The sequence below is a fragment of the Paraburkholderia sp. UYCP14C genome, assembly GCF_004197395.1.
In the GTDB taxonomy this organism is placed as follows: Bacteria; Pseudomonadota; Gammaproteobacteria; order Burkholderiales; family Burkholderiaceae; genus Paraburkholderia.
The window spans coordinates 1-56,596 of sequence record NZ_SELS01000016.1 but is presented as its reverse complement, the minus strand read 5'-3'; the positions used below and the strand labels follow the sequence as shown (position 1 = coordinate 56,596).

54 protein-coding genes, 2 pseudogenes and 1 riboswitch (1 of these 57 cut by a window edge) are annotated in these 56,596 nt (G+C 61.7%); of the genes and pseudogenes, 31 read left to right on the top strand and 25 right to left on the bottom strand.

Annotation, left to right across the window (positions count from 1 at the left end; genetic code table 11):
- The 3 genes from EVC45_RS16890 to EVC45_RS16880 all read right to left on the bottom strand — a co-directional run.
- Positions 1-430 carry the start of a branched-chain amino acid ABC transporter permease gene (locus EVC45_RS16890; RefSeq protein WP_129959081.1) on the bottom strand. 446 nt of this gene lie to the left of the window's left edge, so the window shows 430 of its 876 coding nt (coding positions 1-430); the start codon lies at positions 428-430; its stop codon lies off the left edge, out of view.
- A 113-nt stretch (positions 431-543) separates the two neighbouring features.
- Entirely contained in the window at positions 544-1,809 is a 1,266-nt protein-coding gene (locus tag EVC45_RS16885) for an ABC transporter substrate-binding protein (protein ID WP_129959080.1), read from the bottom strand.
- Positions 1,810-2,136: 327 nt separating this feature from the next.
- Positions 2,137-3,054, bottom strand: a complete 918-nt coding sequence (locus tag EVC45_RS16880) for a class I SAM-dependent methyltransferase (RefSeq protein ID WP_168991493.1) — start codon at positions 3,052-3,054, stop codon at positions 2,137-2,139.
- 90 nt (positions 3,055-3,144) lie between these two features.
- Here EVC45_RS16880 and EVC45_RS16875 point away from each other — a divergent pair, with 90 nt between their 5' ends.
- From EVC45_RS16875 to EVC45_RS46715, 10 genes are all read left to right on the top strand, one after another.
- Entirely contained in the window at positions 3,145-3,363 is a 219-nt protein-coding gene (locus EVC45_RS16875; protein ID WP_129959078.1) for a hypothetical protein, read from the top strand.
- Positions 3,364-3,634: 271 nt separating this feature from the next.
- The gene (locus tag EVC45_RS16870) at positions 3,635-4,891 is read left to right on the top strand and encodes an ABC transporter substrate-binding protein (RefSeq protein WP_129959077.1); all 1,257 of its coding nucleotides are present in this window, start codon (positions 3,635-3,637) and stop codon (positions 4,889-4,891) included.
- A 40-nt stretch (positions 4,892-4,931) separates the two neighbouring features.
- Positions 4,932-5,801: a carbohydrate ABC transporter permease gene (locus tag EVC45_RS16865; RefSeq protein ID WP_129959076.1), complete on the top strand. Its 870-nt coding sequence runs from the start codon at positions 4,932-4,934 to the stop codon at positions 5,799-5,801.
- On the top strand, positions 5,801-6,652 hold the full coding sequence (locus EVC45_RS16860) for a carbohydrate ABC transporter permease (protein WP_129959180.1): 852 nt from the start codon (positions 5,801-5,803) through the stop codon (positions 6,650-6,652). Before EVC45_RS16865 ends, EVC45_RS16860 begins: the two co-directional genes overlap by 1 nt.
- Before the next feature lie 57 nt (positions 6,653-6,709).
- Entirely contained in the window at positions 6,710-7,594 is an 885-nt protein-coding gene (locus tag EVC45_RS16855) for a phosphatidylinositol-specific phospholipase C (protein ID WP_248295159.1), read from the top strand.
- Positions 7,595-8,535: 941 nt separating this feature from the next.
- Entirely contained in the window at positions 8,536-8,682 is a 147-nt protein-coding gene (locus tag EVC45_RS45655; protein WP_168991492.1) for a hypothetical protein, read from the top strand.
- Between the two features lie 229 nt (positions 8,683-8,911).
- Positions 8,912-9,655: an acetoacetyl-CoA reductase gene (gene phbB / locus EVC45_RS16845; protein WP_129959074.1), complete on the top strand. Its 744-nt coding sequence runs from the start codon at positions 8,912-8,914 to the stop codon at positions 9,653-9,655.
- Between the two features lie 94 nt (positions 9,656-9,749).
- A complete protein-coding gene (locus EVC45_RS45650; RefSeq protein ID WP_168991491.1) occupies positions 9,750-9,908 on the top strand; it encodes a hypothetical protein in 159 nt (52 codons plus the stop codon).
- Between the two features lie 50 nt (positions 9,909-9,958).
- Complete coding sequence (locus EVC45_RS16840) at positions 9,959-10,225, top strand: hypothetical protein (protein ID WP_129959073.1); 267 nt, start codon at positions 9,959-9,961, stop codon at positions 10,223-10,225.
- Positions 10,226-10,408: 183 nt separating this feature from the next.
- Positions 10,409-10,663, top strand: a complete 255-nt coding sequence (locus EVC45_RS46715; RefSeq protein ID WP_129959072.1) for a hypothetical protein — start codon at positions 10,409-10,411, stop codon at positions 10,661-10,663.
- On the opposite strand, the gene EVC45_RS16830 is transcribed toward EVC45_RS46715, so the two are convergent.
- Positions 10,660-13,026, bottom strand: coding sequence for a bifunctional diguanylate cyclase/phosphodiesterase (locus EVC45_RS16830; protein ID WP_168991490.1), 2,367 nt, complete (start codon positions 13,024-13,026; stop codon positions 10,660-10,662). The genes EVC45_RS46715 and EVC45_RS16830 overlap by 4 nt on opposite strands.
- A 1,054-nt stretch (positions 13,027-14,080) precedes the next feature.
- Here EVC45_RS16830 and EVC45_RS16825 point away from each other — a divergent pair.
- From EVC45_RS16825 to EVC45_RS16805, 5 genes are all read left to right on the top strand, one after another.
- A complete protein-coding gene (locus tag EVC45_RS16825; protein WP_129959070.1) occupies positions 14,081-15,256 on the top strand; it encodes an ABC transporter substrate-binding protein in 1,176 nt (391 codons plus the stop codon).
- 95 nt (positions 15,257-15,351) lie between these two features.
- The gene (locus EVC45_RS16820; RefSeq protein ID WP_129959069.1) at positions 15,352-16,212 is read left to right on the top strand and encodes a branched-chain amino acid ABC transporter permease; all 861 of its coding nucleotides are present in this window, start codon (positions 15,352-15,354) and stop codon (positions 16,210-16,212) included.
- A 20-nt stretch (positions 16,213-16,232) separates the two neighbouring features.
- Positions 16,233-17,222, top strand: a complete 990-nt coding sequence (locus EVC45_RS16815) for a branched-chain amino acid ABC transporter permease (protein WP_129959178.1) — start codon at positions 16,233-16,235, stop codon at positions 17,220-17,222.
- On the top strand, positions 17,219-17,983 hold the full coding sequence (locus tag EVC45_RS16810) for an ABC transporter ATP-binding protein (protein WP_129959068.1): 765 nt from the start codon (positions 17,219-17,221) through the stop codon (positions 17,981-17,983). Before EVC45_RS16815 ends, EVC45_RS16810 begins: the two co-directional genes overlap by 4 nt.
- Positions 17,976-18,683, top strand: a complete 708-nt coding sequence (locus EVC45_RS16805; protein WP_129959067.1) for an ABC transporter ATP-binding protein — start codon at positions 17,976-17,978, stop codon at positions 18,681-18,683. The genes EVC45_RS16810 and EVC45_RS16805 overlap by 8 nt, the downstream gene beginning before the upstream one ends.
- Before the next feature lie 67 nt (positions 18,684-18,750).
- Here EVC45_RS16805 and EVC45_RS16800 read toward each other — a convergent pair whose 3' ends face one another.
- A complete protein-coding gene (locus EVC45_RS16800; protein ID WP_129959066.1) occupies positions 18,751-19,614 on the bottom strand; it encodes an alpha/beta fold hydrolase in 864 nt (287 codons plus the stop codon).
- Positions 19,615-19,722: 108 nt separating this feature from the next.
- On the opposite strand from EVC45_RS16800, the gene EVC45_RS16795 reads away from it, so the two are divergent.
- A complete protein-coding gene (locus EVC45_RS16795; protein ID WP_211193431.1) occupies positions 19,723-20,574 on the top strand; it encodes a LysR substrate-binding domain-containing protein in 852 nt (283 codons plus the stop codon).
- 142 nt (positions 20,575-20,716) lie between these two features.
- Here EVC45_RS16795 and EVC45_RS16790 read toward each other — a convergent pair whose 3' ends face one another.
- Positions 20,717-21,847, bottom strand: coding sequence for an MBL fold metallo-hydrolase (locus EVC45_RS16790; RefSeq protein ID WP_129959064.1), 1,131 nt, complete (start codon positions 21,845-21,847; stop codon positions 20,717-20,719).
- 84 nt (positions 21,848-21,931) lie between these two features.
- On the opposite strand from EVC45_RS16790, the gene EVC45_RS16785 reads away from it, so the two are divergent.
- Positions 21,932-22,546 (top strand): TetR/AcrR family transcriptional regulator, encoded by a 615-nt coding sequence (locus EVC45_RS16785; RefSeq protein ID WP_129959063.1) that lies wholly within the window; start codon positions 21,932-21,934, stop codon positions 22,544-22,546.
- 139 nt (positions 22,547-22,685) lie between these two features.
- On the opposite strand, the gene EVC45_RS16780 is transcribed toward EVC45_RS16785, so the two are convergent.
- Entirely contained in the window at positions 22,686-23,606 is a 921-nt protein-coding gene (locus EVC45_RS16780) for a pyridoxal-phosphate dependent enzyme (RefSeq protein WP_129959062.1), read from the bottom strand.
- Positions 23,607-23,757: 151 nt separating this feature from the next.
- Here EVC45_RS16780 and EVC45_RS16775 point away from each other — a divergent pair, with 151 nt between their 5' ends.
- From EVC45_RS16775 to EVC45_RS16760, 4 genes and pseudogenes are all read left to right on the top strand, one after another.
- Positions 23,758-24,672, top strand: coding sequence for a LysR family transcriptional regulator (locus EVC45_RS16775; protein ID WP_129959061.1), 915 nt, complete (start codon positions 23,758-23,760; stop codon positions 24,670-24,672).
- Positions 24,673-25,098: pseudogene (locus tag EVC45_RS16770) on the top strand (CoA-binding protein); the annotation flags it as partial. It abuts the gene before it with no gap.
- Positions 25,099-25,293: 195 nt separating this feature from the next.
- Positions 25,294-26,589 carry an MFS transporter gene (locus EVC45_RS16765; protein ID WP_129959060.1) on the top strand — a complete coding sequence of 432 codons (1,296 nt, stop codon included), beginning with the start codon at positions 25,294-25,296 and terminating at the stop codon, positions 26,587-26,589.
- Positions 26,590-26,647: 58 nt separating this feature from the next.
- The gene (locus EVC45_RS16760) at positions 26,648-27,430 is read left to right on the top strand and encodes a substrate-binding domain-containing protein (RefSeq protein WP_129959059.1); all 783 of its coding nucleotides are present in this window, start codon (positions 26,648-26,650) and stop codon (positions 27,428-27,430) included.
- A 24-nt stretch (positions 27,431-27,454) separates the two neighbouring features.
- Here the strand turns inward: EVC45_RS16760 and EVC45_RS16755 are convergent.
- The 5 genes and pseudogenes from EVC45_RS16755 to EVC45_RS16735 all read right to left on the bottom strand — a co-directional run.
- Positions 27,455-27,742, bottom strand: a pseudogene (locus EVC45_RS16755) (cation:dicarboxylate symporter family transporter); the annotation flags it as partial.
- Between the two features lie 12 nt (positions 27,743-27,754).
- Positions 27,755-28,723 (bottom strand): LysR family transcriptional regulator, encoded by a 969-nt coding sequence (locus tag EVC45_RS16750; RefSeq protein WP_129959058.1) that lies wholly within the window; start codon positions 28,721-28,723, stop codon positions 27,755-27,757.
- 214 nt (positions 28,724-28,937) lie between these two features.
- A complete protein-coding gene (locus EVC45_RS16745; protein WP_129959177.1) occupies positions 28,938-29,294 on the bottom strand; it encodes an STAS/SEC14 domain-containing protein in 357 nt (118 codons plus the stop codon).
- A 133-nt stretch (positions 29,295-29,427) separates the two neighbouring features.
- Positions 29,428-30,261: an oxidoreductase gene (locus EVC45_RS16740; protein WP_129959057.1), complete on the bottom strand. Its 834-nt coding sequence runs from the start codon at positions 30,259-30,261 to the stop codon at positions 29,428-29,430.
- An 80-nt stretch (positions 30,262-30,341) separates the two neighbouring features.
- Positions 30,342-31,268: a LysR family transcriptional regulator gene (locus tag EVC45_RS16735; protein WP_129959056.1), complete on the bottom strand. Its 927-nt coding sequence runs from the start codon at positions 31,266-31,268 to the stop codon at positions 30,342-30,344.
- Between the two features lie 127 nt (positions 31,269-31,395).
- On the opposite strand from EVC45_RS16735, the gene EVC45_RS16730 reads away from it, so the two are divergent.
- Both EVC45_RS16730 and EVC45_RS16725 read left to right on the top strand, forming a co-directional pair.
- A complete protein-coding gene (locus tag EVC45_RS16730) occupies positions 31,396-32,328 on the top strand; it encodes a DMT family transporter (RefSeq protein WP_129959055.1) in 933 nt (310 codons plus the stop codon).
- Positions 32,329-32,425: 97 nt separating this feature from the next.
- Positions 32,426-32,509: riboswitch (ZMP/ZTP riboswitch) on the top strand.
- A 20-nt stretch (positions 32,510-32,529) separates the two neighbouring features.
- Positions 32,530-33,162 (top strand): LysE family translocator, encoded by a 633-nt coding sequence (locus EVC45_RS16725; protein WP_129959054.1) that lies wholly within the window; start codon positions 32,530-32,532, stop codon positions 33,160-33,162.
- Positions 33,163-33,200: 38 nt separating this feature from the next.
- Here the strand turns inward: EVC45_RS16725 and EVC45_RS16720 are convergent, their stop codons facing one another.
- From EVC45_RS16720 to EVC45_RS16710, 3 genes are all read right to left on the bottom strand, one after another.
- Positions 33,201-34,469, bottom strand: coding sequence for an RNA polymerase sigma factor (locus EVC45_RS16720; protein WP_129959053.1), 1,269 nt, complete (start codon positions 34,467-34,469; stop codon positions 33,201-33,203).
- The gene (locus tag EVC45_RS16715; protein WP_062129075.1) at positions 34,466-34,834 is read right to left on the bottom strand and encodes a YciI family protein; all 369 of its coding nucleotides are present in this window, start codon (positions 34,832-34,834) and stop codon (positions 34,466-34,468) included. The genes EVC45_RS16720 and EVC45_RS16715 overlap by 4 nt, the downstream gene beginning before the upstream one ends.
- Before the next feature lie 244 nt (positions 34,835-35,078).
- The gene (locus tag EVC45_RS16710; protein ID WP_129959052.1) at positions 35,079-35,996 is read right to left on the bottom strand and encodes a LysR family transcriptional regulator; all 918 of its coding nucleotides are present in this window, start codon (positions 35,994-35,996) and stop codon (positions 35,079-35,081) included.
- Between the two features lie 122 nt (positions 35,997-36,118).
- Between EVC45_RS16710 and EVC45_RS16705 the strand changes: the two genes are divergently transcribed.
- On the top strand, positions 36,119-37,060 hold the full coding sequence (locus EVC45_RS16705; RefSeq protein ID WP_129959051.1) for an alpha/beta hydrolase fold domain-containing protein: 942 nt from the start codon (positions 36,119-36,121) through the stop codon (positions 37,058-37,060).
- Between the two features lie 104 nt (positions 37,061-37,164).
- Here the strand turns inward: EVC45_RS16705 and acnB are convergent, their stop codons facing one another.
- Positions 37,165-39,750: a bifunctional aconitate hydratase 2/2-methylisocitrate dehydratase gene (gene acnB / locus EVC45_RS16700; RefSeq protein WP_129959050.1), complete on the bottom strand. Its 2,586-nt coding sequence runs from the start codon at positions 39,748-39,750 to the stop codon at positions 37,165-37,167.
- A gap of 318 nt (positions 39,751-40,068) precedes the next feature.
- On the opposite strand from acnB, the gene EVC45_RS16695 reads away from it, so the two are divergent.
- Positions 40,069-40,671 (top strand): DUF1326 domain-containing protein, encoded by a 603-nt coding sequence (locus EVC45_RS16695; protein WP_129959049.1) that lies wholly within the window; start codon positions 40,069-40,071, stop codon positions 40,669-40,671.
- A gap of 74 nt (positions 40,672-40,745) precedes the next feature.
- Complete coding sequence (locus tag EVC45_RS16690) at positions 40,746-41,465, top strand: DUF2182 domain-containing protein (RefSeq protein WP_168991494.1); 720 nt, start codon at positions 40,746-40,748, stop codon at positions 41,463-41,465.
- 122 nt (positions 41,466-41,587) lie between these two features.
- Here EVC45_RS16690 and EVC45_RS16685 read toward each other — a convergent pair whose 3' ends face one another.
- The gene (locus EVC45_RS16685) at positions 41,588-42,145 is read right to left on the bottom strand and encodes a TetR/AcrR family transcriptional regulator (RefSeq protein WP_129959176.1); all 558 of its coding nucleotides are present in this window, start codon (positions 42,143-42,145) and stop codon (positions 41,588-41,590) included.
- Positions 42,146-42,320: 175 nt separating this feature from the next.
- The gene (locus EVC45_RS16680) at positions 42,321-43,049 is read right to left on the bottom strand and encodes an SDR family NAD(P)-dependent oxidoreductase (RefSeq protein WP_129959047.1); all 729 of its coding nucleotides are present in this window, start codon (positions 43,047-43,049) and stop codon (positions 42,321-42,323) included.
- Between the two features lie 99 nt (positions 43,050-43,148).
- On the opposite strand from EVC45_RS16680, the gene EVC45_RS16675 reads away from it, so the two are divergent.
- The 3 genes from EVC45_RS16675 (at position 43,149) to EVC45_RS16665 (ending at position 45,939) form a co-directional block, all read left to right on the top strand.
- Positions 43,149-43,517 (top strand): helix-turn-helix domain-containing protein, encoded by a 369-nt coding sequence (locus EVC45_RS16675; RefSeq protein ID WP_129959046.1) that lies wholly within the window; start codon positions 43,149-43,151, stop codon positions 43,515-43,517.
- 366 nt (positions 43,518-43,883) lie between these two features.
- Positions 43,884-45,413 (top strand): CYTH and CHAD domain-containing protein, encoded by a 1,530-nt coding sequence (locus EVC45_RS16670; RefSeq protein ID WP_129959045.1) that lies wholly within the window; start codon positions 43,884-43,886, stop codon positions 45,411-45,413.
- Between the two features lie 70 nt (positions 45,414-45,483).
- A complete protein-coding gene (locus tag EVC45_RS16665) occupies positions 45,484-45,939 on the top strand; it encodes a thioesterase family protein (protein ID WP_129959044.1) in 456 nt (151 codons plus the stop codon).
- A gap of 318 nt (positions 45,940-46,257) precedes the next feature.
- Here EVC45_RS16665 and EVC45_RS16660 read toward each other — a convergent pair whose 3' ends face one another.
- Both EVC45_RS16660 and EVC45_RS16655 read right to left on the bottom strand, forming a co-directional pair.
- Positions 46,258-46,473: a CDGSH iron-sulfur domain-containing protein gene (locus EVC45_RS16660; protein WP_129959043.1), complete on the bottom strand. Its 216-nt coding sequence runs from the start codon at positions 46,471-46,473 to the stop codon at positions 46,258-46,260.
- 45 nt (positions 46,474-46,518) lie between these two features.
- Positions 46,519-47,739: an RtcB family protein gene (locus tag EVC45_RS16655; protein WP_129959042.1), complete on the bottom strand. Its 1,221-nt coding sequence runs from the start codon at positions 47,737-47,739 to the stop codon at positions 46,519-46,521.
- 502 nt (positions 47,740-48,241) lie between these two features.
- Between EVC45_RS16655 and EVC45_RS16650 the strand changes: the two genes are divergently transcribed.
- Both EVC45_RS16650 and EVC45_RS16645 read left to right on the top strand, forming a co-directional pair.
- Positions 48,242-49,906 carry an FAD-dependent oxidoreductase gene (locus EVC45_RS16650; protein ID WP_129959041.1) on the top strand — a complete coding sequence of 555 codons (1,665 nt, stop codon included), beginning with the start codon at positions 48,242-48,244 and terminating at the stop codon, positions 49,904-49,906.
- A 54-nt stretch (positions 49,907-49,960) separates the two neighbouring features.
- Positions 49,961-50,428, top strand: coding sequence for a nuclear transport factor 2 family protein (locus EVC45_RS16645; protein ID WP_306770778.1), 468 nt, complete (start codon positions 49,961-49,963; stop codon positions 50,426-50,428).
- A 13-nt stretch (positions 50,429-50,441) separates the two neighbouring features.
- Here the strand turns inward: EVC45_RS16645 and EVC45_RS16640 are convergent, their stop codons facing one another.
- The 5 genes from EVC45_RS16640 to EVC45_RS16620 all read right to left on the bottom strand — a co-directional run bounded on the left by EVC45_RS16640 (position 50,442) and on the right by EVC45_RS16620 (position 56,324).
- Positions 50,442-51,389: a helix-turn-helix domain-containing protein gene (locus EVC45_RS16640; protein WP_248295155.1), complete on the bottom strand. Its 948-nt coding sequence runs from the start codon at positions 51,387-51,389 to the stop codon at positions 50,442-50,444.
- 365 nt (positions 51,390-51,754) lie between these two features.
- On the bottom strand, positions 51,755-53,176 hold the full coding sequence (locus tag EVC45_RS16635; RefSeq protein ID WP_129959040.1) for a UbiA family prenyltransferase: 1,422 nt from the start codon (positions 53,174-53,176) through the stop codon (positions 51,755-51,757).
- A gap of 224 nt (positions 53,177-53,400) precedes the next feature.
- Positions 53,401-54,969 carry a hypothetical protein gene (locus EVC45_RS16630; RefSeq protein WP_129959039.1) on the bottom strand — a complete coding sequence of 523 codons (1,569 nt, stop codon included), beginning with the start codon at positions 54,967-54,969 and terminating at the stop codon, positions 53,401-53,403.
- 510 nt (positions 54,970-55,479) lie between these two features.
- Positions 55,480-55,950 carry a DnaJ domain-containing protein gene (locus EVC45_RS16625; protein ID WP_129959038.1) on the bottom strand — a complete coding sequence of 157 codons (471 nt, stop codon included), beginning with the start codon at positions 55,948-55,950 and terminating at the stop codon, positions 55,480-55,482.
- Positions 55,951-56,057: 107 nt separating this feature from the next.
- A complete protein-coding gene (locus EVC45_RS16620; protein ID WP_129959037.1) occupies positions 56,058-56,324 on the bottom strand; it encodes a hypothetical protein in 267 nt (88 codons plus the stop codon).
- Positions 56,325-56,596: the final 272 nt, after the last annotated feature.

The window sequence follows — 56,596 nt, the reverse complement described above, 5'->3', positions numbered from 1 at the left end:
ACGGCACGCGCACGCCGCCCACCATCGCCACACCGCTGATCAGCGGGCGCATCGTCACCGGGTTGTCGGTGAAGAGCCATGCCATGCCCTGCTGGATCATGATGCCCCACAGCAGCGTGCCGGTGAGCACGAAGATTTCCTTCTCTTCGCCGGGAATCGCGGCCGAGCGTTGAATCGGCCGCACCACCATCAGGTAGGTGACGAAGGCCGTCAGCAGACCCGCCAACACGCCGAGCAGCGTGCCGAGATAGGTGCCGAGTCCCGCCTCGCCCGCGAGCATCCAGCCCATCAGCGCGGCGACCAGCATCACGCCGCCGTGCGCGAGATTCAGGATGCCGGAGACGCCGAAGATCAACGTGAAACCGATCGCGCCCAGCGCGTACAGGGAACTGATGGCAAAGCCGTCGACCAGAATCTGCAGTAGCAACATGCCCGGCCTTTCACGTTGGTTAGGGTGTCGATGCGTGCGCTGTCCGGCCCTGCGTTATGCGCAGGTCCGGACAGACCGAGGCAACCTCCATCGCTTTCGTCAGCGTTGCGCGGCTAGTTCGCGCTTGCCTGCTGCACCTTGATGAAGGTCGGGAATTTCACCGTGCCGTTGGCGATCGACTTGGGCCAGATCGCGACCTGCTTGCCGTTCTGCCATTGCAGGTTGATGCCGGTGATATAGCCCGGCCCGTACTTCAGCGCGTGCGTGAACTGATCGCTCTTGCCGTAGAACTGCCAGCGTCCGATCGTGCCCACATAGTCGGTTTTTTCGAGCGCGTCGACCATCTGGTCCGGATCGGTCGAGCCCTTGTTGCGCTTGATCGCGTCCGCGATGATGTAGACGAGGTCGTAGCTCGTGAAGCCGCAATACGCCGGAGAGACGCCGAACTTCTTCTGGTACTCATCCGTGAAAGGCACCGTTTTCGGCGTGATCGCCACGCCCGGCGCCGCGGCCGAGGCCGTGATCACGCCTTCGGTCGCGCCGTTGGTGTCCTTCCAGAAGCTCGTGGTGGTGGCCTGCGAGCTTTGGCCCGACATCGGGATCGGCACTTGCTGGTCGTGCCATTGCACGGTCGGCTGCACGCCAACGTGGCTGATGCCGGTGGTGATCGTATCGGGGTGCTTCGCCTCGATCTGGTTGAAGATCGGCGTGAAGTCGGAGGTGTCGGGATTGAAGCGGATATGGTCGAGCACCTGAAGTCCCGCCTTAGGCAGGCATTCGAGGTAGCGGTCGTCGAGCGGCTTGGTCCACGCGGCGTCCTCGCTCATGACGACCGTCGTTTTCATCTTGAACTGGCCGACCAGAACGTCGTGCGAGAAGTCGCAGATCGACTGCGCGATGAACGCCGAGGTCATCCAGCCATGGAACGTGTACTTGTAGTGGTCGTAGTCGTCGTGGACGTGCTTCGAAATATCGTTGCTAGCCGCGCCGGGTGTGATGAAAGGCACCTTCAGGCGCCCGGACCACGGTTCCATGGCAAGCGCCACTTCGCTGATGTAGCTGCCGATCACGGCAATCACCTTGTCCTGGGTCGCTGCGCGCTGGAAGGCGCGCACGCCGTCCGAGGCCGACGAATGGTCGTCGTACGCGACGATCTGGATGGGCCGGCCATTGACGCCGCCGCTGGCGTTGATCTGGTCCGCGGCGAGCTGCGCGGCCTTGCTGATCGAGGCCCCCGCCACCGAGGATTCTTCGCTGATCACGCCGATCTTGATCGGCTCGGCCGCCGCATGGGCGCCTGCCGCCAGACCTAGCCCCGCCGCCACCATCCCCGTCGCGACGACGCAATGCAAGTTTCGCCACACACTGTTACTGGACATCATGCATCTCCGATTCGAAATGATCGTTGAGCAACATTTGCCGGCCACACTGCAGTTTTGAAGAATGCGCACACAACAATATTCACCGGCTTCGCGGCGCTCAATCGGTACAAACGATGAGCGGGTCGCTACGGATTTCATGGTGCAGAGCGGAAAAAATCTGATCGTGCGCGCCTCGGGACACGGCTTTATCCAGACCAGCGGAAAGGGTTATCGGCCGCGATAATAGCGGCCTTTTTTCTGTCGCTCATTCGTCATGCGAAGTATTTTTGCCGCTTCGCTTTCGTTTCTGGCTTTGCGCAACAGCGTGCGCCGAGCGTCGGACATCTACGGTCTTTTTGCCGTCAGGTAGGCGATACGCGATGCGTCGAACTGCTTCCCGCTTTCGAAGATCGCCCGCATTCGACCTTCCAGGTACTCTCGCTCATCGCGCGTGAATTGCTTCTCGAAGATCTCTTCCAGCGTCGGCGCCAATGGGTGAGGTGACGTACGAATAAAGGTTTCCCATGACAGACGGTCCTCGGTTCGCACATCGATGTGCAATTCCAGATGAATGTCGGTGAATCCCGCATCGATCGCGAATCGGACCAGGTCGCGCTCGCCATAGTTCGTGATGGGCAACGAGCGCGCCTTTTCCTCGGTGTCAGGGAACTGTGCCGCGCGGCATCGGAGCAATAGAGGAAAGAATGGGTCGTCGGTCTGGATCGCGCGAGTATCGATCAATCGCTTCAGCATGCAAACCTCGAGCGCTTCATCGCGCAGGATCGGCTCGGCGATCGCGAAGCGGCCACCCGGTTTGAGTATGCGGTAAAGCTCGCGCATCGCGGCGGGTTTGTCTTCCACATACGCGAGCACCGCGCGCATCGTGGCCGCATCGACGGATTCGTCGGCAATTCCCGCGAGTTTTTCCGCGGATCCGTGTACATACGTGCACTGTCCGCTCACGCCCAGGGCGCGGGCGGTCTCTTCCGTGTGCCGGAGCAAGGGCGCCGAAATGTCCGTCATGATCACGCGAATCGAGGCGCCGGCTCGTTCGATCGCCCGGAATCCTACGAGGCCGTCGCCCGTCCCGATGTCGGCCAGGGTTATGCCGGAATGAAGGTGAACGAAATCCAGCACGCGGTCCGCGTACCTCGTGATCTCGACGCGGACGCTGTCTTCATGAGCGCGATCGTCGCCATGGCGCAGCTTGAGAATCCAACTCGACCAGTTGTCGTGCGTTGAGTCGTTCGTGGGTGCCGACAAGATGACGTTCCTGAGCAATCGTGAAAAATGCGGCGGATGATAGCTTCAGAACCTGAAGACGTCCTTAACGAGTTAAGGATCATCTGTATCGTGGAGCTGCAATACCTATTCGACGAGAAGTATTCCGGCGAATTGATTTTCAATAATAGTTTCCCGAATGGACACGTCGTGTCCGTACAGGCTTTGAGCGTTGCAGAAGAACGGGCGATTTGCCGATATGTGACTTTCTCCGCAAGTCCGTTGCTCCCGCCCGCACCCGGCACGTTCGCGGTCGAGGTCGATCACAAGGCGAGCTGGCAGCTCAAGTAGCCCGATGCCGCAGCGCATCAACCCGCGCCATCGATCAGCGGAGGGCGGTCGCGGCGCGGGAGACGATCACGTGGCAAGCATGCGTGCGGGTCCGAACACTACGCGGCAACCCCGCTTGCTGACATATGTACGTCATGATAGGTTGCTGCAATTCCCGCTGCCGCATCTGGCATCTATTTTGTCGTGCCGCTGCACGCGATAAAAAAAGCGGGGTGGGTCGCTCTGGACTCATCGTACGCATACGCCTTTCCCCAACAGGAATTAAAGAGCCATGGCTTCAATGATCCAGCGGACGACCCTGTTCGCCTGCCTCCGCGCGGCCTGCGTCGCGGCTTCCCTGTCCATCGCCGCGGTGGGCGCCCATGCCGCCGATCTCGTCATCGCTGGCCGCGACGACATCTACGGCCGCGGACTTGCGCAGGCGGTGGACGGTTACAAGAAACAGCACCCGGGCGTCGATATCGAGTTGCTGAAGCTGCCGAACAACGACCTCTATCAGAAGCTGAAACTGTCGTTACGCGAAAACACGCGCGCCTATGACCTGGTGATGATGGACGACACCTGGTCGCCCGAATTCATCGCCAACGGATGGCTTCAGCCGCTGCCCGCCACGCTCGCGGACGCCGACATGGTGACTTCCACGGTCTCCCTCGGACGCGCGCCGACGGGGACCTTGTACGCGATGCCGATCGTCGGCAACGTCGAGATGTTCGCCTATCGCAAGGATCTGCTCGCGAGTCGCGGCCTGCAGCCGCCCCGCAACTGGGACGACGTGCTGAAGATCGCCCAGACCATCGGCACCGCCGACAAGGACGTGTCGGCAGTCGTGTTTCGCGGCGTGAAGGGCAACCCGGTCGTCACCGGATTTCTGCCGATCCTCTGGGCCTATGGCGGAGAAGTGATCGACACGAACGGCAAGGTCACGATCGATTCGCCCGAAGCGCTCGCCGCGCTGAAAATGCTGCTCGCCCTGAAGAAATGGGCACCGAAAGACGTCGACGTGTACGGCGCCGGTGAAGTGCGAGACGCTTTGCAGGGCGGCACGGCCGCGCAGGCCATCGAAGTGTGGCCCGCCTGGCTGCCCGCCCTCGACGATCCGGCGAAGTCGCGCGTGGTCGGCCAGGTCGCGCTGCAACCGCCGCCCGGCCAGGTCAAGGGGCCGGCGCCGATGCTAGGCATCTGGCAAATGGGCATTGCGAAAGATGCCGCGCATGCGAAAGTGGCGGCCGATTTCCTCGCCTATCTGACTTCGTCGCAGACCCAAACGCAACTGGCCGTGCTCGGCATTCCGCCGACGCGCAAGAGCGTCTTCGTCAATCCGACACTCGTCAAGCAATATCGCTGGTATCCGGACCAGTTGAAGGCGCTCGAAGCGGGCCGTGCGCGGCCTCGCGTGAAAGACTGGCAGCAGATCGAAGCGATTCTCGGCGACGCGTTGCAGCTCGCGCTGACCGGGCAGGCCGCACCCGACGCCGCGTTGCATCAGGCCGCGCAGAAGATCGCCCAGGCCAACGCCGCATCGCAGTGACTGCGGCAGCGACAGTGCAGGCAAGCGCGGGAACGGGTCGATGAGCGGGTTGCGACGTTATCTGCCGCTGCTCGTCCTGATGAGCCCAGCCGCGCTCGTGCTCGGCGTGCTGGCGCTCTACCCGGTGGCGCGCGTGCTGATCGATGCGTTTTTCTCGGTGGATTACGCGTCGGGGCATCGCTCGTTCATCGGGCTCGCCAACTATCGATCGGTCATTGCGGACGGCGAGTTCGGCACGAGTTTCGTCAATACGATCCAGTTCATGATCGTCGCCTCGCTCGCCGAAGTCCTGTTCGGACTCGCGCTCGCGCTGCTGTTCGTCCGTGCGTTTGCGGGCCGGCGCATTGCGTTGCCGCTCGCCGTGCTGCCGATGATGCTCTCCACGCTGGTGTGCTCCGCCATCTGGCGCAACTGGCTCAATTACCGTGGCTTCCTGAATGCGTTGCTCAAAGCCGCGGGTCTGCCGGCGGTGCCCTGGCTATCCGATCCGCACCTCGCGCTCTGGTCGCTGATGCTGGTCGATGTCTGGCAATGGACACCGATGGCATTCCTGATCATTCTCGCGGGGCTACAGTCGATTCCGCCTGAAATCGCCGAAGCGGCGCGCACCGACGGCGCAAACGAATGGCAGTGTCTGCGCTACATCACGCTGCCGCTCGTTGCACCGCACGTTGCTCTCGCCATGCTGCTGCGCTCGATCGATACCTTCAAGCTGTTCGACAAGGTATATGCATTGACCGGCGGCGGTCCAGGCAATGCCACGCAAACGCTGTCGACCTACATCTACGACACGGGCTTCCGGTTCTTCAACGTTGGGCCGGCGAGCGCGGCTTCGGTGCTGATGCTGCTCACGTGCGCGGTGCTGGTCTCGGGATACATATGGAAATCGGCCGTCAAGCGCGACCGTTGATGCCGCTCGCGCGCTTGCAGGGTTTCGCGCGACGCTGCTCCGGTGCAGCGGTGCGTGGGCTGTTGCGGCTCGGTGCGCTGGCGCTTCTGCTGCTGCCGTGCGTATGGATGGCTGGCGCGGCCTTCACGCCGACGCTGGAACGCCTCGCCCATCCGCTGTCGTTGTGGCCTTCGGCGCCCACGTTCGAGCATTTCGCGGCGGTGTGGGAAAGCGGCATGGCCCAGTCGGTGCTGAACTCCGTGTGGGTCGCGCCAGGCGCCACGTTGCTCGCGCTCGTGCTGGCTTTTCCGGCCGCCTATGCGCTCGCGCGGCTGGCGTTTCCGGCGCGGCTCGATCTGCTGTTCCTGTTGCTCGTGCTGGCACTGAAGCTGATGCCGCCGATTACCGTGGCCGTACCGCTGTTTTCGCTGGCCAAGTGGCTCCATCTGCTCGATTCGCTGTTCGGGCTGGTACTCGCGTATCAGCTGTACGCGCTGCCGATGGCGATCTGGATGTTGCTGCCGTTCGTGCGCGACGTGCCGATCGAATTCGAGGAGGCCGCGGCGCTCGACGGCGCGAACCTCGCGCAGCGCATCGTCTTCATCGTCGTGCCGCTGTGTGCGCCAGGTCTCGTTGCCACCGCCATCTTCGTGTTCATCACCGCGTGGAACGAGTTTCTGCTGGCGCTGTTGTTCGTCTCGTCGCCGAGTCATTTCACGCTGCCGCTCACCATGGCCGGTTATGTGACCGAGAACGGCATCGACTGGGGCGAACTGATGAGCGCGGGCCTGATTTCGTCGGTGCCGACGCTTCTGCTCGCGGGCTATGTGCAGCGCTATCTGCTGCAGGGCTTTTCGGGCGGATTGAAATAACGGGCTCCGACTTCACGCCATCGTTGCAGCAGACGCTTTGCTTATTCAGAGGTTTTCTTGCGCCCGGCCCTGACCGATCACACCGCATCGCCGGCTGACTGGATGTCGGCCATCGACGGCAGCCGCTTGCTGTCCGCACTGACCTTGCCGGGCAGCCACGACACCTGCGCCTATACGGTCGATGACCGGCTCGCGCGTACGCAACGGGCCACGCTCGACGAGCAGTTGCATCATGGCGTGCGGGTGCTCGACATCCGCTGTCGTCATGAGCGCGATCGCTTTGCGATTCATCATGGCGGCATCCCGCTGGGTCTGGCATTCGACGATGTGGTGCGGACCTGCGCCCGGTTTCTCGCAAGTCATCCCGACGAATGTATCGTCATGTCGGTCAAGGACGAATGGCCCGCGCGTGACTGCACCCGCGCGTTTGCCGCGACCTTCGAATGGTATGTGGCGCGGCACGTGGATGTGCATTGGCATCTTGCTGCCGAGCTGCCGCAACTGGAGGCGGTGCGCGGCAGCATCGTGCTGCTGCGGCGCTTCGCGAGCGAGAAGCCGCTCGGCATCGACCTGACGGCGTGGCTCGACAACGCGACGTTCGATATCGACGCCGTGCCGGCGCCGTTCACCATCCAGGACGAGTTTCGTGTGCCGGTGCCGGCATCGATCGCTTACAAATGGCGCGCCATCGATTCGCTGCTGGTTCTCGCACCCGATCTGTGCGGCGAGCGTTGGGTCATCAACTTTTGCAGCGGCACGGGGATGGCGGCGGCGCCGGTCGTGGTGGCATGTGGCGATACACAGCATCGCGGCATTCACGAACAGTTCGTCGAACGACTCGCGGCTCGTCCACAACCATGCGGCACCGTGATGCTCGACTTTTGCGACTGGCGGGACTGGCGCCTCGTTGATGCGTTGATCGACTGCAACTGGAGCCGATGAGGCTTCGTTGCGGGCATCACTCTTCCCGCGAACGTCAGTGTGGTTCCTTGTTTGTCCGGGGTTGCCGCGGTGGCGGCTGCGATTCTTGTCCGCGCTGCGCCGGCTCCCGCGTGCAGGCATCCGGCGGCGTGACATAAGGAACGTCGTCGCGACAACACGCATAGATCGGAAACCCAAACGCGTTCGTGCCGACGATGGTCGTTGGCCCGTGAAGCGGGCACACCGCCTTCATGGCGCCTCCTCGAGACTCGTCGATCAACCGCTTCAATCTTACGCTTGCGCGCGGTCGACGTTCCATGTGCGCCCGACCTGCTGTCGGCCGTTCCCGATCAATGGCGGCAAGCTATCACGCAGCGCTCGGGCGGAAGCAAGGACTGCGAGGCAAGGTCGGTTGAATTTGTCATTTCTTGCATATCGTGCAATGCTGCATCCGCATGCGATCATTACTGCTTCCTGTCATTCCGGCCATTTTCGTGACATTTTGACGGTGTACTCTGCGAAGTAGTCGAAGAGCGTCTGCATCGTCAGTGGCCGTCCGCGTCCTTGTCCGGGCGTTCAAACGTCGACTTGGCTCGACGACTACCCTTCATCGCCGAGCATTCGTAATAAGGGTATTCACTTAGTCGTTATTCCCGAAAATTTAACATTTTGAAGTTAGAATGAACCTTCTAAAATCGATCGTCATGTCATTTCATGACAGTTGAAATAGAGGTCGAAGTGTCCGGTCGACTGAATAGCCGGACCGGCGAGGTTTAAGCCGTGATTCGACTGTTGAATACCGGCGACGAGAAGTGCGATGCGAGCCGAACTGGTTTTGTAGTATTAATTTAGTCTTACTAATAATACTTTAATCCTCACCGACCACACTCTGCATATGCATCACGCATGTGGCATGTGGTTTCCTGGGGCAGGCGGGTTCGAATTTCAATTCAGGAGAAGCAATGAAAGACCTTTCGTCCGACGATTTACTGAGATTCTGCCGAACGAATGTGTCGACGTTCTTTTCGCTCGCCGCCGAAGCGTTTGAAGGGGTACAGCAACTCGCCGGCCTGAACCGGCAGGCGGGAAGCGCCATTCGGGGCATCTGAAATCTTTGAGCAGTGCGCCGGCGCGGCACATCGCCGCTCGCTGACGCACCGACTCCATTCGCGCAATACCACAAGCGTACAAAAACCCGCGCAGTTCATTCAATGCCGAAGCCGGTCCTCCCGCAACGCTGGAGGCGGCAGCGCGTTGTGGCAAAGCAATGGCGGGTTGTGCGAGACAGCCATTGAGTATTCACGTTCCTCGCAGACATCACGAACACGGACGGAAAGGATGACGAAACGAATCGTAGTAGTAACGGGCGGCATGGGCGGCCTTGGAGAAGCGATCAGTACGAAACTGCATGACGCCGGGTACGCGGTGGTCGTCACGCACTCGCCGAGCAACACCGGCGCGGACAAATGGTTGGCTGACATGGAAACGCAGGGCCGGAGCTTTCGCGCTTACCCGGTCGACGTGGCCGACTACGACTCATGCCAGCGTTGCGCGGAAACGATTCGCGCGGAAGTCGGCCCGGTGGATATCCTGGTCAACAACGCAGGCATCACCCAGGACATGACCCTCAGGAAGATGGACAAGGTCAACTGGGATGCCGTCATTCGCACCAACCTCGATTCGGTCTTCAACATGACCAAGCCGCTGTGCGAAGAGATGGTCGCACGAGGCTGGGGGCGCATCGTCAATATTTCCTCGGTCAACGGTTCAAAAGGCTCGGTCGGCCAGACCAACTACGCCGCGGCCAAGGCTGGCATGCACGGCTTTACCAAGTCACTAGCGCTGGAAGTGGCGCGCAAAGGCGTCACCGTCAACACGATTTCGCCGGGCTACCTGGCCACGAAGATGGTCACCGCGATCCCGCAGGAGATTCTCGATACGAAGGTGCTGCCGCATATCCCGATGGGACGCCTCGGCAAACCCGAGGAAGTCGCGGCGCTGGTGGCCTATCTGTGCTCGGACGATGCGGGCTTCGTGACCGGCTCCAATATCGCGATCAACGGCGGCCAGCACATGCAGTAACGCGACACACCGCGCCGGTATGCGTTGGAACATCGGACGAACCGGCGTGAGCCATTCACGCAACACCCCTGTGCTTCCATGAGAGGAACGTGTCATGAGTGAAACCTGGATGGGACTGATCATCGGGGGCTCGGCCCTCAGCATCGCAATGATCATGGTGATCGACCACTATCGCCGTGAGCGCAGACGGGCAAGACTGCTACGGCATCTGGATCACCACGAGTGGTGGCATCAACCGCGCGGGCGAATGTAAGCGCATCGTCCGTGCCAAATAAAAATCAGATATATCGAGAGGGCTGAGAAATGACACCGGAAAACACCGGACAATCAAAGGCCACAGGCCAACAGATTACGGTTCGGACGAGGCGCGGCGGCCTGCGGGTCGCCGCAGTGTGGCAGGTATTGATGCCGGTCGCCGATGCCGTCGAGGACGTCCGGATTACGAGCAACCGCAAAGGTGATGTCGAAGACATGACGATAGCGTTTGCCGACCGGCTCACGGGATCGCTGCACACCGTTCTCAAGCAGTTCGAGACGATGTCGTGGGTGGCCGCCGCGGAGCTTTGCTGAACACCGGGGCCGTGGCGCCTGCGATGAATCGCGTCGCCGCATAGGCCGGCGCGCGTCACGCTGCGTGGCCCGCCGGGTTGCTGGCGAGCGAACGCACCACGCGCGGGTTGATTGGCAAAGACTGGCCAACTAAAGTCGGACGTACCCGACCGGACCCAGCCGGTCACCACCTGAGAGAAGTGGATGAAAACTACAACCAGGAAAGGGCCCCGGGACCTGGAGAGCCCCTATACACCGCTGACCGCCGGAGATGCGATTTCCCATCTTGAACGGATCCTGTCTTCCGATGGCGCGGATTCATTGTTCAGCCGGACGTACTGGCGCGCACGAGTCCAGCAGGTGAGCGCTACCCAAGGGCTGACTCCGCAGCAGCAGGCGAGGCTGGTGAAGCTGCTCGAGTCGCTCCCTCCTCCGGTCGCGAGCGAAGAGTCATGCTAGTCACGTTTCGACCCGGCTACATCGAGGGTAGTCGGGCGAAAACCGATCGGGAGACGGCAGCCGGCTCCAGATAAGTCGATCGGCATCCGCTGCCGCTGCGTGTCGACCCAGCGCACGAAGTCTCGCGGCGGCAGCGGCGGCGAGTACAGATATCCCTGGTACATCAGGCAGCCGTGATTCTCCAGAAAGTCTCGCTGCGCCTGAGTTTCCACGCCTTCAGCAATGACACTCAGATTCAGCACGTTGCCGATGTTGATCAGCGCGTGCGCCAGAGATTCGGACATCGCATCGGTCCCGATGCCCCGCACGAAGCTTTTGTCGATCTTCAGTTCCTTGACCGGAAACCGTTGCAGATAGCTGAGCGACGAGTAGCCCGTGCCGAAGTCGTCGATCGACAGCGCGATTCCAAGGGCATGTATTGCATCGAGCGACGCGCGGATGTCGTCGGCCGACTCGTCGAACATGACTCCCTCGGTCATCTCCAGGATCAGGTCCGCGGGCTGCAGACCATGAACCCGCAGGGTATGCGAGATCAGGCCGGCAAAATCCGCACGCTTGAAATCGGCGGCACAGACGTTCGCCGAGATGCTGGGTACGTCGATGCCCGCGGCGCGCCACTCGGCGAGCTGGCGGCAAGCCTCGTCCAGCACCCAGCCGTCGAGTTCCGTAATCAGACCGCTCTCTTCCGCGATCGAGATGACACGGTCTGGCGGCACGGTCCCGAGTTTCCCGTCGTGCCATCGGACCAGGGCTTCGACACCCCGCAGCGCTCCCGTCACATTGACCTTGGGCTGGTAGGCGACGCTCAGACCGCCCGCTCGTAACGCTCGTTGCAGCGCGATTTCCAGTTCGAGCTGTTCTTTGGCTTGACGCTCATAGACGGGCGCATAGAAATGCACCTGATTGCGTCCCGTGCTTTTCGCCTTGTACATCGCCATGTCGGCATTGCGCAGCAGGGTATCGGCGTCCTGCCCGTCGTGCGGATACAGCGCGACGCCAACGCTCGCGCTGAGCGTGATGCTCGTTTCGAACTTCGTGTTGACGCTGATAGGCTGGTACAGGGCCTGCAAGACGCGCCCCGCCACTTGTGCCGCCCGATGTACGTCGCAGTTTTGCAGTACCGCGAGGAACTCGTCTCCGCCAAGACGACCGACCACGTCCTCACCGCGGACGCAATCGCGCAGACGCCGCGCGATTTCGCACAACACCTCGTCGCCGGCACCATGGCCCTGTGTGTCGTTCACGCGTTTGAAGCGGTCCAGGTCGATGAACAGCACCGCCGACTGCGATGCACTCCGTGCGGCATCGGTCAGGATACGCAGCATCTCCCGGTTCAGTTGTGCCCGGTTCGGCAAGCCGGTCAATGCATCGAACCATGCCAGTTTGCGCAACTGACGCTCCATCGTGTATCGCCTGCGCAACTGTCCGCTGAACATCAGACACAGCATGATGGTCAGCGCATCCAGTATCGCGGTCACGATGCCAATCGCAAATGCCCGCTTACGCCACTCGGCGTAGATATCTTCTGTCGCGAGGCCGACCACCATCACGAGCGGATAGTTTCCAAGCCGCCTGAAGCTGTACATACGCTCGACGTGGTCGATCACCGCAACGTCGACATAAGTCCCGTGATCCGATTGCACGAGCGTTGCAAAGGAATGGCCGCCGGCGAGCGAGCGACCTATATCGTCGGGGTGATACGGTTGCCGCATCAGGACGGTTCCGTCCGTGCGCAACAGGGTTAGCGTTCCGTGAGCACCGAGGATCGAGTCTTTGAATAGCTGGTGGAAGTAGCTCAGCCTGAGCGTCCCCGCAACGATGCCTGCGAAGCGGCCATTGGCATCTTCGAGGCGCAGGCTCAGCGCAATCGACGGTTGCCCGGCGCTGCCCAGGCTCGAAACAAAGGGCTTGCTGAGATACAGACCGGCCCCTTTCTGTTGCTGTTGAACCTGAAAGTAGTCCCGCTCGCTCACATTGAGCTTGGGCGGCAGAATCCAGCGGGAATCGAGCAGGCTGTTACCAGACGCATCCGCCGCGAAAATCGCGCCCAGCTCCCTGACGTTTTTGGCCGCGCTGAACGCGACGAGGTGCCGGGCATCGGGGGCAAGCTGGAGAGTGCCGGGAGTCTTCATGCTGGTCACGACATCCTGCATGGCCAGTTGGCAGATGTCGAGATTGTGCTCGGTCTCCTTTTGCAGCGAGAGCGCGAGGTTCTTTGCGGCGTCACGGGCCTGCGTCATCGCGTCCTGCCGCATCTGGTACAGCGAGACGGCCGTGATGCCGGTGGTGGCGAGCGTGATGCAAATGCCCGCGAAAATGAACAGAGCCGGTTTTGTCAGAAGCGAGCGCGCGATTCGGATCATGGTCTTGCACATCGCGCCGGCATCCGGCCTGCTATCAGGTCAGCTATCAGTAGGTATAAGCCGGACGACAAGTGCCATCGCGGACGAACGAAACATTCGCCACACGATGCGGCGGCGCTTCATGCTGTATATCGGCAAAACTTTCCAAATCTGAAACGCATCTTGAGCACGTCGAGGCTCTGAGTGCGCCATGTGGCGCGCCGCAGGCCACTCCCCTCTTCATCGGTCTGTCGCCCGGCCATCGGCCGGGTCCTGCCGGATCGCCGCATTCCAGGGGTTGCGATTTCCTTCATGGGGTATCGAATCTATTTATCGCACTCGACGCGACAGCATGCCCAAAAGATCTCGATGGGCCACCCCGCACGTCCGTCGAGGCCGGCCGGGCCGAGGATCCACGCGACACGGATCGCCATCGCCCGCGCGCTGGCCCGGCAATGCGCGATGCATGCAGATGAAGCGTATGTGGTTAACCCGCTCTTTCAACCGGTGACGCGCGTGCTTATCGTGCTGGGTGCGGACGGCAGGCACAAGACTTCGACCAGCCCGCCATCCGCAGCCATCGCATTCACGCGCAAGACTGCGCGTGACGTCTTCTGCGGCGCCGGGGCGACCGTCACAGCGGCGAGTCGAAAAGCGCACGCGGAAACGAACAGATACCTGCGCCGCCGGCACTGCCGGACAGGTTCGCAGCCAGGCGGATCACAATCGGGAGGCCTCCGTAGAGGGGACACAAGATGTTCGGATGCAAGATGATCGACGTCAACGCAGTATCCGCCCGACCCGCTCGAACGCCGCTCCAGTGGCACGCGCGCCGATCCGACGACGGCCGCCTCCATCCTGTGCGCACTCCCCTCGAACAGACACGGCACGGTCATTAGCCACCGGCAGCTGACTGCCGCATTCCATGACCGCCGCTCCTCCCAACCGACCTGTCAAATCCTCGGCTCCGGGTGCGCAAACCGTTACGCCGGATCCCGCTCACAGCGTTCTCCCAGCGATGAACAAGGGATCCGATTTTCAACGTTGTTACGTGGTTCGTTAGCAAGGAAATCGAATGCAAAACAAAAAGCGCACTTTGCTCAAGGCCGCGGCCGCACTCATGCTCGCAGGGTCGACCATGCTCGCCCATGCGGACGATGTGGTCAAAGTCGGGCTGATCGTTCCGATGAGCGGTCCGTTCGCGTCGACGGGTCGTCAGATCGACGCGGCGGTCAAGCTGTATATGGCCCAGCATGGCAACACGGTCGCCGGCAAGAAGATCGAGATCATTCTGAAGGACGACACCAATGTCCCGGATACCACCAAGCGCCTCGCGCAGGAGCTGATCGTCAAGGACCACGTGTCGGTGCTGGCCGGCTTCGGGCTCACCCCGCTGGCTCTCGCCGCCGCTCCGCTCGCGACCCAGGCGAAGGTGCCGATGGTCGTGATGGCCGCGGCCACCGCGATGATCACCGAGCAGTCGCCGTACATCGTGCGCTCGGGCTTCACGCTGCCGCAGAACACGTTGGGCATTGCCCGTTGGGCGCCGAAGAACGGCATCAAGAAGGTGGTCACGCTGGTGGCCGACTACGGTCCCGGCATCGACGCGCAGAACTCCTTCAAGAAAGTGTTCGAAGCGGAGGGCGGCAGCGTCGTCGAGCAACTGCGCGTGCCGGTCGCAAACCCCGACTTTTCGCCGTTCCTGCAGAAGGTCGCCGACCTCAAGCCCGATGCGCTGTTCATCTTCGTGCCGTCGGGCGCCGGCGCCGTGTTCATGAAGCAGTTCGCCGAGCGCGGCCTGAGCAAACAGGGCATCGAACTGATCGGCACCGGCGACGTGGTGGACGACGACATCCTGAACGCGATGGGTGACGTGGCGCTGGGCACGGTGACATCGATGCACTACACGGCCGCGCTCGACAATCCCGAGAACCGCGCCTACGTCGCCGCCTTCGAAAAAGCCAACCCCGGCATGCGTCCGAACTTCCACAGCGTCGGCGCCTATGACGGCATGCACCTGATCTACGCGGCGCTGCAAGCCACCAAGGGCGACACCAACGGCGACAAGCTGCTGGCGGCCATGAAGGGCCAGAAATGGAACAGCCCGCGCGGCCCGGTGGAGCTCGATGCGCAGACGCGTGAAATGGTCCAGAACGTGTATATCTCCCGGACCGAACGCGTGAACGGCCAACTGTTCAACGTGTCGTTCGACAAGGTCGACGCCGTCAAGGATCCGGCCAAGATCAAATAACCTCGTCAAACCAGGGCGGACAGCATCCCATGCGCCGACTTGCCCGCCGCGCTCCTCGCACTGCCGGGGGCGCGGCGTTTCGGTGGTAAAAATTCATGCTAACCATTCTCTTCGACGGCATCGCCTACGGCATGCTTCTGTTCGTGCTGGCGAGCGGTCTGGCCATCACGCTGGGGTTGATGAACTTCGTCAATCTCGCGCACGGCGCCTTCGCCATGGTGGGCGGCTACGCCACCGTGCTCGCGATGTCGCGTCTGGGCGTCCCCTTCTTCTGCGCGTTGCCCCTCGCGTTCTTCGCGTCCGCGTTGCTCGGCGGCATTCTCGAACGCACGCTCTACAAGCGGGTGTACGGGCAGTCCGAGCTCAACCAGGTGCTGTTCACGATCGGCCTGACCTTCATGGCCATCGCGACCGTCGACTACTTCATGGGCTCGACCCAGCAGTTCCTGAATCTGCCGCAGTGGCTACAGGGCCGCACGGTGTTCGCCGGCATCGGCATCGGCTACTACCGGTTGTTCGTGATCCTCGTCTGCGTGGTACTCGTCGTCGCGCTGCAGCTGATTCTGACCCGAACCCGGTTCGGCAGCCGCCTGCGCGCATCGGTGGATGATCCGCGCGCGGCGAGCGGCCTCGGCATCAACATCAACTTCGTGTTTCTGACCACCTTCGCGTTCGGCTCGGGCCTCGCCGGCCTCGGCGGCGCGCTGGGCGCGAACATGCTCGGCCTCGATCCGATCTCCCCGCTCAAGTTCATGATCTATTTCCTGGTCGTGGTCGCGGTAGGCGGCACGACCTCGCTGACCGGTCCGCTGCTCGCTTCGCTGCTGCTCGGCATCGCCGACGTGGCGGGCAAGTACTACATCCCCGATCTGGGGGCATTCATCATCTACGGCGTCATGATCATCACCCTGATGTGGCGACCACAAGGTCTATTCGTCAGGGCGGGGGGCAAATGAAGTCGGCAACTTCTAGCGAAATGGGCACAGCGAAGATCGCGCCCGAAGTTCGCAGCATGGGCAGGCAGTGGTCGCGCTGGCGCCCCGTTGAAATCATCTTCTGGATCGCGGCCCTGGGTGTCTGCGTGACGCCGCTGAATAACTTCCTGCTGCTCAACGAGATGGCGATCCTCGCGTTGTTCGCGGTATCGCTGGACCTGATCCTCGGTTACACCGGTATCGTCTCGCTGGGCCATGCGGCCTTTTTCGGTCTCGGTGCCTATTCGGCTGCGCTGCTGGCCAAGTATTTCAATCTCGATCCGCTGTTGGGCATGCTGCTCTCGTGCGGCGTCGCGGCGCTGGCGGGTCTCGTCACCAGCGTGCTGGTGATGCGCGGCTCGGACCTCACGCGCCTGATGGTGACGCTCGGCGTGGCCTCGATCCTGCATGAACTCGCCAACAAGCTGGGCTGGCTCACCGGCGGGGCCGACGGCATGACGGGCGTGCCGATGGTGCCGCTGTTCGGTCACATCGAGTTCGACCTCTACGGCAAGGCGGCCTACACCTACTCGATCGTCACGCTGTTCGTGCTGTTCGTGGTCGCGCGCGCGGTGGTGAAGTCGCCGTTCGGCATGTCGCTGCAGGTGATCCGCCAGAATCCGCTTCGCGCGGCGGCCATGGGTGTGCCGGTCAACCTGCGGCGCACCGCCGTCTACACGTTGAGCGCTGCGTACGCGGGCGTGGCCGGCGCCCTGCTCGCGCAGACCACCGGCTTCGCATCGCTCGACGTGCTCGACTTCCACCGCTCGGCCGACGTGCTGCTGATGCTGATGATCGGCGGCGCGGGTTATCTGTATGGCGGCATCATCGGTGCGGTCGTATTCAGGTTCATGCAGGACCGCCTGGCCGACATCACGCCGCAATACTGGCAGTTCTGGATCGGGTTGCTGCTGGTGATCATCGTGATCGTCGGTCACGAGCGGCTCGTGCGTCCGTGGACGTGGTTCCGTCGCAGCGGAGGCAGCGCATGACGATCGCACTGCAGACCTTCAAGCTGGTCAAGCGCTTCGGCGGCCTCGTCGCGACCAATGACGTGTCGATCGCGGTCGAGAAAGGCGCCCGCCAGGCGCTGATCGGCCCCAACGGCGCCGGCAAGACGACGCTGATCAATCAGCTGACGGGCGTGCTGTCGCCGACGTCGGGCCGCATCGAGCTCGAAGGCCACGACATCACGTCGCTGTCCGTGCACAAGCGGGCTCGCGCGGGGCTCGTCCGCACGTTCCAGATCAACCAGCTGTTCAAGCACATGACGGCGGCCGAATCGCTGGCCGTTGCGATCTCGGAGCGCGATGGTCTCGGCGCGCGCTTCTGGCGCGCGCTGGGCCGGCGCGGCGAAGTCATGGACGAAGTCGCTGCGCTGCTCGAACAGTGCAGGTTGCTCGACGTCATGCATCGCGAAACGCGCGTGCTGCCCTACGGCAAGCAGCGTCTGCTCGAAATCGCGCTGGCGCTGGCGGCCAAGCCGCGCGTGCTGCTACTGGACGAGCCGGTGGCCGGGGTTCCCGACGGCGAACGCCGCGAGATTCTGAATACGGTCGCCGCGTTGCCCGACGACGTAACCATCGTGCTGATCGAGCACGACATGGACCTGGTGTTCAGCTTCGCCAACCGCATCTCGGTGCTGGTGAGCGGCGGTCTGCTCACCGAGGGCGCATGCGCCGAGATCGCCCGCGACCCTCGCGTGAAGGCTGTGTATCTGGGCGAGGAGCTGGCTGGAGGGGAATATGCCTGAATTGCTGAAGCTGGAGGGAATCGTCGCGGGATACGGCGAAGCCAGGATCCTGATGGACATCGATCTGGCCTTGGATCAAGGCCAGGCGCTCGCGCTGCTTGGCCGCAACGGCACGGGCAAGACCACGCTGATCAACAGCATCGTCGGCCACACGCGGCGTTTTAGCGGCCGAATCTGGCTCGATGGCAAGGACGTCACCGGCTTCAAGCCGCACCAGCGCGCGCTGGCCGGCATTGGCTGGGTGCCGCAGGAGCGCAATATCTTCAAGTCGCTGACGGTCGAAGAGAACCTGACCGCGATCGCCGTGCCCGGTCCCTGGGATCTGGCTCGCGTCTACAGGATGTTCCCGCGCCTGCAGGAACGCCGGGCCAATATGGGCAACCAGCTGTCCGGCGGCGAGCAGCAGATGCTGGCCATCGGCCGCGCGCTGATGCTCAATCCCAAGGTGTTGCTGCTCGACGAACCGCTCGAAGGTCTCGCGCCGATCATCGTGCAGGACCTGATGCGCATCCTGTCGGAGATCATCCGCGACGAGGGCATGTCGGTGATTCTAGTCGAGCAGAACGCGCGCAAGGCCCTGAGCATCACGCACAACGCCGTGGTGCTCGAGCGCGGCTCGGTCATTCATGCGAGCACGGCGGCTGAGCTGCTGGCCCAGGATCACAAGATCGATACCTTGCTGGCCGTGTCTCAACACTGAGCGGCGGGCGATGCGCGCGCGGGCAACGTGCGCGCCGCCGAGCATTCTGATGTCGGCCGGGCTACGCCTACGCCGCGAAGGTCGCGACCGCCCGGTTGAACGCATCCGGTCGCGCGACATTCATCCCATGCGACGCACCGTCGATCGTCTCGCGTTCGGCAAACTCGATCCACTGTTCGAGCTTGTCGACCGTATTGCGGAACATGCGGGGACTTTTCTGGCCATCGATCAACAGCGTACGGCACTTGATATCGCGCGCGGCTTCCGGCGTGTAGGCGGGAAGCGGATCGAGCAACTGCTTCGGCAGCGTGAGCGCGTTGTCGAGCGCCATGCGACGAAAGCTCTCCGGGCTTTTGTTCCAGAACCCCGGCATGCTCACGGAGTCGACGAACATCGACAGGCCGGCGTCGAACTCGCCCCGCTGAATCAGTTCCGCGACACGGGCGCGCAACACGTTGGTCGCCGGCGGCATGTACGCGGGCTGCCCCCTCGGTTCGGTTTGCAGCGGCCCGCCGGGATCGGCCAGCGTCAGTGTTTTGACGAGGCGCGGATATTCGCGCGCAAGATGGAATGCCACGCATCCGCCCCGCGAGTGGCCGACCAGATGAACGGGAGCCAGGTCGAGCGCCGTGATGAATCCGGCAATTTCCTCGACGTGCGTCTCCCAGCTGAAGTCGCTATGTCCAAACGCATCGACCTCCGGCCAGTAATGGCTCAGGCTCGGCGCCAGGCAGCGAAACCGGCCGGACAGGGAGGCCATCTGGGCGTCCCAATAGCGAAAGTCGCACAGCGAGCCGTGCACGAACACCATCGGCTCGCCGCGTCCGGACTCGACGTACGGGATGGCAACGCTGGACGCGGTGGTCACGAACGACGGCGCGGACCCGCCATAGGCGGAGGCCAGAATCGATGGACTGGTACGTGCATTCATCTCAGTGCTCCTTTGCCGACACTATCGATGCTGTGCTGGCAAAAGAAAATCGCATAATATTGATGGAATCGATCTACTTTTCTGATATCAACCATCATGGCAACGGAAATGAAAGCGCTCGATCTGGACGTGCTGTCGATGATCATCGCGGTTGCGGACGCCGGCACGATCAGTCGCGCGGCCCAGGTCGTGCATCGCTCGCAATCGGCGGTGAGCATGCAGATCAAGACGCTCGAGACGGCGCTCGGCAAGGCGCTGTTCGTGCGCAAGCCTCGCAGCGTGGTGCCGACGCAGGACGGCGAAATGCTGTTGACCTACGCCCGACGGATGATCGCGCTGCGTGACGAAGCATGGGCGGCGGTGGTCCGGCCCGACGTGACCGGACGCGTGGTGATCGGCGTGCCGGACGACTATGCGACGTCTCTATTCCCACCGATCCTCAAGAAATTCTCGGCGACCTATCCCAAGGTGGAGATTCAGGTGGTGGGGCTGCCGAGCGTTGCGCTCGAACCCATGCTGAAGGACGGCACGGTCGATCTCGTCTGCGCGACGCGCGTGAAAGGATTGCACGGCGAGTTCCTGCGTCACGAACCGATGGTTTGGGCCGCCTCGCCAGGCGCGACCGAGATCTGGCGCGAAAGGCCCTTGCCCATCGCCGTGTTCTTGCCCGGCAGCGTCGCGCGAGAGAAAGCCATCCGGAGCCTGGAGCGCGCACGCATCACGTATCGAACCTCGTATGAGAGTCCGAGTCTGCTGGGTCTGCTGACGATGGCCGAGGCCGGACTCGCGGTGACCCCTTTGGCCAAGTGCGCGGTACCGGCTCACTTCTCGCTGCTGGGCGCCGCGAACGGCCTGCCGGAGATCGGCACGCTTGAAGTGGTGCTGGCGCGAAGTGCCGCGTCGAAACGAGCAGTATGCGATTTTCTTGCTGAACGCATTCTCGCCGACCTGAAGAATTAAGTGGCCACGCTCGTGGGAGACTAACGTGTTTCAACCGCCCCTGATATAGCGAATCGTGCTGTGCAAATCACCTGGGCGCCGCTGCCGACAGGTCCGCTCCGGCGCTGTCGCCAGCCGCAAAGACGTGGCTTAGCTAACGACCTCAGGAAGACTCCCCTCCCTCGACCCCGCGCGACGCGCACATCCGCCACGCGGCCTTCGGCGCAACGACGGCTTGCGCAACGCCGCGCCACCAGCGTTCGCCGCGATGCACCGCAGCCAGATCGAGCCGCTCGCCCATGCGCGGTGTCGACAGCGCGACGCCGCGCGCGAGCGCCAGCCCCGTCACCCTTTCGAACGGCTCCTGCCAGCGATGCATCGCGAGGTCGAAGGTGCCGTTATGGATCGGCACGAGCCAGCGGCCGCGCAGGTCGATATGCGCCTGCACGGTTTCTTCGGGCTGCATATGAACGTATGGCCACATCGCGTCGTACGCGCCGGTTTCGATCAACGTGACGTCGAATGGTCCGTGGCGCTCGCCGATCGCGCTGAAACCATCGAAGTAGCCGGTGTCGCCACTGAAGAACACGCGCAGATCGTCATCGACGATCACCCACGACGCCCACAACGTGTGATTGCCGTCGAACAGGCTGCGCCCGGAGAAGTGCTGCGCGGGCGTCGCGGTGAACTCGATGCCCTCGACCTCGGTGCCCTGCCACCAGTCGAACTGCCGGACCTTCGCGGCGTCGATACCCCATTCGATCAGCCGGTCGCCGACCCCGAGCGGCGTCAGAAACACCTCGGTACGCTGCGCCAGAACCAGGACGGTTTCGCGGTCGAGATGGTCATAGTGATCGTGCGACAGGATCACCCCGTGCAGCGGCGGCAAATCGTCGAGCGAGATCGGCGGCGCATGAAAGCGCTTCGGACCGAGATTGCGGAACGGCGACGCCCGCTCGGCGAACACGGGATCGGTCAGCCAGAACTTGCCGCGCAACTTCAGCAGCATCGTCGAATGACCGAGCCGGTACAGGCTGCGGTCGGGCGCCGCATCGAGTTGCGCGCGCGTCAGCGTTTCGACCGGCAACGCGTCGGCCGGCGCCGTGCCGCGCGGCTTGTTGAACAGCACCGTCCACGCGAGGCCGAGCGTTTTGCGCAGGCTCTCCGCCGGACGCGGCTTGACGTTGCGGAAGCGCTCGCCGTCATGCTGCGGCGACTGGCTGAACCTCGCGCGGCTGCGCTGTGCGGCGTTTACGCCGAGCATTCGGCGGAAATAGGCGGGAAGCGACGTCATGAAGTTGACCTTCCGAAGAAAATGTACACTCGGCAGTGTAGTTTATTTTCGAGAAAAGTAAACTGGTCAGTGTAAAATCGTTGGATGGAATCCAATGCCCGTCCCCAACGTCTGACTGACCGAAAGCGCATCGCGATCGTCGCCGCCGCGATCGAGGAATTCCTCGCGGCCGGCTATGACGCAACCAGCATGGACCGCATCGCCGCCCGCGCGGACGTCTCGAAGCGTACGGTCTACAACCATTTCCCGAGCAAGGAAGCCCTTTTCGCGGCGATCCTGCATCAACTGTGGGACGCGAGCCAGGACGGCGATGCGCCCTCTTATCGTGCCGACCAACCGTTGCGCGCGCAGTTGCTCGATCTGCTGGAGCGCAAGCTGCGGCTGCTGCACGACGAGAACTTTTTGTCGCTTGCACGGGTGGCGATCGCGGCCGGCATCCATTCACCGGAGCGCGCGCGCGACATGGTCGCCCGGATGGGGGAACGCGAGGAAGATCTGACGGCGTGGGTCCGGGCAGCCGCCGCGGACGGCCGCATCAGCACCGATGATCCCGTCTTCGCGGCCCTGCAATTGCAGGGGCTCGTGAAGGCTTTTGCCTTCTGGCCGCAAGTGGCGATGGGGCAAGTGCCGCTCGATGCCAACGAGCAGAAGCGGATCGCGGAAGCGGCGGCGGATATGTTTCTTGCTCGGTATACGTGAGTCTGATTGTTGGGTTGGGGTGTTATGCCGATCGCGCCTGGATTTTCGATTTGTGTGGAGTCTTTATGGGGTACGGAAGTCACGCTTCTTCCGCAGCGGCGGATGCGTCCGCGACCCCAAGCGGGCATGGCTGCATGGCTCAACCGATCGAAGTAGCCAGCGCACGCAATTGATCGACCGATGCCGTGACGCCACCGCAGACGATGACGGCAATGTCAGACGCTGAAGCGATCGTCGGGTGGTCCAGGTGAAGCGCGGCAAGCGCCGCTCCGCATGCGGGCTCGACCACCACGCGGTGCTCGTCGAGAAACTGCAGTGCTGCCGCGACCGCTAGCGCATCGGGCACGACAACATTGCGGATTACGTGTTTGGCTGTCCATTCGAGAGCCTTGTCACACGGCCGTTTGGCACCAAGCGAGGTGGCTATGCTCGATATGGCGGAAAGCTCGACCGGCCGCCCTTGCGCAACGGAACGGGCATAACAGTCCGCTCCTTCCGTCTCCACCGCAATGATTGGAACGTCTGACCAGTCATTGCGCCATAACCCTTCTACCACTCCGCATAGCAACCCTCCACCGCCAACAGCCAGGATAACGGCATCCGGCTTCGGTCCAGTCACGGCAATTTCATCCACCATGGTCGCATGCCCGCGCCACAAGACAGGATCGTCGAACGGATGCACAAAGGCGCATTGAGGACCGTTAAGGGATTGCGCCATGTCGTTCGCTTCCGCCCACGTCGCCCCATGCACGATCATCTCCGCACCCTCGAGCCGGATGAGGTCGCGTGCCCGCTGTGAAGTGCTCTCGGGAACCACGACAACCACGGGCACGCCCAGTTCGCGACCGCAATACGCCACCGCGATGCCCGCGTTGCCGCCCGACGAGGACACCAGGCGTTGCGCCCCGGACGCAAGCTGTGACTCGCATACGGCGCCGACGCCTCGCAGCTTGAACGAACCCGTGGGTTGCATGGCCTCCATCTTGAGCCAGACATTCTTTTGCAGTCTGCGCGAGTGGAACTGGGATCGTACGAAAGGGGTTTCGATGTGGAGCGGCATGGAGCGAAGCAGATTCAGGAAGATTGTCGTTCAGGCTGCGGCAGTTGGCTCTGGACGGAAATATCGTAAGCAGTATGAGATATGCTTGCAAATACTATCTCCGTCAGATAGCTATACTTATTAAGTATATTGTCCAAGTGGTGAATTCGGTATGCGCAACGTCGAGATGCGTCATCTCCGCTACTTCGTAGCGGTCGCGGAGGCTGGAAGCGTGATGGCCGGCGCACGATCCGTGGGGATCGTTCAACCCGCGTTGTCCCGACAAATTCGAGAACTCGAGGAGGCGATCGGCACGCCGCTGTTGGCACGCAAATCGAAAGGCGTGGAACTGACTGCAGCGGGCGCGAGTTTCTTCCAAGATGCAAAACAGCTTCTGGCCGACCTGACGACAAGCCGCGAGCGCGCCTTGCGGTGTGCGGCGGGGCAGCTTGGCGAGCTTCGCCTGGGTGTGCTGCCGAGCTATCTTGGCTTGCCCGTGGTCACCTGCGCCCTTAAAGCCTTCAGGGCATCGTGCCCGGACGTGAAGGTTTCCGTTTCGCCGATGCTTTCAGCAGAACAGGTAGCCGCGATTGCGAACAAGCAACTGGACGGCGGCATCATGGCGTGGCGCCGCGACGAAGCTCCATACCTGTCGAGCGCAGTGCTAATCAGCGACCGCTTCGTTCTCGCCATTCCCGCATCGCAGGGGCGCCGACGCAAAGGGCCCGGCAAATTGGCTGAACTGGCCGACCAGCCATTCGTTTGGTTTGACCCGCGTCGCTCCGCCACCCACCATCGCTTCCTGATTGCCCAATGCGAGCGCGCAGGCTTTACGCCCCAAGTGACCCAGATCGGCAGCGACGTGCCGACGTTAATCGGTCTCGTTGCCGCCGGAATGGGATGCGCGTTCGTCCCGGAGAGTCTGTCTGCAGTTTGCCCGCCGACGGTTCGGTTGATCCCACTCGAGGAGGTCGCCGAACGATTCGACGTCGAATTTGCGTTTGACGGAGATACGGCAGCCCCGGTTGTTTCCCGGTTTCTCGACGCGTTGCGGCAGGTAACCGCCAGGCGGATGCCAAAGCCTTAGAAGAAACATGTGGGCAGCCTCGACATTGCCAAACTTCCGGGTGTCAATCATCCGGTCTTCAAAGACAAGCGGGTGAATCACGACCCGCGCGAAATCTTCATCGCCAACCTCTATGCAGCCCGCGGCGAGTACAACGTGTTTCATACGTATTACCGCGTGCTCGCGCAGGCGCTTTTCAACGCCGGAGTATCGCGCAACGTCTATTGCGTCAATGTCGACGCAGCGATCGCCGCGCTGCTGCTCAAGATGCTGTGGAAGCCGCTCAGACGCGGAGAGCTCAGCGAGACGGATCTCGAAACGGCCGCGTTAACGATCTTTCTCTATCCGCGCATGCTCGGCTGCGCCGCGGAAATCGACGACCACCCGAACCGCGGACGCAATATGGACACACGTACAGCCGCTTCCCAGTGCCACTTCGTGGCGTAACCAGGGGCCTGTGACGGCCGCCGCCGCGTGCTCGCGTTGCAAGGCGCGGTGGTGTCGGCAGGTCTCGATTGATAACGATGGAACATCAATCGTTCCGAAAATTGCACTTATCGTTTTGCCGGCCCCGGGCGAACATTGCCAAAACCACAATCGACCGGACCACCGCGTATTTTCCGGATTTCAGGAGACATCTCGATGCACCTTTCGTCTAGCCCTTCGACCGGACATTCAAAGGCCGCTGCGGTTTTTCGCGTAACGGCCGGGAATTTCCTGGAGCAGTTCGACTTCTTCCTGTTTGGCTTCTACGCCACGCAGATCGCCCACGTCTTCTTTCCCGCCGAGAGCGAATTCGCCTCGTTGATGATGACCTTCGCCGTCTTCGGCGCCGGCTTTCTGATGCGGCCGCTGGGCGCGATCGTGCTTGGCGCCTACATCGACGACGTCGGCCGCCGCAAGGGCCTCATCGTCACGCTCGCCATCATGGCAAGCGGGACCATCCTGATCGCGTTCGTACCTGGTTACGCCTCGATCGGACTTCTGGCACCCGCGCTCGTGCTGCTTGGGCGGCTGCTGCAGGGCTTCTCGGCGGGAGCCGAGCTGGGCGGCGTCTCGGTGTATCTCGCCGAGATGGCCACGCCCGGCCGCAAGGGCTTCTTCACGAGCTGGCAGTCCGCGAGCCAGCAGGTGGCGATCGTTGTCGCTGCGGGTCTCGGTTTCGCGCTCAATCAATGGCTCAGCGTACCGGCCATCGCCGCGTGGGGATGGCGCGTACCGTTCTTCGTCGGCTGCATGATCGTGCCGTTCATCTTCATGCTGCGCCGCAATCTGGAGGAAACGCAGGAGTTCAAGGCGCGCCAGCATCGTCCGAGCATGAAGGAAGTGCTCGGCACGCTGATCCAGAACTGGGCCGTCGTGGTCGCGGGCATGATGCTCGTGGCGATGACCACCACGAGCTTCTACCTCATCACGGTCTACGCGCCGACCTTCGGCAAGACGGTCCTGCACCTGAGCACCGCCGACAGTCTGCTCGTGACCCTGTGTGTCGGCGTGTCGAACTTCGTATGGCTGCCGATCGGCGGGGCGCTCTCCGACAAGATCGGTCGCCGGCCGCTCCTCGTCGGCATGACGGTGCTAGCCATCGCGACCGCATACCCGGCACTGTCGCTGCTTGCTCACGCGCCGAGCTTCGTCAACATGCTGCTCGTCCTCCTTTGGCTCTCGTTCATGTACGGCATCTATAACGGCGCGATGGTTGTCGCGCTCACGGAAGTGATGCCGGTGCAGGTACGCGTTGCAGGCTTCTCGCTCGCCTACAGCCTCGCTACAGCCGTGTTCGGAGGCTTCACGCCCGCGATCTCGACGGCTCTCATTCACATGACCGGCGACAAGGCCGCACCCGGCTACTGGATGAGCTTCGCAGCAGCATGCGCCCTTCTGGCGACGTTCGCGCTCTATCGCCGCCGTGCAGTGACGCTGACTCCGGCGCACTGAAGCGCGTCCTCCGTCCCGCATGCTCCCGCACCCATCGCAACCACGCACGACCACGATCATGAGAAACCTGCTTCTGAAACTTTGCGCGACAGCGCTCGTCGCAACCTCGGCCGCTGCGGCGAACGTGCAGGCCGCCGACCTGCACGTCATGAGCTCGGGCGGCTTCACCGCCGCGTACAAGGTGCTCGGCCCCAGGTTCGCGTCGCAAACGGGCAATACACTAGACACCGCGCTCGGCCCGTCGATGGGCAAATCGCCCGAAGCGATCCCCAACAGGCTCGAGCGTGGCGAGCCTGCGGACGCCGTCATCATGGTCGGCTACGCACTCGACGAGCTGATCAAGCAAGGCAAGGTCATCCCCGGATCGCGGGTCGAGCTGGCCGATTCGCGCATCGGCATGGTCGTGCGCGAAGGTGCGGCGCAGCCCGACATCGGCTCGGCCGAAAGCCTCAGGCAGACCCTGCTGCATGCGAAGTCGATCGCCTACTCGGACAGTGCGAGCGGCGTCTATATCGAGCGAGAGTTGTTCAAAAAGCTCGGCATCGAGGATCAGATCAGGTCGAAGGCAAAGATGATCCCGCGGGTTCCAGTGGCATCGGTGGTGGCGAATGGTGATTACGAAATCGGCTTCCAGCAGGTGAGCGAACTGCTGCCCGTCCCGGGCGCGACCTTCGTCGGCAAGATTCCCGAGTCTCTGCAGTCTGTCACGCGCTTCGCCGCCGGCATCCCCGTCGGTGCGCAGCATCCAAAGGAAGCGAAGGCGCTCCTCGACTATCTCGCTTCACCCGATGTACAAGCAGATGTGAAATCGACCGGGCTCGATTCGGTCTCCGCGCATTGAGGCAGAACCAGGATAGGCCTTACCTCAGGCAGCCTTCCCGTCACGCGGGGTATCCGTCGCGGGGTGATTGGCACCGTCGGGGCGGTCTGGCTCGGCCGCCCTGAGCATCTGCGCGAGACGTGCACGATCGCACGCGCCTCCCCACAACGAAACGAAGATCACTGCGCAGGCGTTGCTGATTACGCTCGTAAGGGCACGTGCCTCGGACATGAAGCGGTCGATGCCCACCAGTAGCGCCACGCCGGCAACGGGCAAATCCGGAATCACGGTGAGCGTCGCGACGAGCGCGACCAGTCCGCTGCCGGACACGCCATCTTGCCAACCTCACGATGCGGACTTCCTTCTCGTCTTCTCTTTTGTCGTCACGTGATCGCCCACGGCATCGCTGCCTGCGACGCCGCCGCGCTTCATCTCGATGATGGTCCGGTGAAACTCCTGCGCGGCCGGTGTGAGCGGTCGTCCGCGACGTGTCACGATTCCCACGCGTCGTTTCACCACAGGTTCGACCAGCGGCACGCTCGTGAGGATGGGATGGTCATGTCCGGGCATAGCCATCGACGGCACCGCGGCGACACCCAGCCCCGCTTCGATCAACCCAAGCATGGTTGTGACATGACGCGTCTCGCAGACGCTCGGCACGCGCGGCGCCACGGCCGAGAGCGCCTGGTCGAGCAACAGGCGGTTACCGGAAGTCTTGTCCACCGAGACGTACTCGTGCTCGTAAAGCTCGTTCCAGGTCACGCGCTTCTTGCGCGCAAAAGGATGGTCACGGCGGCAGGCAGCAACAAACCGCTCCTGCAGCAGCACCTTGAACTCGAGATCCGACTCCTGGCTGCCCATAAAGCTCACGCCGAAATCAGCCTCGCCGCTGATGACTGCGCCAAGCACCTCGTTCGCGCTCGAATCCAGCAGCTTGACCCTGATGCGTGGAAAGCGGCGATGATAGCTTGCGATGACGTTCGGCAGAAAGTAGTAGGCCACCGAAGGCACGCATGCGATGGTCACATGACCCAGGCGGCTCGACGAAACATCGCGGATGCCGAGCAGCGCGACGTCGAGATCATCAAGCAGTTGCTCCGCGCTCGGGGCGAACACACGGCCGACGGTGGTGAGCGTGACGCTGCGCGTGGTGCGCTCGAAGAGACGCACGCCGAGCGCCTCCTCGAGCTTTTCGATCCTACGACTCAAGGCCGGTTGGGAAATACTGACCGCCTCGGCGGCCTTTCGGAAGCTTCCCAGCTCCACCACCGCACGAAATGCCTGCAAGTCATTCAGGTCGAAATTAACGCCCACGGGCCCGCCTCCGCATCTTGGATGCCGAACATTTTGCATGATTCAGACGAGAGCGCCCATCGGGGACGACGTCCGTCTGCGAAGCTCCTTGAAGAGGGTCGCAGACGTGAAGCGCGATGGGCCGGTTTTATAGAGTCAGCCGTCATTCGCGTTAGGGACGCAGCTAACTCTTCATGGCCGGCCTTTGCCCGATACCCCCGGCTGCAGGCGACCTTCACGCATTGATCCACGCTCGCGCCAGTTCCAGCTCGTCGACGCGAAACGCCTTGATTTCAGCCTTGGTAAAAAACCGCGCCAGATGCATCGAGGCGTGAATCCAGCGTGCGTCGGCCACCACGGCGGCGCGCGTGACCTTGCGGGCGAGCGGGACGCCGAGCGTCAGGTCGGTCCACACCGCCTTCGGCTCGATGCCGCTGAAATGCTCAATGCGTTCAAGTACGCGGGTCTTACCGTTCAGTTCGAGATCACCACGCATGCGCTCGATGGCTTCGCGCAGTTCGTGGTCGGTGATCTTGCCTTCGACGGATATTTCGATGACCGAAGAATCGGGTACGGTGTGATAAACGATCATGGCAGGCCCCCTGGCTAGCGAGGTGCTACACGTTCGGGCACGGATGTGCCCGGCGTTCGATTCGTTTCTCATGGTACTGCGCTTCTTTGCCGAGCGGATTTGAAACACGAAAGACTCTCCGCCGCGGCCGTCATCAGCCATCCGTCGACACGGTGGTCGCCTCCCACGCACCGATTTCCGCGTTCAATGCCGATAACTTGTCTCGAACGAGCCCGAGTGCGTCGCTACCGAGCAAAAGATGCGTGGGCGGATGATCCGCTGCGATGGCGCTCAGCATGGCGCGCGCCGCTTTGCTGGGATCTCCCAATTGCTTGCCGCTTTTTTGCTCGCGGGCCTGGCGGACGGGATTGAAAATCTCGTCGTAGTCCGGAATCGAGCGAGGGGTCCGCGTCATCGAGCGACCAGCCCAATCAGTGCGGAATGAGCCCGGCGCCACGGCCGTCACGGCAATACCGAAGGACTTGACCTCTTTGCCAAGCGCCTCGGAGATGCCCTCCAACGCAAACTTGCTCCCGCAGTAATAGGCGATTCCCGGCATCGTGATGTAGCCGCCCATCGAGGTGATATTCAGAATGTGGCCGCGGCGGCGCTTACGCATGAAAGGCAGGACGGCCTTCATCATGGCGACCGCACCAAATACGTTTACATCGAACTGTCGGCGCATTTCCGAGAGCGGCGACTCCTCCATGATGCCCTCGTGGCCGTAGCCGGCATTGTTGACCAGCACATCGACTGGTCCGACGCTGGCCTCGATTTCCGCCACGACGCCGTCGATCGCGTCGAAGTCGGTCACGTCGAGCACACGCGCCCACGCGGCATTCGCGAATGCCGACTCGAATTCCCGCTTTGCCTCGTCACTTCTCACCGTACCGACGACCTTGTGACCCACCGCCAGCGCTTCCTGTGCGAGCGCGCGGCCAAAGCCGCTGCTGACCCCGGTGATGAGCAGAGTTTTGCTGGATGCCATTGAAGCTTCTCCCGAATGTCGATTGAAGAATGCATACTAATCTGACGAGTGACGCAACTTAAGCCGAATTCCGCGATTCGTCATCCGGCGTCCGCATCGTGCAGGTGGCTCACCAGGTAATCGATGAGCGCACGTGCTCGCGACGGTAAAAATCGATTCGGCGGATAAAGCAGCCAGACCGGTCCCATATAGGGACGCGCTTCGAACTCCCAGTCGCTCAGCACCCGGACGATGCCACCCCCGGAAATCGCCTGCGCCGCGACAAAATCGGGCAAGTTCGCAATGCCGAGTCCATGCAGCGCGGCATCCAGTCGAGCGCTCGTATCGTTGGCGATGTAGCGCCCCTTCACTTCGACCGACTGGGTTTCAGAGCCGCGGCGGAAATGCCATCGATTGTCGTCGACCGTCTCGCCCAGATACATGCATGCATGCCGCGCGAGGTCGCGCGGCTCGGCCGGCGTGCCTCGTTCCGCGAGATAGGCAGGCGACGCGCACAGCACCCATCTGACCGCTCCGAGTTGCCGGGCGGCAAGGCCTTGCGGAGGCGAACGCGTGAGTCGGATCACCAGATCGACATCGTCACGGAGTGGATCGACTTCGTGGTCGGCAAAGACCAGTTGGACATCCACGTCGGGCCACTTGCGCAGAAATTCGGGCACAAGCGGATGGATGACGGATCGCGCAAACGAAATCGGCGCGCTGATGCTGACCTTGCCTCGCGGATCGCCCAGCCCTTGTCCGGCGACGTCGACGGCGCCAGACGCTGCGCCGATCATATCCCGGCAATACCGGTATATCTGCGCGCCCGAATCCGTCAAACGGATGCTGCGGGTCGAGCGCTCCAGCAACCGCGTGCCGAGCGAATCCTCGAGACGCTTGATCTGCCGGCTCACGGTCGAGGGCGTGCTGCCAAGCTGCCGCGCCGCAATGGAAAAGTTGCCGGCGTCGACGACCCTCGCAAACATCGCCATATCGGGTAGCAACGCAAAGAGTTCATTGGGATTCATCGCGATCCTCGCACCCGCAGCACGCATTTGTGCATTTCAAACATAAAAGATGTTCCGCCGCGCTGGATTATAGTTTTCAATGCAATATCCGACAATGGGCCGTCCGATTGAAAACTGAAGGTCCGTCATGTCGAAGCCTAAGAACGCGTTATGGATATCCGACCTCATGCTGCTTGCGGTCGCGATGGTGTGGGGCACGAGTTATGGGGTCGTGAAAGGCGCACTCGCGATCTATCCCGTGCTTGGTCTGCTGGCGTTGCGCTTCGGGCTGACGTTCGTCGTGTTGTCGCCGGCGTTGCGCTCGCTCCGGCACGTCAAAGCGTCCGCCCTGGTGGGTGTGCTCGGCTCCAGCGTGATCCTGCTCAGCATCTTTCTGGCCGAGACATTCGGCATAGCGCACACACAGGCGTCAAATGCGGCGTTCCTGATCAGTCTGTGTGTCGCGCTGACGCCGCTGGTCGAATGGGTGTTGCTACGGCGCAAGCCGTCGAGCGGCGAATGGATCGCCGTGGGCCTGTCGCTAACGGGCGCCGCGTTTGTGAGCGGCGGCGTGATCATTCCGACCGCAGGCGACGCGCTGATACTTCTGGCCGCGTTGCTGCGTGCGCTGATGGTTTGCGTGACCAAACGTGTGATGCGCGAATCGGAACTTGCCCCGCTGTCGGTGACGGCTGTGCAGGCAGGCGTCGTCGCACTGGGCAGTGTCCTCGCGGCGTTCGTGTTGCCGTCACGACATTGGGCTGCGCTGCCGTCGCTCAGTGGGCACGGTGAGTTCTGGGCGAGCATCGCTTATCTCGTGCTCGCCTGTACGTTGTTCGCATTCTTCGCACAGAACTTTGCCGTCAAGCGCAGCAACCCAACGCGCGTCGCTTTGCTGATGGGAAGCGAGCCCGCGTTCGGTGCGCTTTTCGCATACATCTGGCTCGGTGAGCATCTCTCCAGCTCGGCATGGTTTGGCGGAGGTCTGATGGTACTTGCATCGGTGCTGGCGGTGGTTCCATTTAAAAGGAACGCCAACGTGGCAGTCGAAATGCAGCCTGCGATTTCAGTCGACGGTTAGCCTCTCTTGAGGTCGGATTCAGCCGTTCGAGATGTTTATATAAGCGCGAGCGACTGTTCCTCCGACCGCAAAGCATTTTTCTTGTGTGCAATAATCTTCGCTCCCATGTGACTGGCGCATACAGATAGAGCACTATCGTGGAGCATGGGGTCGACAGCCGCCGCGCGCCTGGGCATTACCTACTATCCATGGAGATGGGTTATGCCTGATCCAGCACATTTGCTGATGTTCGCCCTCGTGGCCTTGGGAATGGTTTTAACGCCGGGGCCGAACATGATTTATCTGATTTCACGATCAATCTGCCAAGGTAGACGCGCGGGACTCATTTCCCTGGGAGGCGTTGCGCTGGGTTTTGTGTTTTATATGCTCTGCGCGGCATTCGGTATTACCGCATTTATATTTGCGGTCCCGTACGCCTATGACACGCTGCGCTTCGGCGGCGCTTTGTACCTTCTCTATCTCGCCTGGCAGGCCGTCAAACCGGGCGGAAGGTCCGCGTTCGCAGTGCGCGACTTACCGGTCGATACTCCGCGAAAGCTCTTTAGCATGGGATTTATCACTAACCTCGCGAATCCCAAAATCGCCATCATGTATCTGTCTCTGCTGCCCCAGTTCATTACGCCTGGACATGGCAGTGTTCTTACCCAATCGTTGGCGCTCGGCGGCGTTCAGATTTCCATCAGCCTCGCGGTGAACGCGCTGATCGCGATGATGGCCGGATCGATATCGACGTTCCTATCAGGACGCCCCCTGTGGCTATTGGTACAGCGCTGGCTGATGGGAAGCGTCCTGACAGGTCTGGCAGTGCGAATGGCATACGAATCCAGAAGATAACGAATAGACTCGCGGCCCCTTCGAGAACGATGGCGCCGCTAGCTGCTCGCCGCTGCAAGCTCCATTCGCTTGCGTTGCAGGAACCGGCGCACGGCCGGATCACGCTCGAGGCCGATCGCCAGATCGTACGCGTCGCGTGCTTGCGCCGTCGCGCCGACACGCGCGAGCAGATTCGCGCGGGCGGCCCAGTAGGGCTGGTAGTCGGCCAGCCGCGGATCGTCCGCATACGGCGCCAGCGCATCGAGCGCCGCCTGCGGGCCGTCGCGTTCGGCCACTGCGAGCGCGCGATTCACGGCGACCACCGGCGACGCTGCAATCGCGAGCAGCCCATCGTAGAGTTGCACGATCTCGCCCCAGTTCGGACGACGCGTGCGGCAGCGATCCACATGCGCCGACTGCAGCGCGGCCTCCAGCTGAAAGCGCCCGATTGCGTTGAACGCGTTGGCGCGCCTCAGCAGTGCGTTCGCGGCGTCGATCATCGGCGCGTTCCATGTCGCAGGGTCCTGGGCCGACAGCGGCACGTAGTCGCCAGCCGAATCGCGTCGGGCATCGCGCCGTGCCTGCGCAAACAGCATCAGCGCGAGCAGGCCCAATGTCTCCGGTTCGTCTGGAAGCAACTCGACGAGCAGTTGCGCGAGATACAGCGCCTCGTCGGCGAGGTCGCGTCGCTCGGTATCGCCGCCGACCGGGTCCGTCCAACCTTCCGCATATGCCGCATAGACCGCTTCGAGCACCGCGTCGAGACGGCCGGGCAACTCCTCGCGCTCCGGCACGCTGAACGGAATGCCCGCTTCGCGGATCTTGGTCTTCGCGCGCACGAGGCGTTTGCTCATCGCGGCGGGCGACATCAGGAACGCCGACGCGATCGTCTTCGCTTCCAGTCCCAATACCACTTGCAGCATCAGCGGCGTGCGAATCGCGGCCTCGAGCGCAGGGTGCGTGCACGCGAGCAGCAGCGCGAGCCGCCGGTCGGGCAGCGCGCCGGCCTCACATTCGTCGATCTCGTCAGCGAGGATCATCAACTGGTTCGCTACGACGTCGCCGACCTGGCGATGACGCGCGCCGTCGATCGCCCGGCGGCGCGCGACCGTCATCAGCCACGCTTCGGGACTCGCGGGGCAGCCATGTTCCGGCCAGTCCGCGAGCGCCGCCGCGAAGGCGTCGGCGAGCGCGTCCTCGGCCGCGGCGACGTCGCGCGTGCGCATGGCCAGCAACGCGACCAGCTTGCCGTAGCTGCGGCGAGCGACCGCCTCGGCAATCGAACCCGCGGCGCCGTCGTCGCCTCGGGCGCCGCCGGACGAACTCATGCAGATGGCGCTTCGTAGGGCGCGGTCCAGACCGGGCGCACCTCCATCACGCCGTGCGCCGCGCCGGGACAACGCGACGCCCACGCCATCGCCGCGTCGAGGTTGGGCACGTCGATCAGGTAGTAGCCGGCGAGTTGCTCCTTCGAATCGGAGTACGGTCCATCGAGCACCTGCGGCTTGCCGTCGACGAGACGCACCGTGGTGGCCGTGCTCGTGTGCTGCAGCCGGTTGGCGCCCACCAGGGCCCCCGCTTTCTTCAGCGATTCGGTGTACGCGTGATAGGCGGCAACGCCTTGCTGCCGCTCGCTGTCGGTCATCTTGTTCCAGCCGTTTTCTTCCGAGTAGATCATCAACAGGTATTCCATTTGAGCCTCCGTCATGGGGTTGAGGCGGATGAATTGCATCGGCCGCCATCACAATGACGCGCGGGCCGCGTGCTGACGGACAGGTGGCATCAAAAAAATCGCGGACGGCCGCCCGGACCCTCGCCGCATTGGAAAAAGACGCCGGGATCGCAGCCCGTTCGAGCGTGTTTCGCCAAGCATTGTCGGACGGGTGACGAGCCTTGTCGACCTGGGATTGGCCGGCGGCGCAGCGATGCCGAACTCGTTAGGTCCTGACCGCGACAAAGGCCGGGCCGGAATCAGCCGTCAGGATCTCCGCCACGAAATCGATAAATACGCGAGTCTTGGTCGGCAATCGTCGGCCTGAAGGATGAACCGCGTGAATGGGCATCGGCGCCGGCGCGAAATCCTGCAACACGCTGATGACCGCACCGCTCGCGATCTCCGGGGCAAACAGCCACGCCGGCGCTTGAACCAGTCCCATATGGGCGAGCACGGCAGCGCGAATCTGTTCCGCGTCCCCCGTGTGAAAATTGCCGGACGGCACATGCACGCCGGCACCGTCGACGTTTTCGAGGCGCCACGCGCGCGGCTCGCGCAGCGGCGCGAACACGACACAGGCATGTCGAGCGAGATCCTGCGGTCGCTCAGGGCGTCCGTGTTTTTCGAGGTAAGCGGGCGTTGCGACGACAACGACTGGACTCGACACCAGATGCTTCGCAATCATCGAAGAGTCGGCAAGCCGCCCGCTTTTGATCGACAGGTCGAAGCCATCCTCGACCAGATTGACGTTCCGCTCGGTTGCCGACAGGTCCACCGACACGTTCGGAAAGCTGGCGAAAAATGCCGGCAGGTGCGGCACCACATACAGCCGGCCAAAGACCGGCGCCACGGTGACCCGGACCATCCCAGCCGGCGACAGCTGGCCACGCCCAACGGACGATTCGAGCTCCGTGAAATCTCCAATGATGCGCAAACCCGCTTCATAGACCGATTGTCCCGTCTCGGTCAGCGTCATGCTGCGCGACGTGCGCCTCACGAGTTGAGCGCCGAGATGGCGTTCGAGCGACGCGATCTGCTTGCTGACCGCCGGTTGGCCCACGCCCATTTCGCGCGCTGCCGCAGCGAAACTCCCGCTCTCGACGATCCGAATGAAAAGTTTGAGCGCATCCAGCCGATCCATCCGACGCCTCCAAAACTTCCAGAATGGAATTGATTGTATTCCGTTCGACCTTCTTCTGAACGCTGCACGGAATCGATATCGTCTGTCCATCGACCACCCGCCAAGCCAACGAAGGATCAACGATGAACGACGTACAGCAGACCAACCTGATCGAAATGCGGCACCGCCTGAATGATGACGACCGCGACGCGGCGATCTCGGTGCTCGACCGCACCCAGCGGCTTTTTGCTGAATCCGGCGGCGCCATGCGCGAGGCCTACGACGCGATGACGGCGCAAACGCCGATAGCGGATGGCATCGATCTTGAAAGAGTCGACAGCGCGAACGTAAAGGGTTGGTGGGTTCGGCCCGAATCCGCCGTGGCCGGCCGCGCGATCCTCTTTCTGCATGGAGGCGCGTTCGTGCTCGGGTCTGCCACCGGCTATCGCGGCCTGGCGAGTCAGATCGCGGTGCGTGCCGGCATCGACACCTTCGTTCTCGACTACCCGCTTGCGCCCGAGCATCCGTTTCCCGCGGCATACGATGCCACCGTCGAAGCGCTGCGGTGGCTGGCGACGTCGGGCATTCGCGACATCGCGCTGGTTGGCGACTCGGCAGGCGGCGCGCTCGCGCTTGCGGCGCTGGGCGCTGATGGAGGCCCGTCGATGAACGTTACTTGCGTCGCCACTTTTTCGCCGTGGCTTGATCTCGCGTTGACGGGCCCGTCGTCGCGCAGCGAAGAGACCCGCGACCTGGTGCTGACGCGGCCGATCCTCGCCGATGCCGCCGCCGCGTACCTTGGGTCAGCCGATCCCGCAGACCGACGCGCATCGCCGCTGTATCACGTGCCCGAGCATCTGCCGCCGCTCGCCATTCAGGTCGGCACGGACGAACTGCTGCTCGACGACGCGCGCCGCTACGCGGCGGCCGCTGCGCAGCGGGGAAACACCGTGCAACTGGAAATCTACGAGGGACTTCATCACGTATTCCAGCGCTCGACCGACGAGCTTGCAAGCGCCCGACACGCGTTGGACCAGGTCGCGGGATTTATCTTGCGGTGCGGGTCGACTATGGCCAGGCCCTGAGATTCCAACGCCGCAAAAAAAAAAATGGCGCCGCAGGCATTCAGCCCACGGCGCCATTTCGTGGCGCTACGACGAGAACGACACGCCGTAGCCCGATAGCACACTTACATCGTCACGGAGTCGGCGACTTCCTTGAAGTCTTCGATCTTGTCGAAGTTCATGTATTGATAGATCTTGTCGCCATTGGCGTTCAGCACGCCCATGTCGGCCATGTACTCTTCCTTGCTCGGGATCTTGCCCAGACGCGAGCAGATCGCCGCCAGTTCCGCCGAGCCGAGGTACACGTTCGTGTTCTTGCCGAGGCGGTTCGGGAAGTTGCGGGTCGAGGTCGACATGACCGTCGCGCCTTCACGCACCTGTGCCTGGTTGCCCATGCACAGCGAGCAGCCCGGCATTTCGGTACGTGCACCGGCCGTGCCGAACACGCCGTAGTGGCCTTCCTCGGTCAGCTGCTTCTGATCCATCTTGGTCGGCGGGGCCACCCACAGCTTGACCGGGATGTCGCGCTTGCCTTCCAGCAGCTTCGACGCCGCACGGAAGTGACCGATGTTGGTCATGCACGAGCCGATGAACACTTCGTCGATCTTCGCACCGGCCACGTCCGACAGCGTCTTCACGTCGTCCGGATCGTTCGGGCAGGCCACGATCGGCTCGTGGATGTCGGCGAGATCGATCTCGATGACGGCTGCGTACTCGGCGTCGGCATCCGGCGACAGCAGTTGCGGGTCCGCCAGCCACTGCTCCATCGCCTTGATGCGGCGCTGCAGGCTGCGCGGGTCCTGGTAGCCCTGGGCGATCATCCACTTCAGCAGCGTGACGTTGCTGTTCAGGTATTCGATGATCGGTTCCTTGTTCAGGTGCACCGTGCAACCGGCGGCCGAACGCTCAGCCGACGCATCCGACAGTTCGAACGCTTGCTCGACCTTCAGATCGGGCAGGCCTTCGATTTCGAGAATGCGGCCGGAGAAGATGTTCTTCTTGCCTTGCTTGGCCACCGTCAGCGTGCCTTGCTTGATCGCGTACAGCGGAATCGCGTTGACCAGGTCGCGCAGGGTCACGCCCGGCTGCATCTTGCCCTTGAAGCGGACCAGCACCGATTCCGGCATGTCCAGCGGCATCGTGCCGGTGGCGGCCGCGAACGCGACCAGACCCGAACCGGCCGGGAAGCTGATGCCGATCGGGAAACGCGTGTGCGAGTCGCCGCCGGTGCCCACGGTGTCGGGCAGCAGCATGCGGTTCAGCCACGAGTGGATCACGCCGTCGCCCGGGCGCAGCGCGATGCCGCCACGGTTGCTGATGAAGTTCGGCAGCGTCTGGTGGGTCTTCACGTCCACCGGCTTCGGATAAGCGGCGGTGTGGCAGAACGACTGCATGACGAGATCGGCCGAGAAGCCGAGGCACGCCAGGTCCTTCAGTTCGTCGCGGGTCATCGGGCCCGTGGTGTCCTGCGAGCCGACCGAGGTCATCTTCGGTTCGCAGTACGTGCCCGGACGGACGCCCTGGCCTTCCGGCAGACCGCACGCGCGGCCGACCATCTTCTGGGCCAGCGAGAAGCCCTTGCCGCTGTTGGCCGGCTGCTGCGGCAGACGGAACAGCGTCGACGGCGCGAGGCCCAGCGCTTCACGCGCCTTGGCGGTCAGGCCGCGGCCGATGATCAGCGGAATGCGGCCGCCGGCGCGCACTTCGTCGAACAGCACGTCGGACTTGACCTGGAACTCGGCGATCAGTTCGCCGTTCTTCAGGGCTTTGCCTTCGTACGGGCGCAGTTCGACCACGTCGCCCATTTCCATCTGCGACACGTCGAGTTCGATCGGCAGCGCGCCGGCGTCTTCCATCGTGTTGTAGAAGATCGGGGCGATCTTGCCGCCGAGGCACACGCCGCCGAAGCGCTTGTTCGGGATGAAGGGGATGTCTTCGCCCGTGAACCACAGCACCGAGTTGGTGGCCGACTTGCGCGAGGAGCCGGTGCCGACCACGTCGCCCACGTAGGCGACCAGGTGGCCCTTTTCCTTCAGCGATTCGATGAACTTGATCGGGCCGCGCTTGCCGTCTTCTTCCGGGGTGATGCCGGGGCGCGCGTTCTTCAGCATCGCCAGCGCGTGCATCGGGATGTCGGGACGGGTGGTCGCATCCGGGGCCGGCGACAGGTCGTCGGTGTTGGTTTCGCCGGTCACCTTGAAGACGGTGATGGTCAGGCTTTGCGGCACTTCCGGACGGCTCGTGAACCATTCCGCGTCGGCCCAGCTTTGCAGCACGGCCTTCGCATTGGCGTTGCCCTTGTCGGCCAGTTCCTTGACGTCGTGGAACTGGTCGAACATCAGCAGGGTCTTCTTCAGCGCCTCGGCGGCCACCGTGCCCACTTCGGCGTCGGACAGCAATTCGATCAGCGGCTGGATGTTGTAGCCGCCCAGCATCGTGCCGAGCAGTTCGGTCGCGCGGGCGCGCGAGATCAGCGCGCAGGCGGTCTGGCCTTTGGCCACGGCGGCGAGGAAACCTGCCTTCACGCGGGCGGCTTCGTCAACGCCGGCGGGCACGCGGTTGGTGATCAGGTCGAGCAGCGTCTGCTCTTCGCCGGCGGGCGGGTTCGTCAGGAGTTCAACCAGCTCGGCGGTCTGCTGAGCCGTCAGCGGCAGGGGAGGAATGCCGAGCGCGGCGCGTGCGGCCACGTGAGCACGAAAGTTTTCAAGCATGGGGGACCTGCTGGTATTTGCGTTTCAGGGAAAGGCTTTTAAGGCACTCCAAGCTGTGCCGGGCACTGCTGCTTCGATCGCGATTTTAATTGCAATACCCCTTCAAGGTCAAATGTCTTATGTCTTATATAAGACTGACTACAGAATCCGTCGATGCGCCCCCCGCCTCCCCCGGCGCTGCCAAAGCACCGACTGCGCAAGCCGCTTCAATCATTCGCAGTGCCCCAAACGCTTTGATTCCTGCCCGCCTAACGCCTACAACAAAGAATGTCCGGCGAGGTTCTTCCCGGCCGGATCCAACCGGCAGCGGAGGCGCGAATGAGCTATCAACTGATGGGCAGCATCCTCGAGGTGTGTGAATGCAAGGTTCTGTGTCCGTGCTGGATCGGAGAAGATCCCGATAACGGCGTTTGCCGCAGCGCGCTTGCTTACCACTACGAGCAAGGCACGATCGACGGCGTCGATGTGTCGGGCCTGACGGTGGCGTTGGCGGCGTTCATTCCCGGCAATGTGCTGAAAGGCGGCTGGCGAGTCGCGATGTTCGTCGACGAGCGCGCGAGCGACGCGCAATTCGACGCGCTGGTCAGCGTGCAGAGTGGCCAGCGCGGCGGCCCCCTCGCGGAACTCGTGAAGTTGATCGGCGAAGTCGTCGCCGTGGAACGCGCGTCGATCGAATACACGGTCGTCGACGGCAAGGGCAGGATGAAGGTCGGCGATACCATCGAGGCCGATTTGGAGCCCTATCGCGGCCCGACCGGCGAGCCGACCAAACTGGTCGAAAGCATCTTTTCGACGATACCGGGATCCCCTGCCTTCGTCGGCAAGGCGACCTCTTTCCGCTTGCGGCATGAAAAGCTCGGTATCGACCTGGCATTGAGCGGACATAACGCCATTCAGGGATCGTTCAGCTTCGTGTCGTGACGGTGCTCGCACGCCCGCGGCTGTTCGCGCCGCTGTTCGTCGCATTGACGACCAGCGCGTGGATCGTGTTGTGGATGTGGGACGCGGGGCCCTACGCGCGGTATCTGCGTCACGCGAGCTGGACCGAACTGCCGTTCGTCGGCGCGCTATGCCGCGAGGTGCCCGGCGCGAGCCTCACGATTGCGGCGTTGCTGCACAGCGCCGCCTGGCTGCTGATGATCGCCGCGATGATGCTGCCGACCGCCTTCCCGCTCTTCGACACCTTCCGGCGGATGACCGTCGCGCGCGAAAACAGGCGCGCGCTGATGGCGCTTCTGATCGTCGGTTATGCAACCGCGTGGGCACTGTTCGGCATCGTCGCGCACGCTTTCGACGCAGCGCTCCACCAGCTCGCGGACCGATCTCCGAACGTGCTTGCCTACGGCTGGCTGATCGGCGCCGCGCTCGTCGCGCTGGCGGGCCTCTATCAGTTCAGCAGCCTCAAGCATCGATGCCTCGAAAAATGCCGCTCGCCGCTGATGTTCATCACCGAGCATTGGCGCGGCAGGAGCGCGCGCCGCGAGAGCTTTCTGCTCGGCATCGATCACGGCGCATTCTGCATCGGCTGCTGTTGGGCGCTGATGCTGCTGATGTTCGCGGTCGGCACAGGCAGCGTCGGCTGGATGCTGGCGCTGGGCGCGATCATGTCGGCCGAGAAGAATTTCAGCTGGGGCAGGTCCATCGGCAAGCCACTTGGCGTTGCGTTGCTTGCGTGGTCCGCGTGGATCGTCGTGCAGCACGCGGGCATCGCCTGAGCTATTCCCGCATGCTGCGCGCGCACGGAGGTCCGGCACGAGACACCCAGCATTAGGAAATAGATGTTTCCTAAATTGGCGAGCAGCACGCCTAGCTGATGCGATGTTATGTGTTGCGGCTGTTAGTCCAGTAGGCGCATGGCCTGATCCGCCGCCGCCGTCATGTGTGCCCGGGATCGCCCTACTTTGCCGACGACCCTGAATCCTTGCGTCAGACTCAGCAGAGCGCGACCGGTAGCGTCCGGATCGACGGCGGACGCGATCGAGCCGTCGGTCTGGCCCAGTCGGATCAGGCGGCGCAACAGACGCTCCGTTCGCTGCAAAGCGGCAACCACATGACCCGCGACCTCGTCATCGAAGGCCAGCAGGTCGACTGCGCTTCCGACTACGAGACAGCCTCGCCTGCCCTCATCGCCGATTGCCGACTCGGCATAAAACTGCAGAACGGCCCATACCTTGTCGCGGCCGGTCTGCTGCGCGTCGAGCAGGCTCTTTAGCTGGCCGTTTCGCAGGCGGATGTAGCGCTCGAGCGCGGCAAGGAATACCGCCCGCTTATCGTCGAATGCCTTGTAGATACTGCCGGCCGTGAGCCCCATCGCGGCACCGAGGTCGCCAAGGGACGTCCCTTGATAACCACGCTCGCGAAAGATCCGTATTGCGCCGTCCAGCGCGACGTCCATGTCGAATTCGCGTGGACGACCCGGCGCGCGCGCCTGTCTGGCAGCATGCTTGCGTGTAGTCATGCCGCGATTATAGGAAATGATCATTTCCCAATCAAGGCGCCCTATATGTCGTCAAGTCGACGTCAACCGAGCCTTACAAATCCCAAACCAAGGCGTTCCGTCGAGGCAAGCGTCAGGCGGTCATGCCCCCGTCGACACGTAGTTCCGCACCCGTGACGAAGGTGCTGTCGGCCGAAGCAAGAAACAGCACGGTATTCGCCACTTCCTCAGGCGTGCCCAGACGACTCATAGGAATCAGATTGGTCAGTGTGCGCCGCACTTCATCGCTTACGTTGTCGAACATGGGCGTGTCGATGGGGCCGGGACTCACCACGTTGATCCGAATTCCGCGTCCGGCCAATTCTTTGCTCCAGCTGCGAGCGTAAGATTGAACCGCCGCTTTCGTCGCGGAGTATGTCCCGAATCCCGGGTTGCCTACCGATGCGGCGATCGACCCGATCAGCACAATGCTGCTGCCGTTCGCCATTTGCTGAACGGCACGCTGCACGGTGAACACCAGCCCACGAACGTTTACGCTGAAGAGCCTGTCGAAATGCTCGTCCGTCGTCGTGTCTAGCGTCGCGAACTCGCTGATACCGGATGCGACGACGAGAATATCCAGGCCGCGCGACTTTCCCTTCACCGTCTCGAACAGCCGATCAAGATCGTCCGCCTTCGTCACGTCACACTGGACCGCCTCGACACGGCCGCCAATCGCACGAACGGCTTCATCGAGCTGGGTCTGCCGACGACCCGCGATAAAAACATAGGCGCCTTCCTCGGCAAGGCGCCGAGCTACGGCAAGTCCAATACCGCTATTGCCGCCGGTCACCACGGCAACTTTTCCTTCGAGCTTCAACATGAATCACCCCTTGTATGGATAGCTAGACAAAGATACATCGCGTATATTTGGTGTCAATTACGCACCGACCATAGATTAGATATACGGAAGGAAACCGCCATGCTTCAAAATTCGGAATCTCCATTGGCTGAATTCGGTGCAGTGCGTGTTGCTCTTGAACAGATCACGAATAAATGGTCCGTCCTGATCCTGACCGTGCTGTGTGCAGAACCATCGCGGTTCAACGCAATCAAAAGGCGCCTTGATCCGATCACTCATAAGGCGCTGACCGAAGCATTGCGGCGACTGGAAAGAAATGGCCTGGTCGATCGCCGTGTTATCGCGTCTTCGCCGGTCGCCGTTGAATATTCGATTACCCCGCTTGGACGCTCACTGCAAAACCCATTTGCGAGCCTCGTAACATGGGCGGCTTCGCATGGGCACAAAGTTGAGGAAGCGCAGATAGCCTATGATCAGAAATCAGCTTGAGATACAAAGCTCTGGGTATTGAAGGATCTTTAGCGAAGCGGCGAAATCGATATGTTTGCCGAGTAATGAGCGTCCGGTTTTGGTATTCAAATCGAATCAGCGAATATCGGCACCGACGCACGAAATCCAACTCGCTTTCATTGGGATCCGCAAAATGGCATCACCAGCCTTGTCATTTCGCGGCATATCGCAGTAGATCCGCGCGCAATCAAATCCTCACGCGTATTCGCCCAGGGCTTGTCCACCGTCTTATCCACTTTTTCTGTGCATAACTTTTATCGGAGCAGCCACTGGGGACAATCGGTCGCGACGGGGCCCGACGAATCCGGTGTAGTCTGACAGTCTGGCGTTCATTTCGGAGGCGGCATGGAACGGGAGCTAAAGCTGCGCGTGGCGAACGAAGATCTCGACCAATTGCGTCACGCGCCGCTACTTGCGCAATCGGAAAATCCCGCGGGAACGCCTCACCTGCTGACCAGCACGTATTTCGACACACCCGATTTTTCGTTTCACCGATGCGGAGCGACGCTGCGCGTGCGCACGGTCGGCAACGAGAAAATCCAGACGCTGAAGCTCGAAGGGTCGGCCAAGGCGGGCCTCTTCGAGAGGGACGAGTTCGAGATGCCGGTAAATAGCGACGCGCCCGATCTGAACTTGCTGCGCGACCCGATCTCCGACGACAGCGACTGCGGGAAGCTGATTCGCGACGAGACCGTTGCGGCCCGACTGAGGCCGGTGTTCGTCACGCGGATCAACCGATCGGCGTTTGCGCTGCGCCAGCCGTCCGGGGACGAACTCGAGCTTGCGCTCGACGAAGGAACGATCGAGGCAGAGTCGGGGTCGGTGCAGATCGCCGCGGTGGAACTGGAATTGAAACAGGGCGATCCCGATGCGCTGTACCGCGTCGCGCTGGAAATGCTCGACACCGTGCCACTGCGCATCGACCATCGCAGCAAGGCAGATATCGGATATGCGTTGCTCGTAGGCGAGCACAGCGAAGCGGTGAAAGCGCAACCAGTGCGCCTGAACAAACGCGATTCGATCGAGGATGCATTCTGCGCGATTGCGCGCAACTGTCTGGACCAGGTCCACGCGAATGAACGGGGCGTCGTGTCGGGCCACGATCCGTCGAGCGTCCATCAGATGCGCGTGGGACTTCGCCGCCTGCGTTCGGCTCTCGACCTGTTTTCGACGGTCATCCCCGCCTCGGCCGGATGCGACGAAGAATTGCGCTGGATTGCTTCGGAACTCGGCGCCGCGCGCGACTGGGAAGTGCTTGCGGGATCGACGCTCGAACAAGCCTGCGCCAACGGCAATGCGGACGAGATCCGGCCCGTCGTGCAGGCATGCGAGCAGATTGCCGTCGACAACCGGAACCGTGCGGCTGCCGCGGTCGAGTCGGTCCGCTACACGCGGCTCGCGCTCCAGTTCGCGCTGTGGCTGAATCGGAAGGGTTGGCAAGATGAGATGTCCGACGAACAGCGCAATGCGATCAGCGGCCCGGTGAAGCCATTCGCCGCCGATGTCCTCCGTCGCCGGCACGAGATACTGATCAAACGTGGCAAGGGTTTGGCCGATCTCGACGATCACCGTCGTCATCGCGCCCGCATCGCCGCGAAGAAAGTTCGATACGCCACCGAGTTCTTCGCATCGCTGTGCCCGCGGCAGGCCGTCCGCCACTATGTCGGCGCGCTCACCGCGCTTCAGGATGATCTCGGCTGGCGCAACGATGCCGTCGTCGCCGATCAGCTTCTGAAGTCGCTGTTGCAGACGTCGCCGGAGGCGGCCTCGGGCGCGGCCTTCGCACGCGGCTTTCTTGCGTCACGCGTTGCTGCCGATCATCGGACATTGAAGAAGCTGTGGAAGCGTTTCAAACTGCTTTCGTCGCCGCACTGACGAGCCCCGTTCACCTCGACGTATGCAGGTATGAATGTGTCACGCACAACGCTTATCGTGAGGTCTTACCATGTTCGAGGTTGAACTCTTCGCGGGCTGGGGCGATATCGATTTCAACTCGCATATGCGCAACACCGCCTATCTCGACAAGTCGGTGGATGCGCGAATGATGTATTTCGCGAAACAGGGTTACTCGGTGTCGGAGTTCGCGAAGCTGCGCATCGGACCCGTGGTGATGAAGGATCAGATCGAATATTTTCGCGAGATCCACCTGCTTGATCGGGTAGTGGTCAGCTTTGCGCTCGCTGGCCTGTCCGTCGATGGAAGCCGTATGCTGTTGCGCAATGAATTTCTTCTCAACGGCAAGCTGATGGCCCGCGTGACCTCGGCGGGCGGTTGGCTCGACCTGGAAAAGCGCAAGCTGATCTGTCCGCCTCCTCCGCTGCTCGACGCGCTGAAGGCATTGGATAGGACCGAGGATTTTGTTGAATTGCCGAGCAGCGTGAATCGGACTGCTTCGAATTGATGCTTTGATGGTTGTGCGGGGACGGCTGAGGTCCGACTCGTGGGCGTCGGTCGCACGGTCGAGACGTCAAGGGCATGTCACCGGAACGAAACGGTTATTCAGGCCGGTGTGCTAAGGGTAGTGGCTCTTCAGGTTTGTTCGACGCATGCCCATGTCCGCAGGCTCGCAAGCGCGCGTCAGCACATGCGGGCAGGCGTTGGACAAACCTGAAGAGTACGCGACCTCGCACGCCGGCAGGCGTTGGACAACGCTTAACGGGAAGAGTCCTTCGGTGGCCCTGAAAAGAGTCATTCACGCTCGTCCCGCGACGGCGCAACCCTATTGCTGACCCGCCCCCTCATCCAGATCACTCTGAAAGTCCATCTTCCGATGCGATCCGTCGCAAAACGGCTTGTTAGTCGAGTGCCCGCAACGGCAGAGCCAGACCTCATCTTTCTCGACTTGAATCTGCCTGCCCCCTTGCGTCGTGATCGTGAAATCACCTTTGATGTGAAGCGGACCGTTATTCCTCGGGGTAATGATTGCCGTTGCCATATCCATCTCCTATGAATTGACTGACCGTCGCAAGCCGATCAGAGCCTAACCCTTCACGCAAACCACCTGCCGCAGCGTATGAACCACCTCGACCAGGCTCCGCTGTGCGGCCATCACGGCGTCGATGTCCTTATAGGCCATCGGAATTTCATCGACGACCCCCGCATCCTTTCGGCATTCGACGTGCGCCGTCGCCCTGATCTGATCGTGGACCGTGAACCGCCGTTTGGCCTCCTTCCGGCTCATCGCGCGCCCGGCGCCGTGACTGCATGAGCAGAAACTCTCTTCGTTGCCGAGACCGCGCACGATGAAGCTCTTCGTGCCCATCGAACCCGGAATGATGCCGAGCTCACCCGCTCGCGCCGACACCGCCCCTTTACGCGTCACGAACACGTCGGCGCCGAAATGCCGCTCCTTCTGCACGTAATTGTGGTGGCAGTTCACCGCGCGCTCGTCGATGGTGAAGGGTTTGCCGATAGTCGCGCGCACCGCGTCGATCACGGCATTCATCATGACCTCACGGTTGCAGCGCGCGTACCGCTGTGCCCAGTCGACCGCTTCCACGTAGTCATCGAAGTGCCGGCTGCCTTCCTTGAAGTATGCGAGATCCTTATCCGGAAGATTTGCGAGGTGTTGACGCATGTCGGCCTGAGCGAGCTCGATGAAGAGGCTCCCGAGCGCGTTGCCCACGCCGCGCGATCCGCTGTGCAGCATGAACCAGACGCAGTCATCTCCGTCGAGGCATACCTCGATGAAGTGGTTGCCGGTGCCGAGCGTGCCGACGTGCGTGTGGTTGTTCGTGCGCGCGAGGGAAGGATACTTGTCGACAATGCGTTGAAAACTGGGCGCCAGCAGGTTCCAGGCGTCGTCGACGGCCGGCGGCGGACGCGACCATGCGCCCTGGTCGCGTCGCCCCGGCGCACCGCCGTGCGGCACTGCGCGCTCGATCGCGCCGCGTACGCGGGAAAGCGAATCTGGCAGGTCCGCGGCCTTCAGGGTTGCGCGAACCGCCATCATCCCGCAGCCGATGTCGACGCCTACCGCCGCCGGGATGATCGCCCCTTGCGTCGGAATCACGCTGCCGATCGTCGACCCTTTGCCCAGGTGCGCGTCGGGCATCACGGCAATGTGCCTGAACACGAACGGCATGCGGGCCGTGTTTCTCAGTTGCTGGCGAGCCGCCTCCTCAATCGCGACGCCCTGCGTCCACATCTTCACGGCCTTGCCGCTTGCCACTTCCATCAGTTGATAATCGACCAGGCTCATGCCCTTGTCCCTTCGTCAGCTTCGCTCATCGGCACGGGTGTCAGTGCGCGGCGTATGACCTTAGCTTGAGCCGTTTTTTCCGTTACGACAACCGGCCCATCACGATCGTCTTTATCAGTTCGGCCCCCGATGGCACAGATCGCTGGAGATGAATAATTGGGCCGCCGAAAAAGCCAATTCATGTCGCTGAGCGCCGGATGTCTGACGACCGCTGTTTCCAGGCAAGCTGGCGTTGCGGCGAAGGAGCTTCCATAGCGTCCGAACACCTACCCGCCCAAGTCCACCATGCGATACTGACCCGCTTCACGAGTCGTCTGGTCACGGAATCGCATGCACAAAGCCAGCATTACCCACGCCCCGACCAATGAGGGAGCCGAACGGCTCATCCCATGCACGAATACGCAAAACGCCGAAATCTGGAAGAACACGAATCCAGAACGGCCTAACCTGACCTTCAAGCCTGACTCGATCAGGTCGAAAGCGATAATCAGGAGACGTCCCCGTGAATACCCGTACGCACACAACTTCTCTTTCACTCGAAGCCAACGCGCCAACCGAGCTGTTCGACATCGTCATCGTGGGCGCTGGCGCGGCCGGTCTGGCCTGTGCCCTCTTTGCCGCATGGCAGGACAACAAGGTGTTGCTCCTCGAGAAGGCACCGGAAGTCGGCGGCACCGCACGCAAGGCCGCCTTCTGGTACTGGGTACCCAACAATCGCGCGATGCGCGAAATGGGCATCGAAGATCAGAAGGAAGATTGCCTGCGCTACATGGCGCGGCTCTCCCGCCCGGAAACCTATAGCCCCGATCTCCCGCGTTTCGGCATGACAGCGTGGGAATACGACATGTGCGAGGCGATCTACGACAACGCCACCGTTGCAGCCGAACTCCTCGCGCAGCATGGTGCCCTCGAATACCGCCATTGCCCCGACGTCACGGACTATTGGGCGGAATTACCCGAAGACAAGGCACCGCGTGGGCGGGTACTGCTACCGAAGGGCGCTTGCGATTCGATGTCAGATGGTGGCGCCGTGGCCGTCCGGTCGATGCTGGAGGCAGCTCGCAAGGCCGGCGTGGAAGTGAGGACCAGTTGCCGCGTGCAGCGTTTGCTGACCGACGAAGATGGCACCGTAACCGGTGTCGAAGCCCAGCTCGGCGAATCGGGATCGACGGTATTCAACGCGCGCAAGGCCGTCATATTTTGCTCTGGCGGTTTTACGCACAATAAAACGATGCGCAAGAACTTTCTCAGCGCCCCGGTGTTCGGCGGTTGCGCCGCCCGCTCCAATGAAGGCGACTTCGTGCGGATCGGCACGGCTGCGGGTGCCGAACTTAGGAATATGAACTATGCCTGGATGTGTCCCATCGTTCTCGAGAAGGCCCTGCGCGATGATCCGAACCTCGTCGGTACATTCTCGGCTTCGGGCGACTCGATGATCTATGTGAACCAGCACGGCCAACGCGTCACCAACGAGAAGCTCGCGTACAACGAAGCAGCGCAAGCATTCTTTAGCTGGGATCCCGCCAGCTCGTCATATCCGAATCTGGTGCTCGCCGCCATCTGGGACGCACGAAGCCAGCAGCACAGCGCCAGTGCCGAATACGGACGCTTCATCGTGCCGCCGGGCACCGATGACGCCCATGTAATCAAAGCCGAGACACTGGCAGAACTTGCGCGCAACATCCGCTCACGCGTGGCCGAGCTTGCCCCGCAGATCGGCAATCTGCACTTCGCTGAAGACTTCGAGGCGAATCTGCCCGCGACGGTCGAGCGCTTCAATGGATTCGCCCGGGCTGGCCGTGATCTCGACTACCATCGCGGCGAACGGCCGGTCGAAGTGCTGTTCAACGGCCCTGCTGCGACCAACCCTGCCGCGCCCAACCCAACGATGTATCCGATTAGCGATGCTGGCCCCTACTACGCGACACTTCTGACCGGCGGCAATCTCGACACCAAAGGCGGACCGGTGACGAACCGCCACGGGCAAGTGCTCGATCACGACGGAACGCCAATCGCGCACCTTTACGGCGTCGGCAACTGTGTTGCATCGCCGTCCGCACGTGCCTATTGGGCAGGCGGTGCCACGCTCGGGCCGATACTGGCGTTCGCCTATCTCGCGGCACGTAGCGCCCATGCTGAACGCCCTGTCCAAACTGTTGCGCATTGATCGGCAAGCAACGCGCGCTGCACCCTCGCACATCAATATCACATGGAGAAGACCGTGGCACTGACCATGCAAACAATGACCGACGAGCAACGGAAATCCGTCGCAATCGAATATTTGAAGGCATTCGACAATGGCGGCGTAACCTCAACGGGAGGGAGCATCCTCGACCTGTTCGCTGAGGATGCCCTGGTATTCTTTCCCAAATGGGGAGTGGCCAACGGCAAGGATCAGATCGGCAAACTCTTTGGCGACGTCGGACGCACGCTGAAGTCGATCTCACATCACTACGCGCATTTCAACTGGATATTCTCCGGTAGCGACGTGATCGTTTGCGAAGGCACAAGTCACGGCGAGCACCGCGACGGCTCCTGGCGCGCCGGCGTCCCCGCATGGGGTGCCGGAAACTGGTGCGACGTGTTCGAGATCCGGGATTGGAAAATCCAGCGCGTCTATATCTATCTCGACCCGGATTACGCGGGCCGGGACACGGCTCGCTATGACTGGTTGAACGCGCGCGATTGACCGTAAAGCACTCTCATCTATCTCCTGTTTGACTGACCCTCACGCGGCGCGGTGTCGTTGCTCGCCGCTGTGAGAACAACGCCGTCATATGCTGTTGCGAGGCAAATCCGCAGGCCGCTGCCACGTCGCAGATGGGAATGTCGCTTTCGCGAAGCAGGTGCATGGCCGCGTCGAGACGACGTTCTATCACGAGTCGATATAAGGACTGGCCCGTGCGAGCCTTTACGGCGTCGAAAACCGAACGCAGCGGCAGGTCGAGTTCGCGCGCGAGATCGGCACACGTGATCGTGGAATCGAGATGCTCACGAATATAGGCTTCGAGTCGATCGAACTTCACGTCGGTGAGCTTTGGGAGCCGGCGACCGGGAGGGCGGCTCAGCGCCTGCTCGACCTCGAGATAGACGAGGGTGGAAAGGCACTGCATTTCCCACGGATCGGGTTGCATCACGCCCATCAATCGGGCGCGTGCGTAACGGGTCAGATGCCGGACACCTTCAACATCGATGTTTTCCCGATTGCCTGAGTACCGAAGCGGCGTCATCGTATTGCGGCTCACGCCGCGTTCGACCGCATCCGCACAGCTGAACGCAACGAAGCCCCCGCTGACGTTCGTGGCATCCACCCGCAAGCGGCAACCGCGCGGGTGGAACGCCGCCGTCTCCGGGCGGAAAGCGAGCGGCTTCGCCGGCTCGTCGCCATACCGGGTTTGCGTAACGATGTGCCCGAAGACCAGGCAGATCGTGTCGGAGGTCGTCGTGTAATCGAGCGTGTAAGGTCTCGTGCTGGATCGCCAGTACGAGAGCCCCGGCTTACCTGCAGGTGGCACGCCGAATTGCTCCATGCCGCGCCAGTCTTTCGTATTCGTCTGTTCTCTCATGGATGTCTCCTGCACGCAAGCTCGCGCGTTCGCACGACGCGCCCGGAACCCTCCTCGAACGGCGTTCGCGAGCGCCATCACCATTCATCGGGTTACCGATCCGCTTTGGCATCGACCGCCGACGCTCAAACGATATCGGCAGTCCAGCGCAGTGTGTCCGAGAAAGCGGCGAATATGACGTTTGCAAAACGCAAACAATCGCGCCCGGCAAGCCGAAAGCGCGATGGGGCAAGGCCTGAGCCAGGAATTTGCAGCACCCGAAGTAGCAGGATTGCCCTTCCCAGGGCAATCCCAGGTAGACACGCACGCGATGGCGAAGCGCCAAGGTGTCAACGCGCTCGATGCTCCCGCTGCCACACCATCTGTCCCCCGACTCTTCGGCTCGCGAGCGCGCGACGAGAACCCACTGACAGAAGCGCGATGTATGAAACGGTGAGCAGGTAATCGGGTTACACAGCCACCACAACTGTCACCACACACAGGAAAATGACGAGCAGGCTAAAGCGGTTCCTGACTGCATAGACAATAGGGTCGTCATGCATCTCACCGCGGAACGCAAGCATCCACGCCCGACTTATCCAATACAGCAGCAAGCCGAAGAGCACCCACAACGCGTGGGGATGGCGATAGAGAGCGTGGACATCTGAAGAGTTCAGGTAAAGCGCAAGGATCAGCACCGCAACATATCCCGAAGCTGTTCCGAACGAACGCAGAATGCCCAAATCGTGCGTGTCATAGCCACGTCCCGAGGCGGACGCCTCACCATGGCGAAGTAGCGCATCGAGTTCGGTATAGCGCTTTACCATGGCAAGGCTCAGAAACATCATCACTGAGAACAGGATGAGCCAGTCGGACAAGACAATATCTCCAGCTGTACCGCCCGCTATGATGCGGCTCGTGTAGAGCGCGGCAAGAGCAAAGACATCCACGAGCACGAGGCGCTTGAGCTTGAACGAATACAGCAGCGTGGCGACGAAATAGCCGGCCAATACCACACCGAACAGCGGGTCCAATCGAGACGCCAGTGCGGCCGACGCGATCAGAAGCGTCACCGTGAGCATCATTCCGAATGTGAGCGAGAGTTGGCCCGAGGCGAACGGGCGATGCTTTTTGTTCGGATGGCGGCGATCGGCATTCAGGTCGAGCATGTCGTTCAGCAGATAGCCGGCTGACGCACAAAAGCTGAAAGAAAAGAAGGCGGTCACTTCCGCCAGCACCGTCGGCAGATCAGTGAAACGGTGTGACGCGAGAAGCGGCACGAAGATCAGCAGGTTCTTCACCCACTGATAGACACGCATCTCTTTGGCGACCAGCCGCCAAAGTGAACGCTTTTCTTCAAAAATGAGGATGACCTCGTTGACCTTCTCTGCCGCAGCCGCGATGCGGTGATCGCCTACCACGATCGCCCCACGCGCCTGCTTCCAGACCGGCAAATCCGCTAGTTCGTTACCGCAATAATCAAAACCGCGATGACCGAAGTGGTCAGTTAGCACACAGCCCTTCTGACTGCCCTTGAGATTGCGGACTTCATCACTGGCTAGCACGCCGCTGAAGAAACCGAAATGACTGGCGATCTGATCAGCGAGTTGTTGATTGGACGCCGTACAAAGATAAAGATCTCTCCCGCTTTTACGTTGGTCGCGCAAATAGCTGACGAAACTCGTGTTGTAAGGTAAAACCGACACGTCGATCGAGATGCGCTTCGCAATTTCGGCCTTCAGGCAGGCTTTGCCCTTCAATAGCCAAACGATGCAAGCAAATAAGTACATGGGATTTTTCTTGACGAGCATCAGGAACGACTCGGCAAGCAAATCCGTCGAGGTTAGGGTCCCGTCGAGATCCACGCACAGGGGAACGCTTACGTCACTCATTTCAAGACCACCCTCTCGTTTCGCTTATATGCCCTCACACGCTTTCGAAGCCAGATTATTGTTCTACAGATAAATGCCGAATCTTCAGCCTTTCACGGAGGCAGCCAACGCAGCCTTGCAACGATGAAGGCTTTTAACGGAGCCAAAGACGTTGCAATGGATGATGCCTTGTCGACACCGTGCATTTCTCATGCGTCGTGCTCGTCCAACATCAGTAGTTGATCTCAACGGGGACGCAGTTCATAGAGCCGATGCTCGGGTAAAGTCGCAACGAGTTGCCAACCATCAAGGGTCTCGGGCAGGCGCCGGTACGGGTCGAACACCGCAAGATAGACCGCCGTGAACCGGCTTTGAAGGTCCGGAAAACGATCCAGCAGTGCAGTCGACCACGCGCGCAACATCTCGCCATTTGCTTCGAAATCCGGGTCCCGGTTAGAGCTTTCATCCTGGAACTGCCTCAGGGCTACGTTCTCGCTCCGGTAGAGCACCGGTTGTTGCCCCGCTTTGAGATACAAATCCGGCACGAGCACGCCATCCACTGTTGCGAGCGCCACCACCTTGTCCAGATACGGGTTCCAGCGGTGGGGGTCCTTCCATGGAGACGGGTACGCGGTGTCCTGCTTGTACTGGAACAGGACGGAACCAGCCTTCAGAGACGCGAACGTACTGCGGTAAGCCTGAATGACGGGCCGGCCGCCCCGCCAGTCCTCGGTCACGGTCGCAATCCGCAAGACAAAGACAAGCGTGAGCATGAGCGCGCCGATACGTTGAAGACGTGGCGCCACCGATGGTTTTACGCCAACCAGCGCGGTCAGCAAAAACGCGAAACTGAGCCCACATCGCTCGATCACCCCGTAGGAAGCAAACGCGTCAAACGGTGCGAGCAGGACTACTAGCGGAAGTGCGAACACGGTTATCCGGAACTCCGGCTCGCACGTCCACCATCTTTTCACGAGACCAGTGACCACGAACAGACCCAACCCCGCCACGATCGCCACATCGGCTACGCGGTTGCCCACCGACAGGACATCGAGGCAGTAAGCGATCTTCGAGAGTACGCGGAAAAGGCCGAAGTTGGTTGCCCCATGAAGGCCGCCGGTGCTGCTGTGGACCAACAGTGCAAAGGGAAGCAGCAACGGAATAATGCTCGCGGCCGCGTGGCGAGCCAGTGAATGAATCGAGCGCTTCCTCTCTTGAAGAAGACAGCCAAGTTCCCACGTGCCGGTGATCAGAGCGAAAACGGCGAGCGGAAACAGATGGCAAAAATAGATAACAAGAGCACTGCAGCACGAGACCAGGATCCGCGCGAGGGTGGACCTGCGCAACGCCACATGCGCGGCGATCGCCCAAAAGCAAACGCCAAGACCAAACAGAAAGTTGTCGTAGCCGCGTATCAGTATCCAGTTATAGAGCAGCAGGAAGCTGATAAACGGTAACCATGACCAGCGGCCATTGGCAACACGACTCAGCACCAGGCAGCCCGACGTCAGTAGCCCGAGTTCGACGAGGGTAAACAGCCACGTGGCCCACTCTACCGGTATGAACTTCGTGAACCACGGGACGGCCAGGTCCATGGCAAGGTCAGGCAACACATCCCACTGAACGACGAAATTTCTAACATACGATGCCGGATGAGAAAGGATGTCGACCCGGACGATATTGTAGAAATGTTGCCCAAGAGGAGGAACTGACGTGGTGAGGAATGGCACAGATGCAACGATAGTCGCAATAAGCCAAACACCCCACAGATGCAATGGCGAAACGACAGCGCTCATCTGGTTTCTGACAGTCATCAAAAACCTCAGAAGATTGTTTTAGAATTCTCTAGACTAGGGATAAGGGATGCGCGAGCGACGCCGACGGCACGTAGTTCCACGATGGCCTCACGACAGGCCATGCAGCAACGGGGTTACCGGGTAGGGCTTTCTGAATGAAAACTCTAAACGCGGAAGCTGAAGGTTTTCTGAAGGCGCGGGAATCACTATGTGTCGCGCACCACATACCTCTGCAAAAGAGGCTCGTAAATAATAAGAGTCACAAGACGGCAAATAGCCGGTCACCGCTGAGACGTGCATAGCAGAAAAAATGGCCTGACTCTTTCAAAATGAGTAGGCCATGAAACACACGCGGGAACCAGGGATCGGCGCCGGACGAAGGAGTCCGCGATGGCGGATGAAGACTCGTTCGATCTCGTGAATTGACAGGCCGTTTCCTGGAAAGAGCCGACGCCTGCACGTGCGAGTGACGGCGCGGGCGAATGTCGGTCATGGTGGCCCCGGTCCTATGGGAAAACAATCATCGCGCTACGAAGAGCCGAACACCGAAAGCGCCACGGCCAACAGGACCGGTAACGCAAGCCACAATAGAGCCGGTACCTTCCATTGCTTCCCTACACCACGACGCCGATGCGCGGCTTTTTCCGCCGGCGCTTTCGCTTCGCTACGCTGGCGTGCGGCTTGGACAGCCTGACGCCAGCGCGCTCCTTCGCCGCGCATTTCACGCACTGCATATAGCGGCTTGCGCAGCGGCGTGCTCGTAGGCCCGCTGAAATGGTCCTTAGCCGCCTCTGCGGCGAGCTGACGGTCATACTCCGCGCGCTTGGTCTCGTCGCTGAGTACAGTCCATGCGTCGTTGAGGATCGACATGATCCGCGTCGCGTCCGGGGAGTCATTGCGGTCAGGGTGATACTGCTGGCATAGCACCCGGTACGCCGCCTTGATGACGGGCAGAGGGGCGTTGGGCGCCACCTTCAGGTTGTCGTAGTGTGTGTGCATCTCTGTTCCCCGGTTTTTGAATTTTCTTGTCGAAGGACAATACCTCGTGTGCCCGCGTGGAACGGGCGTCAAGGCGCGGCCCCAACCTCTATGGATGTAGCGGATTTTCAATCCTGCACGAAACGGGATGGCTCGCCATGTGGTAAACCGAACAGTTGGCGCAAAGAATCACTGACTCTGACGCGGCAGCGTTGCACCTGTTGTGCCAACGGTCGTGGCGTCGCGGTTGCAACGGCAATGTTGGCCACAACACATAGCGCTTCCAACGCCTTCAGTAAGCCTTCAGCTTGCACGTTTAGAGTTTTCACCGAGAGCGCTCCGCACTTGACGAGACGGTAACGTTGGGATCCCACAAGCTGTGCCTTGAGTGACATGGCGCTTTCTAGATCGGCGCGCCGCGGTCAGCGCAGTAATTTTTGCGTGCGGCATTTCTCGCCGCCCACCTGGACTATGCGGGCCTTAGCAGGCTGTTGAATTTCGATCCCGCGTAAACGGGATCCTGGGGCCGAACGTTATGGATATTGTGTTCATGATCTTTGGCAGTGAATTCGATGCGCGGAATGGATGAGATGCAGGAAGCTCTTTTCACGACGGTCAAGCTTGAGGACTTCGTTCCGGCCGATCATCCGTTGCGCCCCATACGGTT

Bases quoted from the DNA above. Each gene is read 5' to 3' on its own strand.
- EVC45_RS16735 (WP_129959056.1), bottom strand. From the start codon at position 31,268: ATGAATCCCAATGAACTCTTTGCGTTGCTACCCGATATGGCGATGTTT.
- EVC45_RS16620 (WP_129959037.1), bottom strand. From the start codon at position 56,324: ATGTCACTCAAGGCACAGCTTGTGGGATCCCAACGTTACCGTCTCGTC.
- EVC45_RS16760 (WP_129959059.1), top strand. From the start codon at position 26,648: ATGAGAAACCTGCTTCTGAAACTTTGCGCGACAGCGCTCGTCGCAACC.
- EVC45_RS16805 (WP_129959067.1), top strand. From the start codon at position 17,976: ATGCCTGAATTGCTGAAGCTGGAGGGAATCGTCGCGGGATACGGCGAA.
- EVC45_RS16740 (WP_129959057.1), bottom strand. From the start codon at position 30,261: ATGGCATCCAGCAAAACTCTGCTCATCACCGGGGTCAGCAGCGGCTTT.
- EVC45_RS16640 (WP_248295155.1), bottom strand. From the start codon at position 51,389: ATGGTGATGGCGCTCGCGAACGCCGTTCGAGGAGGGTTCCGGGCGCGT.
- EVC45_RS16690 (WP_168991494.1), top strand. From the start codon at position 40,746: ATGTGGGACGCGGGGCCCTACGCGCGGTATCTGCGTCACGCGAGCTGG.
- EVC45_RS46715 (WP_129959072.1), top strand. From the start codon at position 10,409: ATGAAAACTACAACCAGGAAAGGGCCCCGGGACCTGGAGAGCCCCTAT.
- EVC45_RS16790 (WP_129959064.1), bottom strand. From the start codon at position 21,847: ATGACGTCGCTTCCCGCCTATTTCCGCCGAATGCTCGGCGTAAACGCC.
- EVC45_RS16695 (WP_129959049.1), top strand. From the start codon at position 40,069: ATGAGCTATCAACTGATGGGCAGCATCCTCGAGGTGTGTGAATGCAAG.
- EVC45_RS16635 (WP_129959040.1), bottom strand. From the start codon at position 53,176: ATGAGTGACGTAAGCGTTCCCCTGTGCGTGGATCTCGACGGGACCCTA.
- EVC45_RS16865 (WP_129959076.1), top strand. From the start codon at position 4,932: ATGAGCGGGTTGCGACGTTATCTGCCGCTGCTCGTCCTGATGAGCCCA.
- EVC45_RS16775 (WP_129959061.1), top strand. From the start codon at position 23,758: ATGCGCAACGTCGAGATGCGTCATCTCCGCTACTTCGTAGCGGTCGCG.
- EVC45_RS16665 (WP_129959044.1), top strand. From the start codon at position 45,484: ATGTTCGAGGTTGAACTCTTCGCGGGCTGGGGCGATATCGATTTCAAC.
- EVC45_RS16715 (WP_062129075.1), bottom strand. From the start codon at position 34,834: ATGGAATACCTGTTGATGATCTACTCGGAAGAAAACGGCTGGAACAAG.
- EVC45_RS16840 (WP_129959073.1), top strand. From the start codon at position 9,959: ATGACACCGGAAAACACCGGACAATCAAAGGCCACAGGCCAACAGATT.
- EVC45_RS16720 (WP_129959053.1), bottom strand. From the start codon at position 34,469: ATGAGTTCGTCCGGCGGCGCCCGAGGCGACGACGGCGCCGCGGGTTCG.
- EVC45_RS16625 (WP_129959038.1), bottom strand. From the start codon at position 55,950: ATGCACACACACTACGACAACCTGAAGGTGGCGCCCAACGCCCCTCTG.
- EVC45_RS16655 (WP_129959042.1), bottom strand. From the start codon at position 47,739: ATGAGCCTGGTCGATTATCAACTGATGGAAGTGGCAAGCGGCAAGGCC.
- EVC45_RS16745 (WP_129959177.1), bottom strand. From the start codon at position 29,294: ATGATCGTTTATCACACCGTACCCGATTCTTCGGTCATCGAAATATCC.
- EVC45_RS16765 (WP_129959060.1), top strand. From the start codon at position 25,294: ATGCACCTTTCGTCTAGCCCTTCGACCGGACATTCAAAGGCCGCTGCG.
- EVC45_RS16830 (WP_168991490.1), bottom strand. From the start codon at position 13,026: ATGATCCGAATCGCGCGCTCGCTTCTGACAAAACCGGCTCTGTTCATT.
- EVC45_RS16680 (WP_129959047.1), bottom strand. From the start codon at position 43,049: ATGTTGAAGCTCGAAGGAAAAGTTGCCGTGGTGACCGGCGGCAATAGC.
- EVC45_RS16705 (WP_129959051.1), top strand. From the start codon at position 36,119: ATGAACGACGTACAGCAGACCAACCTGATCGAAATGCGGCACCGCCTG.
- EVC45_RS16710 (WP_129959052.1), bottom strand. From the start codon at position 35,996: ATGGATCGGCTGGATGCGCTCAAACTTTTCATTCGGATCGTCGAGAGC.
- EVC45_RS16860 (WP_129959180.1), top strand. From the start codon at position 5,801: ATGCCGCTCGCGCGCTTGCAGGGTTTCGCGCGACGCTGCTCCGGTGCA.
- EVC45_RS45650 (WP_168991491.1), top strand. From the start codon at position 9,750: ATGAGTGAAACCTGGATGGGACTGATCATCGGGGGCTCGGCCCTCAGC.
- EVC45_RS16870 (WP_129959077.1), top strand. From the start codon at position 3,635: ATGGCTTCAATGATCCAGCGGACGACCCTGTTCGCCTGCCTCCGCGCG.
- acnB (WP_129959050.1), bottom strand. From the start codon at position 39,750: ATGCTTGAAAACTTTCGTGCTCACGTGGCCGCACGCGCCGCGCTCGGC.
- EVC45_RS45655 (WP_168991492.1), top strand. From the start codon at position 8,536: ATGAAAGACCTTTCGTCCGACGATTTACTGAGATTCTGCCGAACGAAT.
- EVC45_RS16820 (WP_129959069.1), top strand. From the start codon at position 15,352: ATGCTAACCATTCTCTTCGACGGCATCGCCTACGGCATGCTTCTGTTC.
- EVC45_RS16730 (WP_129959055.1), top strand. From the start codon at position 31,396: ATGTCGAAGCCTAAGAACGCGTTATGGATATCCGACCTCATGCTGCTT.
- EVC45_RS16885 (WP_129959080.1), bottom strand. From the start codon at position 1,809: ATGTCCAGTAACAGTGTGTGGCGAAACTTGCATTGCGTCGTCGCGACG.
- EVC45_RS16780 (WP_129959062.1), bottom strand. From the start codon at position 23,606: ATGCCGCTCCACATCGAAACCCCTTTCGTACGATCCCAGTTCCACTCG.
- EVC45_RS16815 (WP_129959178.1), top strand. From the start codon at position 16,233: ATGGGCACAGCGAAGATCGCGCCCGAAGTTCGCAGCATGGGCAGGCAG.
- EVC45_RS16670 (WP_129959045.1), top strand. From the start codon at position 43,884: ATGGAACGGGAGCTAAAGCTGCGCGTGGCGAACGAAGATCTCGACCAA.
- EVC45_RS16685 (WP_129959176.1), bottom strand. From the start codon at position 42,145: ATGGACGTCGCGCTGGACGGCGCAATACGGATCTTTCGCGAGCGTGGT.
- EVC45_RS16785 (WP_129959063.1), top strand. From the start codon at position 21,932: ATGGAATCCAATGCCCGTCCCCAACGTCTGACTGACCGAAAGCGCATC.
- phbB (WP_129959074.1), top strand. From the start codon at position 8,912: ATGACGAAACGAATCGTAGTAGTAACGGGCGGCATGGGCGGCCTTGGA.
- EVC45_RS16800 (WP_129959066.1), bottom strand. From the start codon at position 19,614: ATGAATGCACGTACCAGTCCATCGATTCTGGCCTCCGCCTATGGCGGG.
- EVC45_RS16630 (WP_129959039.1), bottom strand. From the start codon at position 54,969: ATGACTGTCAGAAACCAGATGAGCGCTGTCGTTTCGCCATTGCATCTG.
- EVC45_RS16795 (WP_211193431.1), top strand. From the start codon at position 19,723: ATGAAAGCGCTCGATCTGGACGTGCTGTCGATGATCATCGCGGTTGCG.
- EVC45_RS16660 (WP_129959043.1), bottom strand. From the start codon at position 46,473: ATGGCAACGGCAATCATTACCCCGAGGAATAACGGTCCGCTTCACATC.
- EVC45_RS16825 (WP_129959070.1), top strand. From the start codon at position 14,081: ATGCAAAACAAAAAGCGCACTTTGCTCAAGGCCGCGGCCGCACTCATG.
- EVC45_RS16725 (WP_129959054.1), top strand. From the start codon at position 32,530: ATGCCTGATCCAGCACATTTGCTGATGTTCGCCCTCGTGGCCTTGGGA.
- EVC45_RS16810 (WP_129959068.1), top strand. From the start codon at position 17,219: ATGACGATCGCACTGCAGACCTTCAAGCTGGTCAAGCGCTTCGGCGGC.
- EVC45_RS16675 (WP_129959046.1), top strand. From the start codon at position 43,149: ATGCTTCAAAATTCGGAATCTCCATTGGCTGAATTCGGTGCAGTGCGT.